Below are 57671 nucleotides of genomic sequence, written 5' to 3'. Positions count from 1 at the left end.
TCTCAAATCTCCGTATTGTCAAATGTTATTTCTTAGATGGTGCTTTTTTCTTACCGGCAACCGTTCTTCTCTTACCTTTTCTAGTCCTGGAATTAGTTCTGGTTCTTTGTCCTCTTGCAGGTAAACTCTTACGATGTCTTACACCACGATAAGAACCAATATCCATTAATCGCTTAATATTCTGTTGAACTTCAGAACGCAAGGCTCCTTCAACTCTATATTCAGCAGTTATCACCGATCTAATTTCAGCAACCTCTTCTTCAGTAAGATCGGAAACTTTTTTTACGGGACTAACTTTAGCCTTTTCTAAAATTGTTGCGGCAGTATGCTCACCTATACCATAGATATATTGTAAGCCGTACAACACTTTTTTATTTTTTGGTAAATCAACTCCAGCTATACGAGCCAATGATATACTCCTTTGTTTTTAACCTTGACGTTGTTTGTGTTTTGGGTTTTTGCAAATTACTCTTACAACACCCTTGCGTTTAATAACTTTACATTTATCGCAAATCTTCTTAACAGATGCTCTAACTTTCATTTTAATTTTTCCTATTTATACCTGTAAGTAATTCTGCCTTTAGTCAGATCATAAGGAGAAAGTTCAATTGAAACTTTATCTCCTACTAAAATTTTTATAAAGTGCATTCTCATTTTTCCGGATATATGAGCATGTATTTCATGTCCGTTATCAAGCTTTACTCTAAATGTTGCATTAGGTAAAGTTTCGGTAATGATACCATCTATTTTAATCGGACCTTGTTTAGCCATTTAACAAATTGTTAATATTTCCGGCAAATTATTATTTATCAAAATTGTATGTTCAAAATGTGCTGAAGTCGAGCCGTCAGCAGTGATAATTGTCCATCCATCTTTTGCTGTAGCAACATCATATTTCCCAGCATTTACCATCGGTTCAATTGCAAGTGTCATCCCATTTTTTAACTTTGGTCCGGTTCCTTTTCTGCCAAAGTTTGGAATGGAAGGTTCCTCGTGTAAAAATTTTCCAACTCCATGCCCGCAAAGATCTCTAACTATCGAAAACCCATTTGCTTCAACGTAAACTTGTATAGCATTAGAAATATCGTGAACTTTATTTCCAGCAATTGCTTGCTCAATCCCAATTTGTAAAGAACGTTCAGTAACATCCATTAATTTTTGTTTTTCATCAGAGATATTTCCAATCTCAACTGATAATGCTGCATCTCCAAAATATCCATCTTTAAGAACTCCAATATCTATTGAAATGATTTCACCTTCCTTTAATACTCTTGCACTTGGAATTCCATGAACTACTTCATCATCAACCGAAGAACAAATTGAACCGGGAAAACCCGGGGCACCACCTTGCGAATAACCTTTAAATGCTGGTTTTGCATTATTGCTTCTGATATAATCTTCAGCCATTTTATCAAGTTCTAAAGTTGTAATCCCCACTCTAACATTTGATTTGAGAAGTTGAAGTGTTTCAGCGACTATTCTACAACTTTCTCTTATATAATCAATTTCTTTTTTAGATTTTATTAAAATCACAAAAAAATTATCTTCTACCTTTTATTTTACCAGCTTTCATAAAACCATCATAATGTCTCATCAACAAGTGTGATTCAATTTGCTGCAAGGTATCAAGTGCAACTCCAACAATAATTAGCAAACTTGTACCGCCAAAAAATTGTGCAAAGCTTCCTGAAACACCCCAAGCAGACACAAATGCTGGAAGAATCGCAACAATCGCTAAAAATATTGAACCTGGTAAAGTAATCTTTGTTAAAATATTATCAATAAATTCTGATGTTTGTTTTCCTGGTCTAATCCCTGGAATAAATCCACCTTGCTTCTTCATGTTATCTGCAACGTCTTTTGGATTAAAAGCAATTGCTGTATAGAAGTAAGTAAAGAAAATTATCATTAACGCATAAACTGTAGAGTATATTGGCGAATGATATTGAAACCAACCTGCAACCATCTGTAAAAAATCATTATCTGGGAAGAAAGACAATACCGTTGTAGGTATAAACATAATTGATTGTGCAAATATAATAGGCATTACTCCTGCAGTATTAACCCTTAATGGAATATACTGCGTAACGCCGCCGTAAACTTTTCTTCCAACAACTCTTTTTGCATATTGAACAGGAATCTTTCTTGTTCCCTGTGTAACCAAAACAACACCAGCAATAATAAAAAACATAAATGCAAAAATAATTATCTCAATAATAATTGATCTGCTGCCTGCAGAAATCAATCTAATCTCATCAAAAATTGAGTGTGGGAATCTCGCAACAATTCCTATAAAAATGATAAGGGAAATACCATTGCCAATTCCTTTATCTGTTATCTGCTCACCCATCCACATCATAAACATTGTTCCTGAGGTAAGAATAATGATTGTTGACAAAACCCAACCAATACCTTGCACCGGTTGTGGAACAATTGATAAGCCTTGAAACTGAGTATTAAGCAATTTAACAGTAACACCCCAAGCTTGCATAGCAGAAATAAGCACAGTTCCATATCTGGTTAACTGAGTAATTTTTTTTCTTCCTTCTTCACCTTCTTGCTGTAACTTTTGGAAGTAAGGGACAACAGCACCCATCAACTGAAGAATAATTGAAGCTGAAATGTAAGGCATAATACCAAGTGCAAAAATTGCTGCATTTGAAAAAGCACCACCAACAAAAAGATCATATAATCCAAATAGATTATCTGATGATGCATTTTTCATGCTTTCTGATAGTAATACCGCATCAACACCGGGTATTGTTAAATGTGATCCTAATCGAACAATAAACAAAAGAGCTAACGTATATAAAATACGCTGTCTAAGTTCGTGAATCTTAAAAATATTTCTGAATGTATCTGTAAATTTTGACATCTGTTTGTTTGCTATACTTTAGTAATAGTGCCACCAGCTGCTTCAATTTTTTGTTGAGCTGATTTACTGAAATCACTAACAGTTAAATTCAATTTAGATTTAACATCACCCTTGCCTAAAACCTTAATAGGTTTTTTTGAGCTTGAAACTAATCCTAATTTCTTTAACTCGGCAGCATTTAAAGTTTGATCTTTAATTAATTTGGCATCAACTAATTTTTGTAATGAGTTTACGTTTACAACTTGATATTCTATTTTAAAAATATTTGTAAACCCAAATTTTGGAACTCGTCTTTGAAGCGGCATCTGACCCCCTTCAAACCAGGCTTTATGTTTTGCACCTGATCTTGACATCTGACCATTCATACCTCGGGTAGATTGGTTTCCATGTCCGGAGCCTTCACCACGTCCAACTCTTTTGCGATTTTTTCTAGAGCCTTTTGCGTACTTAAGATTGCTTAATATATCCATTATAAAACCTTACTAATCTTTTAATTCTTCAACTTTAACCAAGTGAGTTACTTTTCTTACCATTCCTCTTATCTGAGGAGTATCGTTATGAATTTTAACCCAATTTGGTCTTCCTAAACCCAATGCTTCAATTGTAGCCTTTTGATCTTTAGGTCTATCTATTATACTTCTAGTTTGAGTGATTTTTATTTTTGCCATTTTCCTAATCCTTAGTTCGCACTAATAAACAAATCTTTAATTGTAATGCCTCTCTTTGAAGCCATTTTTCTTGCATCAATCTGCTTTAATAAACCATCAAGAGTTGCTTTAACTTGATTGTGTGGATTGCTTGAACCGAGTGATTTTGTAAGGATATCTGAAATACCTGCAGCTTCTAAAACTGCTCTAACACCGCCACCTGCAATCAAACCTGTTCCCGGTGAAGCTGGTTTTAGTAATACTTTGCCAGCACCAAATTTACCAATAATTTCGTGAGCGACTGTTCCTTTGATAATAGAAACTTTTACAACGTTTTTCTTTGCATCATCAATGCCTTTAGAAATAGCATCAGTAACTTCATTTGCTTTACCAAGACCTACTCCAACAACACCATTACCATTACCAACAACTACAATAGCATTAAAACTGAATCTACGTCCACCTTTAACAACTTTAGCAACTCTGTTAATGTGAACAACTTTTTCTTTAAGTCCTTCAGTATCAGTTGATTTTACAGCTTTCAAATAAATCTCCAAACAATCTTTTAATTAAATAAATTACTTAACACTTTGGTTGCCGGAAGAGGATTCGAACCTCTACAGACGCCTCCAAAGGGCGTAGTCCTACCATTAGACGATCCGGCAATTATCAAAATTTTAATCCGGCTTCACGAGCGCCTTCAGCAATAGCTTGAATACGTCCGTGATATCGATATCCATTACGATCAAAAACTACGTTAGATATTTTTTGTTCTAATGCTTTTTTTGCAACTAAACTTCCAACAAGTTTACTTTTTGAAACTTTGCCTTTAGAGTTTTTGATTTCTTCAACAAGTTCTTTTGATAATGATGAAGCTGCAGCTAAAGTAGTACCTGTTGAATCATCAATAATCTGAGCATAAACTTGATTAAGGCTTCTGTATACTGTTAATCTTGGTACTTCTGTAGTCCCAGATATTTTTTTTCTTATTCTTGTCTTTGATCTTAATCGTGGACTATTATTTCGCTTTATCATTTTATTCTAAACTCCATTACAATTATTTACCTGCAGTTTTGCCGGCTTTTCTTAAAATCTGTTCATTAGAGTATTTAATACCTTTGCCTTTATAAGGTTCCGGTTTTCTTATGGATCTTATTTTTGCAGCAACCTGTCCAACTAATTGTTTATCAATTCCTGAGATAACAATATGCGTTGGTGTTGTTGCTTCTAATTTTATTCCGGTTGGTGGAATAAAATATATTGGGTGCGAATATCCCATATTCAATAAAAGGTTTGTGCCTTTCAATTCAACTTTATAACCAACTCCAACGATATCCAAATCTTTTTTATACTCTTCATTAACGCCAAGAATCATATTCTGAATCAATGCGCGTGTTAATCCATGAAGTGCTCTGTTTTCTTTTTGATCATCAGGTCTTTTAACTTCAATCTTACTATCATTCATTTCAACTTTCATGTTGTTATGAACAACTCTTTGAAGTTCGCCTTTAGGACCTTTAACTTTAACATTATTGCCCTCCAACGTAACAGTTACGCCTTTAGGGATTTCAATTATTTTTTTTCCAATTCTTGACACTTTTAATTCTCCATCAAAAAAATTACCAGATATAACAAATTACTTCACCACCAACTGATTGAGTTCTAGCTTCCTTGTCTGTTAACAATCCTTTAGAGGTTGAAATAACAGCAGTTCCTAAACCATTAAGAACTCTTGGTAGTTCAGATGCATCTTTATAAATCCGTAATCCGGGTTTGCTAATTCTTTTAAGACCGGTTATTGCGCTAGCGCCATCACGATACTTAAGTTGAATTTTAATAAAATTTTGTTTGTTATCTTCAACGATAGAATAATCGTGAATAAAACTTTCTTTCTTTAAGATATCCGCTAAACCTTGCTTCATTTTTGAAGCAGGAATTTCTACTCTTAATTTCTTTGCTTTCGAAGCATTTCTAATTCTTAGCAAAAAATCTGAAATCGGATCAGTTACTGACATAATTATAAACTCCTACCAACTTGATTTTTTTAATCCTGGAATCTCACCTCGAAGAGCCATCTCTCTGAGGACTAATCTAGATACGCCAAACTTACGGTAGTATGATCTTCCTCTACCAGTAAACATGCAACGATTTTTTAATCTAACCGGAGATGAATTGCGCGGCAACTTTTGTAATGCATCGTAATCACCTTTTTCTTTCAGTTCTTCTCTAAGCTTTTTAAACTTTTCATTAAGCTTTCTTCTTTTTGCATCACGGGCGATTATGCTAAGTCTTGCCATTAAGTCTCCTTTAAATCCTTAATTATCTTCTTTTTTTCTAAATGGAATACCGAATGCTTTTAACAATTCAAAAGATTCGTTATCAGTATTTGCTGATGTAACAAGAGTAATATCCATACCCATTACACGTGTAATTTTATCTGCATTTATTTCTGGAAATATAATCTGTTCTTTAATGCCAATGGTATAATTCCCTCTGCCATCAAATGATTTATCAGATAAGCCCTTAAAATCTCTTACACGAGGTAAGGCAACGTTAATAAGTCTATCAAGAAACTCGTACATTCTTTCTTTTCTCAAAGTAACCATTGCACCAATATTTGTATTTACGCGCAATTTAAAATTTGAAATATCTTTCTTTGATTTTCTAACGCTTACTTTCTGACCAGTTATAGTTTCAAGTTCTTTAACTGCTTCATCCATAATTTTTTGATCAGCTACGGCCGCGCCAACTCCCATATTAACAACAATTTTATCAAGTTTAGGAGCCTGCATAATACTTTTGTAACTAAAAGTTTTAATCAAAGCAGGAACAATTTCTTTTTTGTAAATTTCACCAAGTCTTGGTGTTATCTTAATTTCTTTTTCAAATGCAGCAGGAGCGTCTTTAGTCGATACTTTTTTCTGCTGTTCCTTCTTCTGAGGTTCTTTATCTGATTTTTTTATTTTCTTTTCAGCCATTTCTCTACAACTCTAATAAATTAAATTTACTTATGGAATCATTTCACCAGAAACTTGACTAACTCTGGCAATTTTCTTTTTACCTGATTTTTCATCTAAAATAACTCTAGCACCTATCCTTGTGGGTTCATTAGATTTTGGATCAAGAATCATAACATTTGAAATGTGTATAGCTGCTTCTTTTTCCTGAATGCCACCTTGTGGTGATTTTTGAGTTGGCTTTGTATGCCTTTTCCTAAGATTAATTCCTTCAATAATTAATCGAGATGTTTTAGGAAATACTTTTAGAACTTTTCCGGTTCTGCCTTTATCATTACCGGCAATAACCATTACACTATCATTTTTTCTTATTTTCATTTATCAAAAATCCTTATATAACTTCTGGTGCTAAAGAAACAATTTTCATAAACTGTCTTTCTCTTAATTCCCTTGCAACAGGTCCAAAAATACGGGTGCCTTTTGGCTCGTTCTGAGCGTTGATTAACACAGCAGCATTTTCATCAAATCTAATGTAAGAACCATCTTTTCTTCTAACTTCTTTTTTTGTTCTAACAATTACTGCACGTGATACCTCACCCTTTTTAACTGTTCCATTAGGTATTGCTGTTTTGACCGATACAACTATTGTATCACCTACAGTAGCATACTTTCTATCGCTACCACCAAGTACACGGATACATCTTACTCGCTTAGCGCCTGAATTATCCGCAACAATTAGATTGGTTTCTTCTTGAATCATCTTATAAAATCTCCTTACTTGGCTTTTTCAACAATTTCTACAAGGCGCCATCTCTTATTCTTGCTGAGCGGGCGAGTTTCCATAATTTTAACTTTATCACCTAAACCGCATTCCTGTTTTTCATCGTGAGCCATAAGCTTAGTAGTCTTCTTAAAATACTTTTTATAGATAGGATGAGGAACTTTTCTTTCAATAGCAACAGTGATGGTCTTATCCATTTTATTGCTAACTACTACACCAATTCTAGTTTTTCTTAAAGTACGTTGTTCCATTATTAAGCTTTAGCTCCTTCCTTTTTATCTGTTTGAGCTACTTTTTCTGCCTTTAATCTTTCAGTCAAAATAGTTTTCATTCTAGCAATATCTTTTTTAGCAAGCGCAAGTTTAGAAGTATTGTTCAACTGTTTAAGCTGATGAGAAAAACGAAGATCAACTAAATTTATTTCTTCTTCTTCTATTCTCTTTGCAAGTTCATCACTTGTCATTTCTTTTATTTCGTATAATTTCATTTCTATTATTCTTTTATTGTTCAATATCTGGTCTGCTTACAACCTTAGTTTTAATAGGAAGTTTATGTGAACACAATTTCAAAGCTTCACTCGCTAGTTCTCTTGAGATACCAGCTACTTCAAACATCACTCTTCCTGGTTTAATAACCGCAACCCAAAACTCAGGACCACCTTTTCCTTTTCCCATTCTTGTTTCCAGAGGTTTTTTAGAAACTGGTTTATCTGGAAAAATTCTAATCCAAACTTTACCATCTCTTTTCATTTTTCTGGTAAGCGCAACACGACAAGCTTCAATTTGTCTGCTCGTTATCCATGCTGGTTCCATAGCTTTTAATCCAAAATCACCAAAAGCAACGGAACTTCCTCTATAGGCTTTTCCCGCTCTTCTTCCGCGCTGCGATTTTCTGTACTTTACTCTTTTTGGCATTAACATAAGAAAAAAACTCCTAAGCGATTTTATTCAGTGACTCTTTTGCCAAGAATTTCTCCACGGCAAATCCAAACTTTTATTCCAATAGAACCATAAATTGTTTCAGCTCTACCATTTGCGTAATCTATATCCGCTCTAATAGTGTGTAGAGGAATTCTACCTTCTTTATATTGCTCAGTTCTTGCCATTTCTGCACCACCAAGTCTTCCAGCACACATAATTCTAATACCTTCAGCACCCATTCTCATCGCGGCAGTTATAGAAGTTTTCATTGCTCTTCTAAAAGATACTCTACCAGCAAGCTGACTAGCGATATTTTCTGCAACTAAATAAGCATCTAATTCTGGTCTCTTAATTTCAGATATCTGAACTTTAACATCTTTACTTGTTATTCTTTTCAATTCTTCTTCAAGCTGTGTAATTTCTTTACCACTCTTACCAATAACAACTCCAGGTCTTGAAGTATGAATTGTTAAGATTATATTTTTTGAAGTCCTATCAATAACAATTCTTGAAATCCCAGCCTTCTTCAATCTATTCTTTACATAAGTACGAAGCTTATCATCTTCCTTTAACTTAACTGCATAGCTTTTATTTTCATACCAGTTAGAATCCCAACCTCTGATGACTCCAACTCTAAATCCTACGGGGTGTGTTTTTTGTCCCAAAAATCTATCTCCTTAATTATACTTTACTTGCAACTATAACAGTTAAATGACAGGATCTTTTTCTGATTCTGTATGCACGTCCCATCGGTGCTGGTGAAATTCTTTTGATCGTTGGTCCTTGATCAACAAAAACTTCCTTTACATATAAATCTTGTGGTTCAACTCTGGTTGCATCATCTGAGTTTAAAAGATTCGCAACTGCTGATCTCAAAGTTTTTTCAGCATCTTTAGATGAATGCTTTGAGGAGAAGTGTAATACTTCCAAAGCTTTATCAACACGCATTCCTCTTATAAGATCAATTACCAATCTCATTTTTCTTGGTGATGAACCTATATATCTATTTATTGCTCTAGCTTCCATTAATTTCAAATCCTATTGTTTATCATTTAGATGATTTTTCTGCCTTTGTACCAGGATGACCTCTGAAAATTCTAGTTGGTGAAAACTCACCAAGTTTATGTCCAACCATATTTTCAGTAACATAAACAGGAATCATTTTATTACCATTATGAACAGCAATTGTATGTCCAACAAAATCTGGAAAAATGGTTGAAGAACGAGACCATGTTTTTATAATTTTTTTCTGATTAGTATCGTTTAGCTTTTTAATTTTCTCAGCTAATTTATAATCTAGAAAAGGACCTTTTTTTACGGATCTTGGCATAAATTACTCTCTAATTACTACTTACGTCTTTTAATAATGTGTTTATTAGATTCTTTTTTTCTTTTTCTTGTTTTTAGACCTTTAGCTTTTTGTCCCCAAGGAGATACAGGATGACCACCGCCGGAAGTTTTACCTTCACCACCACCCATTGGGTGATCAACCGGGTTCATCGCAACACCTCTAACACTTGGTCTAATTCCGCGCCATCTGTTTCTACCAGCTTTACCCTGACTTAAATTTTCATGCTCTGAATTACCAACAACACCGTATGTAGCAATACATTCTAGTCTTATTAATCTCACTTCGCCAGAAGGCATTTTTAGTTGTGCAAAGTCGCCTTCCTTAGCCATAACTTGAATTGAAGCCCCAGCGCTTCTTCCTAATTGCCCACCCTTTCCTGGTTTCATCTCAACGTTGTGAACAAAACTACCCAGTGGCATTTCTTTTAATGGAAGTGCATTACCAATTTGAATATCACTGCCAGGACCAGAGACTACCTTACTTCCAACCTTTAAACCTTCGGGTGCTAGAATATATCTCTTTTCACCATCAGCATAATGAAGTAATGCTATTCTGCAAGTTCTGTTCGGATCATATTCAATTGAAAAAACTTTTGCTGGTATTCCAGGTTTGTTTCTCTTAAAATCAATAATTCTATATTTTCTTTTATGACCACCACCAATAAATCTCGTAGTAATATGACCAAGATTATTTCTTCCTCCGGATCTTTTAATAACACCCGTAAGAGATTTTTCCGGAGTAGTTTTAGTAATCTCCTCAAAAGTAGAGTTTGATCTAAATCTTGATCCTGGAGTAGTTGGTTTTAATTTTTTAATTCCCATTATATATTCCTATTTCCTATGCTATACTTGCTCAAAAAGTTCAATTTTTTCTCCCTCTTTTAGGGTAACGATAGCTTTTTTAGAGCGTGCTGTTTTACCTTCAAATCTTCCACTTTTTCTAAATTGAGATTTTATTTTCCCTGGATGATTTATAGTTCTAACTTCAATAACATGAACATCAAACTTTTTCTCAATCGCTTTTTTGATTTCAATTTTATTTGCTCGTGGGTTAACCAAGAATCCATACTTACCAGCTTGTTCTGCGCTGATGTTTGTCATTTTTTCTGTTATAAGCGGTCTAACTAAAATATTATTCATATTAACTTACCACCTCTTCATTTGCAGTAAATGTTTTTTCTATTTCTTTAACTGCACTTTTTTGTAAGATCAATATCTGATTATTCAATAAATCATAAGTAGATGCTTTTGATGCTTCTAACACTTTTACTTTAGGAATATTTCTTCCTGATTTATAAACATTCGGATTATTTGCTTCTGTAAGTAAAAGAATTTTTTTGCCACTAACTTTTAACGCACTAAGAATTTTTGAAAAATCCTTTGTCTTTGGTTGATCAAGATTAAAATCTTCAACAACTAAAAGTTGGGCATCTTTAGCTTTATAGCTAAAAGCTGATTTACGAGCCAATCTTCTAACTTTTTTTGGTAAATCTTGTCTATAATCTCTCGGACGTGGCCCAAATATTGTTCCACCACCAACCCATAAGGGTGAGCGTGATGTACCGGCGCGAGCACCTCCACGACCTTTTTGCTTCCAAGGTTTCTTACCGCCGCCTCTAACTTCTGCTCTTTCCTTAGACTTGGATGTACCCTGTCTTTGGTTAGCTAAAAAAGCTTTTACAGATAAATAGATTGCGTGATCATTAGGTTCTATCGCAAAAATGCTATCGGATAAATCAATTTTATCAACCGATTTAGATCCATCTATTTTTAAAACATCAAGTATCATTTTATTAACCGAATTACTTCTTAATCAATTCTAAAATTGTATTCACGGCACCTGGAACAGCGCCTTTAACAAAAATTAAATTTTGTTCTGGAATAACTTTAACTACTTTTAATCCCGCTATGGTTACATTGTCATAACCCATTCTGCCTGCCATCTTCATTCCCTTAAACACCCTAGAAGGATATGAACTTGAACCTATTGATCCAGGGGCTCTTAATCGATCGCTTTGTCCGTGAGTTGTTCCACCAACACCACCAAAATTATGGCGTTTCATAACACCCTGAAATCCCTTACCCTTACTTTTACCGCGAACTTTTATTTTCTCACCTTCAATAAAAAAGTCGGCACCTATCTGATCACCTACTTTATAATCACCAGCTTCGAAATTCCTAAACTCTTTTAAGAATCTTGCAGGTTTGATTCCGCTGCTTTTGTATTGACCAGCTAAAGGTTTAGTAGTATGTTTTTCTTTTCTTTCACCAAAAGATAATTGAAAAGCCTCATAACCATTTTTTTCTTTAGTTCTAATATTTACAACCATACATGGTCCTGCTTGTATAACAGTAACAGGTATAATCTCTCCGTCTTTACCGAAGATATTAGACATTCCCAATTTTTTACCAATTATGCCAGACATCTTATCTCCAATATTCATTATAGCTTAATCTCAATATCAACACCCGCAGGAATATCAAGTTTACTTAAAGAGTCCACGGTTTTGTTGTTTGAGTTATGGATATCGATTATTCTTTTGTGCGCCCTTGTTTCAAATTGCTCTCTTGATTTTTTATCTACGTGAGGTGAACGCAAAACTGTATAAATAGTTCTTTTTGTTGGAAGCGGAATAGGTCCGGAAACAACCGCACCAGTACTTCTAACCGTTTTAATAATCTTCTCGGTAGATTTATCAATCAAAATGTGATCGTACGATTTCAATTTAATTCTTATTTTTTGACCGGGCACTTAATCAACTCCTTTTATTAAATTAGATAAGAAAAGGGAGATTAAACTCCCTTTTCAAGAGCAACACTAAATAATCATTTAATAATTATTTTATAATCTTTGTAACAACACCAGAACCAACTGTTCTACCGCCCTCACGAATAGCAAATCTTAATTTCTCTTCCATTGCGATTGGAGCAATTAACTCAATTGATAAATTAACATTATCACCAGGCATAACCATTTCAGTTCCCTCTGGTAAGGTAGCAACACCAGTTACGTCAGTTGTTCTGAAATAAAACTGTGGTCTGTAACCATTAAAAAATGGTGTGTGTCTTCCACCTTCATCTTTTGAAAGCACATATACAGATCCTTCAAAATTTGTATGAGGAGTAATAGAACCGGTTTTTGCAAGTACCATTCCTCTTTCAATTTCATTTTTATCAACACCTCTTAACAAGATACCAGCATTATCTCCAGCCATAGCTTGATCTAATTCTTTTCTAAACATTTCGATACCGGTAACAACTGTTTTCTTGTGTAAGCCTAATCCGATAAGTTCAACTTCTTCCTGAATTTTAACTTGACCTCTTTCAACTCTACCTGTAGCAACCGTTCCACGACCAGTAATTGAGAAAACGTCCTCAACTGGCATTAAGAATGGTTTGTCTGAATGTCTTTCAGGAACCGGAATGTAGCTGTCAACAGCATCCATAAGTTCCCAAATACAATTATATCTTTCATCAGTAATTTCAGCATTTGAAGCACCTGCTTCTAATGCATGAAGTGCAGATCCTTTAATAATAGGTATTTCAGTACCAGGGAATTCGTATTCAGTTAATAGGTCTCTTAATTCTTCTTCAACTAATTCAATCAATTCCGGATCATCAACCATATCAACTTTATTTAAGAATACAACCATTTTAGGAACACCAACCTGTCGAGCAAGGAGAATGTGCTCTCTAGTTTGTGGCATTGGGCCATCTGTAGCGGCAACAACTAGTATAGCGCCGTCCATCTGAGCAGCACCCGTGATCATGTTCTTAACATAATCAGCGTGACCAGGACAATCAACGTGTGCATAGTGACGGTTCGCAGTTGAATACTCAACGTGAGCTGTTGCAATCGTAATACCTCTTTCTCTCTCTTCAGGTGCATTATCAATACTATCAAAAGTTCTTATTGCTGATAAGCCCTTTCTAGCGAGAGCCATTGTGATGGCAGCGGTTAATGTGGTTTTACCATGATCCACGTGACCAATTGTTCCAACGTTAACGTGAGGTTTACTCCTATCAAATTTTTCTTTAGCCATCGAATTCTCCTTTAATAATTTTTTTTAAGTTTTTTTAATCCAGTTATTAGTTAGTGGCTGATTTTTTTCCTAATGTTTTTTCAGAAATTTCTTCTGCAATTGATTTTGGAACAGATGAATAATGGTCAAACTGCATAGAATAAATTGCTCTGCCTTGACTCATTGACCTTAGTATAGTTGCATATCCGAACATCTCAGATAATGGAACGTGAGCCTTTATTACTTGCGCATCTTTTCTAGCAGAAAATCCTTCGATTTTACCCCTTCTTGAATTTAAATCGCCCATCACATCACCTAAATACTCTTCAGGAGTAACAACCTCAACACCCATAATGGGTTCAAGTAAAACAGGATTAGCTTTTTTAGCTCCTGCTTGAAATGCCATAGATCCAGCTACCTTGAAAGAAATTTCATCAGAATCAACATCGTGATAAGATCCATCATATAACTTTGCTTTAATATCAACCATAGGAAAACCAGCGATTACACCATTTCTCATAGCATCTTGAATACCGTGCGAAACTGCTGGAATATATTCTTTAGGAACAACTCCACCAACAATTCCGTTTATAAACTCAAATCCTTTACCTACCTCGTTTGGTGTTAGCTCAACCCAAACATGGCCAAATTTACCACGACCACCTGATTGCTTAACAAACTTACCTTCAGCTTGAACACTTTGTGTTATGGTTTCGCGATAAGCAACTTGTGGTTTACCAATGTTTGCTTCAACCTTAAATTCACGTCGCATTCTATCAACAAGAATCTCTAAATGTAATTCACCCATACCACTAATCAATGTTTGACCAGTTTCTTCATCAACTTTAACTTTAAATGTTGGATCTTCATCAGATAATTTTGATAGTGCATCAGACAATTTATCCTGATCAGCTTTAGTTTTTGGTTCAATAGCAATTTGAATAACTGGCTCTGGAAAAACTATTCTTTCCATTACAACAGGATCATCTTCATCACATAAAGTATCACCAGTTCTAGTAAATTTTAATCCAACTGCAGCAGCAATATCTCCAGCTTTAACTTCTGAAATCTCTTCTCTATGATTAGCATGCATTTGTAATAATCTGCTAATTCTTTCTTTTTTTCCACTAACTGAATTGTAAATATAGGATCCTGATTTTAGCAAACCTGCATAAACTCTAAAGAAGGTTAATTTTCCAACAAATGGGTCATTCATTATTTTAAAAGCTAAGGCAGTAAAATGTTCATCCTCGCTAATTTTTCTTACAACAGAATCATTAAGTCCAATGTGATGTGCTTCGATTTCAGCAGCATCAAGTGGGGATGGTAAAAAATCTACAATGGAATCTAATAATTTTTGTACGCCTTTATTTTTGAAGGATGATCCACATAAAACCGGCACTATCTTTAACTCGATAGTTGCACGTCTTAAGACATTTCTAATTTCTTCCGCACTAATTTCTTTTCCTTCAAGATATTTTTCTAAAAGTGTATCATCTACATCCGATACAGCTTCCAACATCTGAGTTCTATATTTTGTCGCAATTTCCAATAAATCTTGTGGAATCGGCATTTCATCAAATGTAGAACCAAATGACTCTTCATGATACATTCTAGCATTAAACTGAATTAAATCAATTACACCAACAAAAATATCACCTTCACCAATTGGTAAATTGATTGGAATTGCATTCGCTCCTAATCGTTCTCTCATCATTTCAACAGCGTGATAAAAATCAGCACCGGTTCTATCCATCTTATTTATGAAAGCCATTCTAGGAACGCCATACTTATCAGCCTGACGCCAAACGGTTTCTGATTGTGGTTCAACACCACCAACAGCACAAAAGAGTGCTACAGCACCATCTAAGACCCTGAGCGATCTCTCAACTTCTACCGTAAAATCAACGTGCCCGGGAGTATCAATAATATTTATTTGATGATCATTCCAAAAGCAAGTGGTGGCTGCACTTGTTATAGTGATACCTCTTTCTTTTTCCTGTTCCATCCAATCCATAGTAGCGGCACCATCATGTACTTCACCAATTCTATGCAGTTTACCTGTGTAAAACAAAATTCTCTCTGTAGTAGTTGTTTTACCAGCATCAATATGCGCCATAATACCAATGTTACGAACTTTATCTATTTTAACTCTACTTGCCATTAATATCGATCTATTCTTTAATTACCATTTAAAGTGAGCAAAAGCTTTATTAGCTTCAGCCATTTTGTGAACATCTTCTTTTTTCTTAACTGCTGAACCTTCACCATTTGAAGCTGCAATTAACTCAGAAGCTAATTTTGCAGACATTGATTTTTCGCCTCTTGATCTTGAATAGTTCTTAATCCATCTCATCGCTAACGCTATTCTTCTTTCAGGTCTAACTTCAGTTGGAACCTGATATGTAGCACCGCCAACTCTTCTACTTCTAACCTCAATCATAGGCTGAGTATTAGAAATTGCTTTTTTAAATACTTCTAAACCTGGTTTACTTGTTTTTTCTTCTATTAAAAGAAACGCATCATAAATCACATTTCTTGCAACAGCCTTTTTACCATCATACATTACACAATTAACAAATTTTGATACCAGAATGTCATTAAATTTTGGATCAGGCTTTAAATATTTCTTTTCGGCTCTTCTTTTTCTCATTTTTTATTCACTTTTGGTTTTTTTGTACCATATTTTGAACGACTTTTTTTTCTGTCCGCAACACCACTTGTATCGAGTGTACCTCGGATAATGTGATATCTTACACCCGGTAAATCTTTAACTCTACCACCACGAATCATTACAATTGAGTGTTCTTGCAAATTGTGCCCTTCTCCTGGAATATATGCTGTAACCTCAATATTTGTTTTTGTAAGTCTAACTCTTGCAACTTTTCTGAGAGCAGAATTAGGCTTTTTTGGTGTTGTGGTATAAACCCTAGTACATACACCTCTTTTTTGAGGACATGCATCTAAAGCCGGAGCTTTATTTTTAGATAAAATTCTAACTCTACCTTTTCTAACAAGTTGATTTATCGTGGGCACAAAAATCTCCTAAAATTTACTTCTTCAAAAAAATTCAGACTTCAAATATAGTTTTCAGTTTAAATTTTGTCAAGAAAACTGAAATTATTTTTAATTTTAATAGTTTTTATTATCAATTAGTCAAATAAACAGTAAGTATTACCGAAATTATCAACTAATTCTCTGATAATAATTCTTTTTGTTCTTCTTTTTCCTCAGGAACTTCTACTTCTTCACTATCCAACATCAAGTTTCTATATTTCTTGATCCCTGTACCTGCTGGAATTAAATGTCCCATTACAACATTTTCTTTTAAACCTAACAGATGATCAACTTTTGCTTCCGTGGCAGCATTTGCAAGTACTTTTGTTGTTTCCTGGAACGAAGCCGCGGAAATAAAGCTCTCTGTTGAAAGCGCGGCTTGAGTGATTCCCAAAAGAATATGTTCAAAAGTTGCTGGTTCCGCATCTCTAGCAACAATTTCTTTCTTTTCTTTCTTTTTAAGATCAGCATTAAATTCTCTTAATTTAGATTTGAGAATTAATTGGCCATTTTTAAGTTTAGAATCGCCTTTATCTTCGATATAAGCTAGATTAATTATCTTACCGTTTTCTTCAATAAATTCAATTCGATCAACGATATCCTCTTCAAGGAATCTTGTGTCACCAGGGGAAACGATTTTAATTTTCTGTAACATTTGGCGAACTATCACTTCAATGTGTTTATCATTTATCTTAACACCCTGAAGTCTATATACATCCTGAATTTCATTTACAAGATATTCTTGAACGGCACTAGTTCCTTTAATAGCTAAAATATCATGTGGATTGATTGGTCCATCAGTTATTTTTTCACCAGCAGGAATTTCATCACCTTCTTGAACAAGAATGTGTTTCTGTAATGGCACATTATATTTCTTTTCATCCGATTTATCTGGAGCGTTTACAAGTATTTCTCTCGAACCTTTTTTACGCGCACCGAATTTTACAAATCCTTCAATCTCTGAAACTATTGCGGATTCATGTGGACTACGTGCTTCAAATAATTCTGTAACTCTTGGCAGACCACCGGTAATATCTCTACTCTTTGTGGTTTGCTTAGATATTTTTGCTAAAATAGTTCCTGCTAAAATATTCTCGCCTTCTTCAACAGATAAATATGCTCTAACGGGAAGGTTAAAAGATTTTTTTCCACCATCTGAATTTTCTATCAAAATACTTGGTGTGAGGTTCTTATCTTTTGATTCGATAACTACCTTTTGTACGTGTCCTGTTTGATCATCAGTTACCTGTTGTAATGTAATGCCATCAATAAGATCAACAAATTTTACACTACCATAAATATCTGAAAGAATTACAGAATTGTAAGGATCGTGATTATACAGAGGTTGTCTTTTCTTAATTTTCTGACCGTCCTTTACAAGAAGTTCAGCACCATAAGGAACATCAAATTTCTTTAATTGCCTGTTGTTATCATCATAAATTTCAATCATTCCTCTACGGCCAGTAACAACATTTATTTTAACATCAGCACCACCAAAAGGATCCTTTTCCATTTTTTCAACTGCACTAACTTTCTCATACTTCACAATACCATCTATGTTTGACTCTACTTGAGACTGTGATGCAATTCTTGAAGATGTACCGCCAAGATGGAAGGTACGAAGCGTAAGCTGTGTACCAGGCTCACCAATAGATTGTGCAGCTATAATGCCTACGGCTTCACCAATCTCAACTGGTTTTCCAGTAGTAAGATTTCTACCATAACATTTCAAACAAACACCACGTTTAGATTCACAAGTAAGAACTGTTCTTATATAAACCGAATCAATACTCGCATCAGCAATTTTTTCAGCAATTTCTTCTGATATAATGTTTCCAGCTTCAATAAGAACTTCATCTGTGCGGGGATCATAAACATCTTCTTGAGCAAATCGACCTGTGATACGTTCCGCTAATGGTTCTCTTTCTTCTTCAACATCTTTAAGTGCTTTTATTTCTATGCCGAGAATAGTTCCACAATCTACTTCAGAAATTATAACATCCTGAGCAACATCCACCAATCTTCTTGTAAGATAGCCCGCATCTGCTGTTTTTAAAGCTGTATCAGCTAATCCTTTTCTAGCACCGTGTGTTGATATGAAATACTCTAATACAGAAAGTCCTTCTTTAAAGTTAGCAACAATCGGGTTTTCAATAATTTCACCCGCTTGCCCGGAAAGAGTTTTTTGCGGTTTCATCATTAATCCTCTCATTCCGGCTAACTGTCTTACCTGCTCTTGGGAACCTCTAGCACCTGAGTCAACCATCATATGAAGTGAATTGAATCCTTTATTGTGCTGTTTAATTTTTTCCATTAAGGCACGAGCAACATCGTTTGTGGTATGTGTCCAAACGTCAATTATTTTGTTATATCTTTCTGCATCTGTAATAACACCCATTTCGTGCTCATTAAGAATACCTTCAACTTTTTTGTTTGCCTTTGTTATTAAAGCTTCTTTCTCTTCAGGAATAATCATATCACCAAAGCTAACAGATAAACCACCTGCAGTTGAATATCTAAATCCTAAATCTTTTAAATCATCTAGAAACTTTGCAGTAACTTTGTTACCAAGTTTCATAAACATTTTTCCGATGATTCCACCAAAAGCTTTTTTAATTAATAACTGATTAATATATCCCATTTCTTTTGGTACGATTTGATTGAATATAACCCTACCGGTTGTAGTTTCAATCATCTCACCGTCTATTCTGACTTTAATCTTAGCATGTAATCCCACAACTCTGTTATCGTATGCAATTATCAACTCTGAAGGAGAAGAAAATAACATTCCTTCGCCTTTATCACCTTCGCGATATTTTGTTAAATAATAACATCCTAAAACTATATCCTGAGTTGGAACTACAATAGGACTACCGTTTTGAGGTGATAAAATATTATGACTACTTAGCATCAATAAAGAAGCTTCTAATTGTGCTTCATAAGAAAGCGGAACGTGCACAGCCATCTGGTCACCATCAAAATCCGCATTAAAAGCAGTACACACCATCGGATGAAGCTGAATAGCCCTTTCATCAATTAGAGTTGGTTGAAACGCTTGGATACCAAGTCTATGAAGTGTTGGGGCACGGTTTAATAATATCGGATGTGCTTCAATAATCTTTGCAAGGATATCCCAAATAATAGGATCTTTTCTATCAACAACTTTTCTTGCGCTCTTTACAGTTTTATTGTGCCCTCTTTCGATAAGCTTTCTAATTATAAAAGGTTTAAAAAGTTCAACGGCCATGTCTTTTGGAAGACCGCATTGATGAAGCTTTAATTCAGGTCCTACTACAATTACAGAACGACCAGAATAATCAACTCTTTTTCCTAAAAGATTTTGACGGAATCTACCTTGTTTACCTTTAAGCATATCGCTTAAAGATTTTAAAGGTCGATTGTTATCGCTTCTTACAGCGCTGCCTCTTCTAGAGTTATCAAACAAAGCGTCAACAGCTTCTTGAAGCATTCTTTTTTCGTTACGAAGAATTACTTCTGGAGCTTTAATATCTATTAATCTTTTTAACCTATTGTTACGGATGATTACACGACGATATAAATCGTTAAGATCACTTGTAGCAAATCTTCCGCCTTCAAGTGGAACAAGTGGACGAAGTTCCGGTGGAATAACAGGAATGTAATTTAATACCATCCACTCTGGTCTATTTGGAACTTTACCTTCTGCTTCTTTAAAAGCTTCAAGTACTCGTAATCTTTTTAAGAAGTCGGCCTTTTTCTGTTGCGATGTTTCAACTTTTACAGCTTCTCTAAGTGTTTTAGAAAGTTCTTCAACATTAGTTTTCTTTAGAATTTCTTTAACTGCATCGCCGCCGATTTTTGCAACAAACTTTTTAGGATCATCGTTATCTAACTTTTCATTTCCATCAGGTAATGAATTCATTACTTCAAAATATTGATCTTCAGAAATTAAATCTAATCTGCTTAATCCAGTAATACCTGGGTTTAATACAACATAGGATTCGTAATAAATTATTTTTTCAAGTTCTTTTAAACTTACACCAATTATGTTTCCAATTTTTGATGGTTGAGTTCTAAAGAACCAAATGTGAACAACAGGAACGGCGAGTCCGATGTGTCCCATCCTTTCACGTCTTACGCTCTTCTGAGTAACTTCTACACCGCAACGATCGCAGATAATACCTTTGTACCTAATTCTTTTGTACTTCCCGCAAAAGCACTCCCAATCGCGTGTGGGGCCAAATATTTTTTCACAGAACAAGCCGTCTTTTTCGGGACGGAATGATCTATAATTAATTGTTTCTGGTTTAGTTACTTCACCATAAGATCTCGATAGAATATCATCAGGGCTTGCTAAGCCAATTGTGATACTACTAATATCTCTCATTGCATTTTCTTGAACTCTAAAAGCCATTTTTTATCTCCTAATTTCTAAGTGAAATAATGTTTAACGTTAATTAATTTTTATATCCAGGCCTAAGCCCTGGAGTTCTTTAATAAGAACGTTAAACGATTCAGGAATATTTGGTTCCTGTAAGTTTTCACCCTTAACAATTGCTTCATATACTTTTGCTCTACCTGCCACGTCATCACTCTTTATGGTCAAAATCTCTTGCAAGATGTGTGAAGCTCCGTAACCTTCAAGCGCCCAAACTTCCATTTCTCCAAATCTCTGACCACCAAATTGTGCTTTACCACCAAGCGGTTGCTGAGTAATTAGAGAGTATGGCCCTATTGACCTTGCGTGAATTTTATCATCAACCAAGTGACTAAGTTTTAACATATAGATGTAACCACAAGTAACTTTCTGATGCATTTTTTCACCGGTTCGACCATCATACATATCAGTTTTACTTCCGGTTTCTAATCCAGCTTTTGTTAGCCATTCATCAACGTCTTCTACCTTAGCGCCATCAAAAATTGGAGTTGCGAATTTTACACCTAATTTTTTACCAACCCAGCCCAAGGCTGTTTCATACAACTGTCCAAGGTTCATACGAGAAGGTACGCCAAGTGGATTAAGAATAATATCCACAGGTGTTCCATCTGGTAAATAAGGCATATCTGCTTGCGGAACTATTTTTGCAACAACACCTTTGTTTCCGTGTCGTCCTGCCATTTTATCACCTACAGAAAGTTTACGCTTTTTAGCAACATAAACTTTTGCAAGTTGTACAATTCCAGGAGGCAGCTCATCCCCACTTTGTATTTTAATTCTTTCTCTCTTAAAATCTTCCTCGATATCAGTTTTGATTTCGAAATAATTTTTATAGAGTGAATTAATAAGATTGTTAGTTTTCTTTGTTTCAAACCAATCAAGGGTATAATCAAGTCTGGTTATGTCTTCCATACCTGAAAATGTTTCTTCTTTCATTGCAGAGCCGCTTCTTAAAACAACGCTGCCATCAAGATCTCTAATTCCAGTAGTGGTTTGATCTCTTGTAATTCTTGTGAGTTTTTCAACCAATTTATTGTAATGCCCTTGAAGTTTATTTTTAAATTCTACTTCAAGTTTATCAAAAGCAACTTTTTCTAATTTCTTAGAATCATTGTCTCGTTTCTTACGACTGAAAAGACGAGTTTTAATGACCGTTCCTTTTAGTCCCGGAGGTGCTTTCAAAGATGCATCTTTTACATCACCAGCTTTATCTCCAAAAATCGCGCGTAAAAGTTTTTCTTCCGGCGTCGGATCAGTTTCTCCTTTTGGAGTAATTTTTCCTATCAGAATATCACCTTCTTTTACTTCTGCACCTTCTCTAATAATACCATCTTCATCAAGATTCTTTACAGCTTCTTCACTAACGTTTGGAATTTCACGTGTTAATTCTTCTTCGCCTCGTTTTGTTTCTCTAACCTGTAATTCAAATTCTTCAATATGTATCGATGTATAAACATCTTCACTTACAACTCTTTCACTTATGATGATAGCATCTTCAAAGTTGTAACCTCTCCATGGCATAAATGCTACTAAAACGTTTCTACCTAATGCTAATTCACCACCATCCGTGGCTGCACCGTCTGCAAGAACATCTCCTTTTTTAAGTTTTTGCCCTTCTTTTACAATAGGAACCTGGTTTATACAAGTTTCCTGATTTGTACCGTGGAATTTTGTAAGTGTGTATGTTACTTCTCTAATTTCATTAAAGCTTGTTAATGCTTCAAAACTATTTGGGTTGATATCGTATTTAACAACTACTTTATTCGCATCAACATATTCAACAATACCATTATCTTCTGCTAATAGTAATGCTTTCGAGTCATGAGCTATTTTGCCTTCCATTCCAGTTCCAACAATTGGAGCTTCTGGTTTTAATAGAGGTACTGATTGACGCTGCATGTTAGATCCCATCAACGCTCTGTTAGCATCATCGTGCTCTAAAAATGGAATCAATGCAGCTGCTGCACTAACTATTTGGGCTGGTGCAACATCCATAAATTGTAAATCTTCAGGATGTACAATTGGGAACTCACCCTTTAATCTTGATTTAACTCTTTCGTTTAAAAATTTGCCTGAATCACTTATTGGTGCGTTTGCTTGAGCAATCGTAAATGCATCTTCATTTTCAGCTGTTAAAAATTCTACTTCCTCAGTCACTCTTCCTTTTACAACTTTTCTGTAAGGAGTTTCTAAGAATCCATATCTATTTACTCTTGCATAAATTGTGAGAGAAGATATAAGACCAATATTTGGTCCTTCAGGAGTTTCAATCGGGCATAAACGACCGTAATGTGTATAGTGAACGTCACGAACTTCAAAACCGGCTCTTTCTCTTGTCAGACCGCCTGGTCCTAGCGCAGACATTCTTCTTTTGTGTGTCATTTCAGCAAGAGGATTTGTTTGATCCATAAACTGTGAAAGCTGATTTGTACCAAAGAAAGCGTTTATTACGCTACTAATTGTTCTAGCATTCACAAGATCTTGCGGAGTAAAGTTTTCGGTATCACGCATATTCATACGTTCTTTAATTGTTCTGGCCATACGTGCCATTCCAACGTTAAACTGTTGTCCTAACTGTTCACCAACGGTTCTAATTCTTCTATTACCAAGATGATCAATATCATCAACAGAAACTGCCCCTTCTTTAAGATCGATTATATATTTCATTATAGAAATAATATCTTCAACTGTTAAAACTGTTGTTGTCTCAGGAATCTTTAATTCCAGTTTGTGATTCATTCTATGACGGCCAACATCACCTAAATCATATCTTTTATCATTAAAGAAAAGTTTTTCAATAAGTGATTCTGCGGTTGTTAAATCAGGAGCTTCGCCCGATCTTAATTGTCTGTAGATAGCATATAATGCTTCTTCTCGGGTGTGAGATGTATCTTTTCTTAAAGTGTTAACAATTAAGTTTTGATCATTTGTTGAATCTGATTTGATGAATTTTAAAACATCAACTTCAGCATCATTAATTCTTTCAAGATCTTCTTCTGACAAAATTGAATCACGTGTTAAGAAAATTTCACCGGTTGACATATCAAAAATATCACTGGCAATCATTCTACCTAGATAGTTTTCTAAGTTTGCTTTTTTTACTACAACATTTTCAACAAGGCCAAATAATTTTAATATCTCTTCATCAGATTGGAATCCGAGAGCCCGCAAAAGTGTGGTAGCAGGAAACTTCTTTCTTCGATCGATATAAACATACATTACGTAGTTAATATCGGTTGCAAACTCTACCCATGATCCTCTTAAAGGAATAATTCTGGCAGAATAAATTGGGGTTCCATTTGGGTGGACAGTTTGTGCAAAAGCTACGCCGGGAGATCTGTGTAACTGAGAAACAACAACTCTTTCTGCTCCATTGATAACAAAGGTTCCTTTTTCTGTCATAAACGGTAAATTGCCAAGATAAACTTCTTGCTCAACTGTGTTTATAAATTCTTCAGTTTCCGGATCTTTTGTAGATAATCTTAACTTTGCTTTAAGCGGGGCTGCAAAAGTTAGACCTCTTTCCAGGCATTCCTCAACGGAAAATCTTGGTTTTTCTACATAATATTCTAAAAAATCTAATCTGTAATTTTCTTTATTATCAAAAATTGGGAAATTGGTTAAAAAAACCTGTTGCAACCCTTTATTTTCTCTTTTAAGTGCATGAGTTTCAAGCTGAACAAAATCTTCAAATGTTTCAGTTTGAATTCCTAAAAGATTAGGTATGTCTATGACAGATGGAATACGGCCAAAGGAAATACGCTTATTATCCAATTGAAAACCTCCTAAAATTAATCAAATGCTGTAAAATGAGCATCCTAAACAACGTTTCTATATAAAACAAAAGCGATAAGACGGTATTTTCCGTCTTATCACTTAAAAACGATCAAATAAAAGTACTTTTAATACTATTTTAAAGTAACAGTTCCGCCGGCTTCTTCTAGTTCTTTCTTGATTTTTTCGGCTTCATCTTTTGATGCTTGTTCTTTAACTGTTTTTGGAGCGCCATCCACAAGATCTTTAGCTTCTTTTAAGCCTAAACCTGTATGAGCTCTTACAACTTTAATAACATTAATTTTCTTTTCACCAGCAGCTTGAAGAATAACATCAAACTCTGTTTGTTCTTCAACCGGTGCAGCAGATGCAGCAGCTGGTCCGGCCATCATAACTGGTGCGGCAGCGGAGACACCAAATTCTTCTTCAAGTGCTTTCTTTAATTCTGAAGCTTCTAGAAGAGACATTCCTTTTATTAGTTCGAGTGCTTGTGCAACTTTTTCTGACATTTTTATTTCTCCTGAATTTAATTTCTTATTTAATTAAGCGGCTTTGGTTTTAGAAACTTCATCAATTACACTTACTAAGTTTCTAATTACAGCTGCAATCGATCCAACAATACCAGACGCAGGTGAATTTATACTGCCCATAATTCCGGCAATCAATTCTTCTTTGGTTGGTAGTTCAGCTAAAGCTGCAAGATTACTTCCATCAAAATATTGCGTTTCGATATAGCAAGCTTTTAGAGATAGCTTTTGAGAAGCATCATTGTACTTCTTAATTATCTTTGCGGGTGCAACCGGATTTGTTGAAGCAAATGCAAATCCTGTCATCCCTTCAAGATGATCTGCCAGCTTTTCGAATTTTCCAGAATCAACAAGAGCGCGTTTAAACAAAGTATTTTTAAATACTCTGTAAGTAACGCCTTCTTTTCTAAACTGATTTCTAATTCCACTAATGTCTTCAACATTAATTTTGGAATAATCAGTAAGATAGACTGCTGTTGCATTCTCTATCAATTCCCTAGCTTCGGCAATTGACTCTACTTTTTCGTTCTTATTCATTTTTCTCCCGTATCACATTTTATTATTTCGGGTCGGTTAGAAGCTATTATTTATTACGAGCGCGTAAATTCATTATACATTAAGACTTAATTCTTCTTTAGAGATTTTAAGTCCAGGACCCATTGTGCTAGACAAAAACAGACTCTTCACATACTGCCCTTTAGCGGATGAAGGTCTCATCTTAATTATTGTATTAAGAAACGCTTTTGTATTATCAACGAGTTTATCAGTTTCAAAATTAAGTTTGCCTAAAGAAGTATGAACTATACCGGTTTTTTCAACTCTAAATTCAATTTTTCCGCCTTTTACTTCAGTTACTGCTTTAGCAACATCCATAGTTACGGTACCGCTTTTAGGATTAGGCATAAGACCTTTTGGTCCTAATATTTTTCCAAGTTTTCCAAGTTCAGACATAGAATCTGGTGTGGCAACAATTACATCAACATCGGCCCATCCACCTTTTATTTTTTCAAGATAATCTTCAAAGCCAGCATAATCTGCACCTGCATCTAAGGCTTCTTGAATTTTTGCACCTTTGGCAATAACAAGAACCGATACAGTTTTGCCAGTTCCATGAGGTAATGAAACAGTACCTCTAACCATTTGATCAGCATGTCTTGGATCTACCCCTAATCTTATAGCACAATCCAATGATTCAACAAATTTTACTTTGGATTGATCTTTTAGGATTGATATTGCTTCCGGTAAAGTGTACTCTTTATCTAATTTAACGGATTTAATAATCTCTTTATTTCTCTTTGTAGTTTGCATCTTTAATCACCAATAAATTTTAAAAACATCAAATAAATAAGTTATTTATTCTTCTACGGTTATTCCCATACTTCTTGCAGTTCCAGCGACCATACTCATTGCATGATCAATATCAAAAGCATTAAGATCTGGCATTTTAACTTCTGCAATTTCCTTAACTTGATTTTTAGAAACTTTTCCAACTTTTGTTCTGTGAGATTCTGCAGATCCTTTTTCCAGTTTAGCAGCTCTTTTTAATAGAACTGATGCCGGAGGAGTTTTTGTAATAAAGGTAAAAGATTTATCACTAAAAACTGTGATAACTACAGGAATAATTAATCCATCTTTATCCTGAGTTCTAGCATTAAACTGCTTGCAGAACTCCATAATATTAACACCTTTTTGACCAAGAGCAGGACCAACCGGAGGTGAAGGATTAGCTTTGCCGGCAGGAATTTGTAATTTTATATAAGAATCAATTTTTTTAGCCATAATTTTACCTAATTAAATTCTAACAATTATTTTTCAATTTCAGCCTGAACGAAATCAATTTCTACAGGAGTTTTTCTACCAAAAATCGATACCATTACTTTAATTTTCATTTTTTCTTCATTAACCTCTTCAATTAATCCAGAGAAGTTATTGAATGGACCATCAATAATTTTAACAAGATCACCATTTCTAAAGATTGTTTCCATTCTTTCGGTTGAGCTATCTTGTGATAGTCTACCAACTATTCGTCTAACTTCTTCTGGCTGAAGTGGGTTCGGGTTACCGCCAGTGCCTAAAAAACCCATAACGGATTGTGTGCTTAAAATAAAATCTTTAACCTGATTATCTAAATCTGCATTAACTAAAATATACCCGGGGAAAAAATTCTTAGTTTTACTTTTCTTTTTACCGTCTTTTACTTCAAAAACTTTTTCCATAGGAACAAGGATTTCTAAAATTTTTGCTTTCAGGTGCTCATGCTCGTTAAGACCAGCTTCAAGAAAATTTTTAACCTTAGTTTCATGACCCGAAAAAGTTCTAACTACATACCATCTGGTTTCCATCTAATTCTGCACCTAAAATATCCCTTTAAAAGCTTGATTTATTATCATATCTATAACATAGGTAAATAGAGAAAGTACAATACAAACAACAATTACAATTTTTGTAGATTCAATAAGTTCTTCCTTGGTAGGCCAAGTAACTTTTTTCATTTCTTTTATAACATCCTGAAAGAATGCAATAATTTTATCTTTCATAATAACCTTTCAAATTTCAGCACGTCAGGAGGGACTCGAACCCCCAACCTGCGGTTTTGGAGACCGCTGCTCTACCAATTGAGCCACTGACGTATTAATTATTTGGTTTCTTTAAAAACTACGTGTTTTCTAACAACAGGGTCGTACTTTTTGTACTCTACGCGCGCTGGGTGTGTTCTCTTATTCTTTGTTGTAGAATATCTGTAACCGGTGCCAGCTGTACTTTCCAAAACTATTATTTGTCTTATATTGCTTTTTGCCATATATCTTCCTTAAACTATTCAAACCTATTTCTACTTTGCTAACGGTCCCGATTGATCGGGGTGATCTCACAATAAATTGAGCTGACGACCGGGATTGAACCGGTGACCTCATCCTTACCAAGGATGTGCTCTACCAACTGAGCTACGTCAGCGGAGATGTGTAACACATAAAATTTAAGAACTATCAGTTAATTTTAGAGCGGGAGACGGGATTCGAACCCGCGACCAACAGCTTGGAAGGCTGTGACTCTAGCCAACTGAGTTACTCCCGCAATTTCAAATATCTTAAAGAACAAAAAAGTTTCTAAACAGAAACTATTAATAAAAAATATTTGTGGGCGGCGAGGGATTCGAACCCCCAAAGGCGCATGCCAACGGATTTACAGTCCGCCCCGGCTCTCCAACTCCGGCGTCCGCCCAGAATAATGCTAAAATAAAAGCGAGCGACAAATATATTTTTATTCAAACAAAAATGCAAATATTTTGTGGTCTATTCGTAAGAGTAAGCTAAATGGGGTTTTGAAAATTAAGGAAATAATTCCTGATAAACGATTTGTCATAGAATTATTTTTGCACCTGATTTTAGAATCCTTGAATTAAGCAGTTTTCAGATCAAGAAGAATGACTTACTGAAAATGATTTTAAAAGCTAGTGTAATAGATTTATAATTTGTGTAATTATTACCGATGACAAATTCTTCAGGTAAGAATTATACGACCTTAAAAATTGATCTTTAAAATAGATTATTTAATCAAAGGTTTTGAGCATTGTCATAATCGGTACGTTATTTGTCGTGTTAAGACCAACTGGTAAAAAACCAAATTAAATAATCAACAACAATATAAATAGGGGCTCTCATGAAAAACTTAGTAGTTCTTTTTTTCGCGTTCTTTTCTCTCGTTCTCGTTTCTTGTTCAGACGTATCTGATAACTCATTTCTAACCAATCCTGTAATGGAAAAATCAATTTCTTCAGTTCCGGACATTACTCCTGCACCTGTCTATCCATATCCTTATCTGTTTAGTTTTTCTAGTGTAGAAGGACTAAAATACCTAAATCTTGAGGGTGAGAATGCAATTGAATTTTATATGACTGAAACGGCTCAAAAATATGCTCATTTATACGTTACAGTTACATATTTTAATGATGTTTCTCCAAAAATGTTCTTTATTGACAATATAGAAGACAATTCATTTAAATTGCTTGGTGTCAATTTAGATCAAGTTCATAATATAAGTGTATATGGTCTTCCTGTTAATAATTTTTCAACTGAATCTGTATCACCATACATGAACAATTCAATCATGAATGAAGTATCGGTAAACGGTTGGAAAGTTAAGGATGGAACAATCCAAGTTGAATGTGGTGGAATCTGGCCATCAAGTCTTAAATCACTTTTTGCAGAAATTAGAACAAAGGATAGAAGTTACTTTGTATTCTTACAGAAACCTTGGAGTACTAGTTTTGAAATTCCTGCATATGGAAAATATGGAGTAGAAGAAATTAGATTATTTGGTTACCAAACTCTAATGGAAGCAACGGCAAAGGCTAATTAGATATTAAATGATTAACTAATGAAAAAGGCTGTCTTAAAAGGACAGCCTTTTTTATATTTAATTAGTTAAAATCATTTTAAAAGTATCATTTTTTTTGTCTGTGAAAAATTACCTGCGTTAACCTGGTAGATATATGTTCCGCTTGCTACTTGTTGACCAATATCATTTTTTCCATTCCATGTAACTTCGTAGGTTCCTGCACCTTGATAATTATTTACAAGCTCTGTTACTTTACTTCCATTAATATCATAAATAATTATTTTTACATTTCTACCTTCTGGTAAAGAGTATCTAAATCGAGTAGTTGGGTTGAAAGGATTTGGATAATTAAAACTTAAATCAAACTCTTTTGGAATTTCATTACTTATTTCAGCAACCGATGTAACTGTTTGGATAGTTGCACGCATAAAATAAGTTTCATTCCAAGCAGCCCAATTTGTTCCATCAAAATCCCATGCTCTGCCATTATTTGCAACATCATAACCATATGTTGGTTTGTTCACACCATCATATTTTAATCCAACATAAAAGTCGCTATTTACTGTAATACCCAAGGGAGACAACTCGGTTGCGTCCCACGCTGGATATGTAGCTGCAGTTTTAAATCCAAGTGATGGGGCAAGATCATTTCCGGGTGATCCACCATTGTTACCAAATACAATAGGTTTATAGGTTGCTGTACCTGAATTCACTCCTGTGATATAAATTTCCATCTTTGTAAGCGTAGCATTACTTAAAGTAGGTGACATGCGATTTGCAGAACCCTGTCCGTTATTATTCCAATAATATCCACCACCTGGTGTTCCGTCATCATAAACTAAATTAGCTGTTTGCGTTCCACCGCCGCCAGTTAATGTTGATGAATACATACTTCGACCATGTGTTGCGGCAAATAATTTATTATCTGAAGCACGATAATCAAGATCAAGAACTGGAACATTTGCCATTCCTGTTACATCTTGTACCCAATTGCTTCCACCGTCTGTAGTGGAGAAAACTCCAAGATCAGTTCCAACAAATAAATTATTTCCGTTTGCTGGGTTTACAACTGCGCAATTTGTTGGGATGTTTGGAAGATTTCCGGAAACATTTGTCCAGCTAGTTCCATAATTAGTTGTCTTAAAGATTTTAGAAGATGCAGTGTAGCCAGAAAAAGTTACATACGCTGTAGCTGGATTAGTGGGATCACTTGTAATTCTGGTTACGGATAAATTGGGTAAGCCTGAAGTTCTAAGATTCCAGGAACTGCCTCCATCTGTGGTAACCTGCACTCTACCGTTTGAACATCCAGCATAAATTACATTGGGATTACCCTTCGCAGCTATTACAGTTGATATTGTTGCCCCTGATGTACCACTGCCATCGCCTGTTAAATCGCCACTTATTGCAGACCAGTTAGCCGCGCCGTCTAATGTCCTCCAAACTCTGTAGGTTCCTGCAACAATTGTAGACGAATTATTTGGATCCATAGAAAAAGGAGAAATGAATTGTGTTCTATCTGAAGTACCATCATAAGTATTTGAGCCTGCCAATGGAATTCCATTCATAGCTTTAAAGAAACTTGCTCCGCCATTTGTTGATTTGAAAAATGCAAGATTTACATATTCCATATAAATATTATTTGTATTGCTAAAATCAATTTCCGTAGCACCACCATCACCACCAAGAATTTCAGTCCAACTAGCAGAACCAGTTGTTCGTAAAGTTCCATTATCCTGTGTGCCGCCGGCATAAACTGTTCCGGTTGGATTAACAGCTCCGTAATAAAATTGCGTAATAAAAAGATTATTATTTAGTGATGCCCAGGTTTCACCTTTATTTGTGGATTTATAAATTCCACCATCGTTACCAAGATATACTATATTAGAATTTGATGGAGCAAAAGTATAACAATGTTGATCTGCGTGTGCATACGGTGGAGCTCCACTTTGTGAAAACCAATTTGTTTTTTGTACCCAACTTGTACCGCCGTTTGTAGTCTTCCAGTTATCAATTCCACCTGCTAATACATTGTTAGCATTATCTGGATCAACTGCAAGAATATTATCGTACCAAGCTTGAGCACCTGTATATGTTGTTGCTCCTGCATAAGAAGGACCAGGAACAGTTGCATAAAACCAGTTGTTACCAGTATTTGTTGTGTATATTATTGCACCTGTTCCATAAGTACTTAAATCCATAAAAGATGCATATGCAACAGCTGGATTTGATTTTGATACTGCCATTTCAATTCTTCCGAAATTAGCCAGTGTCATATTCTGAACAAAGTTTGCTCCCGCATCCACACTTTGCCAAATCTGAGCTTGACTAAACAGACCAAAAGTTGCATAAATTGTTCGTGGACTTGTTAATGCAATTTCTATATCCATACAATTTGCATCATTACCACCTGCTGTAACTTTAGCTGTAAAGTTTGCACCACCATCATTAGAGGAATATAATCCTTTTCTTGTTGCAGCATAAAGTGTCGAATTTACAGCATCATAATCAAGATCATTTACATAATAAAAATTTAGATTGTTTGTAGAAGCTAGTTGGGACCAGCTTGCACCAGCATCTGTAGATTTAAAAATACCTGCGCCACGGATCGCGTCCAGATTAAAAAATCCTTCACCTGTTCCCGCATAAATTGTATTCGGATTATTCGGATCAATTACCAGGGCACACACCGCAAGATTACCCATAAAATCATTTAATGCTGTCCATGTTGTTCCACCATCTACAGATTTCCAAACTCCACCCGCTACTGCTCCAAAATAAACAGTATTTGGATCTGAGGGATGAACAGCAATTGCACGAATTCTTCCGCCAATATTGCCCGGACCAAGTTGAGTCCAGGTTAAAGCATTTGGGGAATTTGACGAGGATACGTTGTTCAAACTGATATGTCTGTATGCTTCTTCACGCCAGTTCTCAGGAATCGAGTTGTTTGGATAAGCCCTTTGCTGGTAATACCATAACATGGCTTTGTCAGGTTGATCATTTTTTAAATTAGATTCTTCCTTCTCTTCTTCAATTTTATAATTTCTAAAATCCTGCTCAGTAAAAGTTTTAACACTTCCAGCTTTGAAATATAAAAAACCAAAAGCTAAAGCAGACATAAATACGCTAAGTGCCACATATTTTTTCATTTGGTACCTCTTAATTATTAAATAATATTTTTAAAACTCTATATGCTCAGGAAAGAAAGATCAACACACACAAACTGAGAACAACTATTCAAAGCTTAAAACTTTTTGAATGAACCATCCTTTTTGATTCTCCAAAGAAATTTCTGCTTTAAATTCTTTTCCTCTAGAAAGTTTACTAAGTTTTTTTAAAGAATCGTTTACATCAGATTTCATTAACACTTCATTATCATATCTAAAATTAGGAGTTAAAAGATATTCCTGACCCGGAGTTGCAATACTCGGATGTGAATCACTTTCTTCTACTACAAGAACAGTTACTTTTATACGATAATCCGTTTCATCTTTAAATAAAACTTCATCCACTCTTGCGGTAACTATAGATATGTTTTGTACAATAGATGCAGGTCCAGATTGATTTATATTTTTATCGACACTTATATTTTCATTTGTAGGTTTGCAATGGCCACAACTAAATAAGACAGGTAATAATAAGAAAGGAACTAAAACGTAAAATATTTTCATAATTTTTCTCCTTGATGTGGCTTAACATAAATCTTTTTTTTAACATTTCAATTAGTTATAAAAAATATTTTAATCGATGATTGTCAACATAATTTATAATGACAATTATAAAATTTTTAATTCTTTTAGAATCTTAAAAGTAATTTCTTTACGCGAAGTAAAGCCTTCTTCAGGTTTTTTAGATTCAACATTTATTGCAAAGAAAAAAACATCACTTCCCTTTTCAACGTATCCAACAAACCATCCAATTTGATCCTCAACTCTTATTGCCCAGCCTGTTTTTGCACGGATAATGTAATCATCGGTTTTATCATAAAACATTATATCTTTTACTATATCCATCGTTCTTTGGGAAAATTTTAACTTATTGTGATATAGTTTTTTTAACATCTCAATTTGTTCATCTGCCGAAATTCTTAAACCTCCATCAAGCCAAAATCTATCTATGCCGCCGCTAATATTTTCATTTCCATAATGATTTAAAGAAATATAATGCTGCATTTTTTCTTCACCGATTTTTCTAGCAAGTTCTTGATAGAACCACACAGCGGAATATTTAAATGCATTCACCATATCAATATCTTGGTTCCACATATCATAAAATCTTTTTACGCTATCCCACTTAAAAACTTCAAACTGATCTTTTACTGCACCGGTTTCTAATCCAACAAGAGAATTAAATATCTTAAATGTTGATGCGGGAATAAATCTTTCCCCACATCTTGTTGGATTGTATTTTAGAAATGTATTTTTTTTCAAATCATAGAGAACAAAGCATCCGTCGTGTCCGTATTCATCAAAATATTTTTTAAAATCTTTTCTTTCTTCTATCTTTTGTGAAAAGATTGATGAACTTGCGATTAGAAAGACGATTAGAAATGATAAGTTTTGTTTCATAAGATTGCTCGATTAAGATTTAATAAACTTTTAATTATAAGTGGTTTAATATTAGATTCCTTGTGTAAAAAAACAAAATTCTAAATGTTTAAACAAAAATTTCTATCTCAAGATTTTATTGCTAAGCTTATTGAAAAATCAGCTGGACGAGTATCGCAGAGCTTACTTGAGGAATTATTGTCTCGAATCGAAAATGAAATTAAACTCCACTACTTTACTAAATCATCAGAATCAAATTTACTGCGTATAATTCAAAATCAATTTGATATTGCATTTTTTATAAATGAATGTTTAAAGTATCCGCATCAAATTGAGATTTTAGTTTCTCTATCAAACAATAGTAATTATTTAACAGATATTCTGGTAAGAAATCCGGAATATTTCCACTGGATTATTAATCCATCAATTCTAGAACAAAAGCTTAATGAAAAATATTTTAGAAGTAGTTTAGAAAAAACAATTTCACCCTTTAAGTCATTTGAGTCAAAAGTTAATGCGATAAGAAATTTTAAAAGAAAAGAAATTTTAAGAATAGGTTTAAAAGATATATATCTAAAAGAAGAATTAATAAATATTACTGGCTTTCTCGCAGATCTGGCAAATTCGATTTCGGCAGTATTGTTTGATTTGTGTTACAAAGAAATATTAAAAAAATGCCTCATAGATAAAACAGCACGAAAATATGTTTTAATTTCACTCGGTAAACTCGGCGGTGGCGAATTAAATTATAGTTCAGATATTGATCTAATTGCACTTTACGATAGAAATTCCCTTATAAACAAAAAAGTTTATTACAACCAAATTCTTTCGGAAACTATTTTATTATTTATTGAAGCAGCCAGTAAAATAACCAGTGCTGGATTTTTGTACAGAGTAGATTTTAGACTGCGACCGGATGGAAGAAATGCTCAATTGTGTGGGAGTTATGCTGAGTATTTAAGGTATTACGAAACTCGCGGCGAAGATTGGGAAAGACAGATGCTAATAAAGGCAAACTATCTTTGCGGAAATAAATTCTTGCATAATAAATTTTCAAATTCTGTTTCCCGATTTATTTATCCTGCTACTTTTTCAGTATCTCCAATTGCACAAATAAAAAAATTAAAAACTAGCATCGAGCAAAAAAATAAATCTGATAATAATATAAAGCTCGTTGCTGGTGGCATCCGTGATATAGAATTTTCTATTCAGGCTCTTCAACTGCTTAATGGCGGGAAATATTTAGATATAAGAACCGGAAATTCTTTAATCGCAATTAATAAACTTCAGCAGAAAAATATTTTAACTAAAGAAGAAGCAGAAGATTTTTTAATGGCCTATACATTGTTCCGCAAAGCTGAGCATTATCTTCAACTTATGAATGACCAGCAAACGCACACAATTCCTTCTGAAGGTGAGCTTGCCGAGAAACTTGCGAATTTTTTAAAGTTCAAAGATCTTAAATCATTTAAAGAACATCTTGAAAAATCTAAAAATAAAGTACAGTTCATTTACAATTCGATTGTTGGTATAGAAAATAAAAAAAATGTTAATAATGATTATGATAAAATATTTTTTGCAGATTCCAAAAGAGCAAAAAGTAATTTGGAATTTCTTCAAGCAGGCAAAAATCTTTTTGATAAAAGACTATTTGATAATCGCACAGTAACATCGTTTCATAAAATTGAAAACGAACTTAATAAATATTTGTCAAATTGTATTGATCCCGATATTGTTTTAGAAAACTTTGCAAGGATTATTCGTAGTGCACATTTCCCACAAATTTGGTTTGATACATTTTCTGATTCTAAATTTTTTAATTTGTTTCTTAGTTTATGTGAGCAATCACAGAAAGCAATTGATCTTTTTGCTGAGGATAAAGTTTTAAGAGATAGTTTTTTATCACGTGAAAGTTTAATTCTGCTTAGTAAACATGGCTTTGATAAGCTGACTTTAAAAGATTTTTATTTTAGAACATCAGTTCAATTATCCGCAAAAATTCTTGATCCTAACTTATTTGCAGATTTATATACTGATTTTCTTTATACAAAAATTATGTTTGGGGCTCAGAGTTTTGCAACTGATAAAGATTGGGAAAACAATTACTTCATCGCAGCAATGGGCAGTTTCGGCAGTCGTGATTTATCTTTTGCATCGGATGTTGATTTAATATTTGTTGTAAGCAGTATTCAAGAATATCCCTCCATCCAAAAAGATATTCAAAATCTGCTTCAAAATTTTAAAAATGATTTGCCGGGGATTGAAATTGATTGCAGGTTAAGACCCGAAGGGAAAAGCAGTCAACTTGTTTGGGATGTTGAGGATTACAAAAAGTATTTTTCTAATCGCGCTAGAGTTTGGGAACTGCAAGCATTTACAAAATGCAGATTTGTTTTGGGTAATAGGAATTTGTTCACGGAGTTCTTTAATCATTACGTAAAAGTAATCAAAGAAAAAGAGAAGGAACTAATCAAAAAAGAAATGTTAGATATGCGAAAAAAACTTTACCCGATCAGCGATACATCTTTTAATATTAAAAAAAGCAGCGGTGGATTGGCTGATATTGATTTTATAATTTCATTTTTATTCTTAACAAATCCTGATTTATTACTGGAGCAAAAAAAGTTTGGAACTAATTATTATTTTAATCTTATCAAGAAAGTTTCCACTAAAGCAATTAATTTTGATCAGATTGAAAACAATTTTTATGTGCTTAAAAGGATTGAATTATTAAATCAATTAATATTTAACAGCAAAATTTCAAAGATTCCCACAGATCAAATGAAACTTAATAAACTTGCTAAAGAGTGCGAATTTTCAAATAGTAATTTGCTGCTAAAAAAACTCAATGAAATAAAAGAACAGAATAAAAGATTTTATCAAAATATATTTAACTAATATTTATAATAGACTATGAAATATTTACAAAGATACTACTACCTTCTTGCAGGATTAGTTGCATCTATTCTTTATATATTTACAATCGCTCCTTCTGTCTTGCAGATTGATACTGGTGAACTTGCTGCAGTACAATGTACACTTGGAATTGCGCATCCAACCGGATACCCCTTGTTTACATTACTTGGATATATATTTTCTTTGGTACCGTTTCCCTTTTCAAAAATTTTTCAATTAAATCTACTAACGGCTCTTTATTGTGCCTCCGCGATTGCCATCTTTACTTATACAGTAAAATTAATCTTAGATAATCTTTCTGCTTTTCAATTTATAAAGACAGTTACAGAAAAAACTAAGAAGCAAAAGCAAACCAATAAAACTCAAGTTACTATAGTTGAATCAACATTTGTTTTATCGGAGCAAACAAAAATAATCACAGCAATTTTTAGTGGACTATTTCTTGCACTTAGCAAAACTTTTTGGTTTCAAAGCACTTCTGTCGAAGTTTATAGCTTGCATCTTTTATTGATTTCAATAATAATCTTAACATTGATTAAAGCTTTCCTTTTATCAAACAAAGAAAAATCCATCTCTAAATATTGGATCATCTTCGCAATTGCTTTGGCACTCGGATTTACAAATCACATGACAACTCTTTTAATTATTCCGGGTGTTGCCTATTTGTATTTTGTTAATAATGGTTTCAATTCAAAAAGCATTAAACAAATTATTTTTATGCTTTTAATTTTCTTTCCGATTTTGATTATAATCTATTCCTATCTCCCAATTCGCGCATCACAAAATCCTATTATGAATTGGGGAAATCCAATTGATTGGGAAAGAATAATCAGGCACATTTCCGGTCAACAATATCAGGTATGGCTTTTCTCATCAACTGAAGCTGCCGCAAAACAATTTAATTATTTTATTGAAAATCTTCCAAAAGAATTTTCTTTTTCATTAATCATTGCATTAGCTGGTCTAATAACTTCTTTTATTTATGCACGAAAGTTTTTCATTTTCAATCTTATTGTTTTTCTATCAGCAGTTTTTTATTCCATTAACTATGATATAAATGACATTGATTCGTACTTTTTATTAGCTTATATCTCTCTTGCTTTCTTTACAGCATTTGGAATTTCACAATTGATTTTATTCACTTCCAAAAATAAAATGAAAATTATTTTGCCCGTTTCTACTCTTGTTCTGTTTTTAGGATTACAATTTTACAATAGCTATGATGAAGTAAATCAAAGAAATAATTTTGTCTATGAAGATTATACAAAATCACTTTTAAACTCTTTACCAAAAAACTCAATAGTGTTTAGCTACCAGTGGGATTATTTTATATCCGCATCTTATTATTTTCAATTAGTTGAGAATTTTAGAAAAGATGTTACAGTTATTGATAAAGAGCTATTAAGAAGATCATGGTATTACAAGCAACTTTCAACTAATCATCCAACTTTATTAAATGGTGTTCAAGTTGATGTTGATCAATTTATTGAAGCATTAAAGCCATTTGAACGCGAACAGCAATACAATGCAAACCTTCTTGAAAACCTTTTTAGAAGAATAATGACCGGATTGGTCTCAACCAACATTGATAATCATAATTATTTTGTTGCACCCGAAATTGTTAATGGAGAAATGAAGCGCGGTGAGTTTCAATTGCCACAAGGATATACTTTAGTTCCATATCAGTTTTTATTTAAAGTTGTTAGGACAAGTGAATATGTAGACGCACCATTACCTGATTTTAAAATCAGATTTGGTACAAAAGAAGATCAATATATAAGTTCTCTAAAAGGATTTGTGGCATCAATGCTGGTAAGCAGAGCAATATATGAAGTGCAGTTTAATAAGTTGTACAGGGCAAAAATTTATGTAAAAAAATTAGCGGCAGATTTTCCTGATGTCACTCTGCCGCCTGTATTATCAAATTTAGTATTTAATTGATTCGTCTATTTCATCAATCAGATCATCAGCGCGATCTTTTGATATTTCATCTTTAGTTAAGAATGACTGGAGTATTACATCAATTTGCTGAATCAGATTGCGCTTGTAATATTTAGGAGCAAAAAGAGAACCATCAAGCATGTACAATCTTTGACTTTTTTCATCGTAAAAAGTATAATTAACAAACGGACCGCCCATACCTTTGATATTTAGATCCCATAAACCTTGGGTGTATAAAGCGTACTTGTTATTAAAATTTATTTCCGAAGTTGTATAAAAACTATCAACTAAAACTACGTATGCTGTATCATCGCGAACCTGATAAAACTCTTTAGTCATTCTGTTTCTGATAGATTTTATAGAATCAGCATTTAGATATTCCGGTGTTGCGTTATCAATCCAATGTATAAAAATCCATCGTTCCATTTCGCTCCCAGGTGATCTGCGCAGCCAAACAAATTTATTTTCAGGATCGTTTTTTGCAAGTTTATAATCAGCCTGAACATAAATTAACCAACCATAATCACGCAGCAGCAATCCTTCAATTGCTTGTCTTTCATATCGTGGTGCATACAGACTTTCTTTTAATCTTTTATCAGATATTTTTTGATATGCATATAAAAGATTATCCTTGTTCTTTAAGATTTTAAATTCAAGCTCCTGCATATTTGTAGCAGACAATACTGTTACAAGTTGATTTTTTGCCCATAAATCATATTTGCTAATAATAAAATTATCATCTGTCTCTAATTTTTTTTGAATTTCTTTATCAACAATCGATTTAATGTATTGTGATGTGTAAGAATCAGAACTTAATGGCGCAACAATTACAATATTTTTTTTATTCTTTACTTTATCAATCAGGTTAGATGAGATTCTTTTTATGGTAAAAAGTTTTTCAGGCATTGGGGTGTTTATTTCTACTTCAAATGCAGCTTGCAATGCAACTTTTAGATCTTCAAATTCTAATGAATCTGCCACAACATAAATCTCATCTTCAAAACCGGTTGCCGGTTTTACGGATTGATCACATCCATTAAAAAAATAAATTGAACTAAATATTGATAATGCAATTAAAATCTTTTTCATATTTACCTCGGAACATTTTGTAAGACCAAATCTAAATTTGGAAAAATTATAAAATATAGGACCCACATCGTTAATCCAACTGAAATTGGAATTGATAAATTATCATCTGCATAACCGTAAGAAATATTTTCTACTATTGCACCAATAATTGCAGCAATAAAACCAATCACATACTCCATAGGAAAATTACCAACCTTAGGTGTAAAAATAACAACGATACTTGCACTAATGAAAAAAGATAAAGTTCCTTCAAAACTTTTTCTAAGAAATTTTCTTTTACCAAATTTTCTTCCAATTAATGCGGCCATTGTATCGCTAATAATCAATATTGTAAAGGCAGTTACAAATATCACTTTTGGAAAAATTAAAGCACAAATTAAAGCTGATAAAAGCACGTAAGTTGCCCCCGTTAAATTCTTCTTTTCTTTATCAAGTTCATGCTTACGCAGCAAAAATCCAAATGTTTGATAGAAGAAATTTGCAAAGGGCTTTGATACAAACCTTCCACCATCAACAGTAAGCGCAAATATTGTTAAACAGATAAGAATTAAAATTGAGGTGGAACTTGGAGTAAAATAATAGATGATAGGAATGGATAAAGAAAAGAGATGAATTAGTTTTCTAACTAACTCATCTCTATAATGAATTGTACCGTTATCAATGTGATTCATTTTTAGGGTCTGAATCCTGTGGCTGTCTTTGTTCCATTAATTTTTTCACATGATCAGGAACAGCATCTTCTGGAGTTTTTACTTCTTTCTCAATTGGCGGTAAATTTTCACCACGAATTATACTATCAATCTCTTCTGCATCAAGAATTTCTCTTTCAAGAAGTTCTGCTGAAAGCTTATGAAGTAATTCCATATTATCATTTAATATTTTAACAGCTCTGTCAAAAGCAGAATTAATAATTCCTCTAATTTCATCATCAATTTCAATCGCAGTTTTTTCGCTGTAGTCTCTGTGTTTTTGAATTTCTCTTCCTAAAAAGATTTCTTCCTCTTTTGCACCATAAGCAAGAGGGCCAAGTTTATCACTCATTCCCCATTCACAAACCATTTTACGAGCGATGTTTGTAGCTTTTTCGATATCATTACCTGCACCGGTTGTGTAATGATTGAAAACTAATTTTTCAGCAGCTCTACCACCCAATGCATATGTAATCATTGCTTCAAGATATTCTTTGGAGTATGTATGTTTTTCATCAATAGGAAGATAACTTGTAACACCAAGCGCTCTGCCACGAGGTATGATTGTAACTTTATGCACAGGGTCAGCTTCAGGGATCATCCTTGCAACTAAAACATGACCAATTTCGTGATAAGAAGTTGTGTTCTTTTCTTTTTCAGAAATGATCAGGCTCTTTCTTTCCATTCCCATCATTACTTTATCTTTAGCTTCTTCAAAGTCAATCATTTCAACTTTTTTCTTATCCTTTCGTGCGGCTAAAAGTGCAGCTTCGTTAACAAGATTTGCTAATTCTGCACCTGCTAATCCTGGAGTTCCTTTAGCAAGAACTTCAACATTTACATCATCACCGAGAGGGATGTTTCTTGTATGAACTTTAAAAATTCCTTCTCTTCCTTTTACATCAGGACGATCAACAACAACTTGCCTATCAAATCTTCCAGGTCTTAATAAAGCGGGGTCAAGAACATCAGGTCTGTTCGTTGCTGCAATAATAATTACTCCACTATTCTGTTCAAATCCATCCATCTCAACAAGCAAAGCATTAAGAGTCTGTTCACGTTCATCGTGTCCACCACCTAATCCAGCACCGCGATGTCTTCCCACAGCATCAATTTCATCAATAAAAATTATACATGGGGCATTTTTCTTACCTTGTTCAAATAAATCACGCACACGACTTGCGCCAACTCCAACAAACATCTCAACAAAATCTGCTCCTGAAATAGAAAAGAATGGAACGCCTGATTCGCCCGCAACTGCACGAGCTAATAATGTTTTACCAGTTCCGGGAGGTCCCAAAAGTAAAACACCTCTTGGAATTTTCCCTCCAAGTTTTTGAAACTTTGTTGGTTCTTTAAGAAATTCTATTATTTCCTGAAGTTCCATTTTAGCTTCATCTGTTCCAGCAACATCTTTAAAAGTTACTCGTTTGCTTGATGGAGTAATCAGTTTAGCTTTGCTCTTTCCAAAAGAAAAAATGCCTTTTGATCCGCCGCCTTGCCCTTGCATTCTTCGCATTATCACAACCCAAACAGCTATGATAAGCACCCAAGGTAAAAATCCAATTAGTATATTCATCCATTCATTTGATTCTTTATCAAACGAATATTGAATTCCCTTTTCTTTCCAAACTGCTTCTTGATCACGAATCATGGGTTCTGGAATGTAAACAGAAATAGCCTTAACTGATACAGACTTACCTTTAATTTTAACATCTGTTTCTTTTCTAAGTTCAGCTTTAAAGGTATAATCATTCTGGTCTGCTTTGATAATACTTGCAGATGAAATATTTTCAGGAGTTTGAAGAAGAACTTCATACTCACCATAAGGAATTTCTGTAAATGTTTCAGCACTTGTTCTAAAAACTTGCATAACAATAACAGCAGCCACAATAACCGCGCCCCAACCAAAAACCAACCTAATAACTTTAGACCAATCAAAATTATCGTCTGGTCTGTTTGGTTTATTGTTTTTTAAATTTTTATTACCCGATTTTTTTTCGTTATCACTCATAATATTTCTTTTAAAATTTTACTCTGCTTTTAATTAAAAAAATTATTCACTTAGACTAAAAATGGTTTTAAGATTTCTATACTTCTGTGCGTAATCTAAACCATAGCCAATAACAAATTTACTAGGAATTTTGAAACCAATATAATCAATTTTGACATTATATTTGAGGCTTTCAGGCTTCATTAAAAGAGTACAAACCTTCATACTGTTAGGGGTATGCTTTTCAAAAATCTCTTCGATATACTTAATAGATAAGCCTGAGTCCACAATGTCTTCAACAATTATTATATCGCGTCCGTTCACATCACAATTTAATTCCTTTAGCAATCGCACATTGCCAGATGAAATTTTAGAATCTCCGTAGCTTGATAACTTAAAAAAATCTATTTCGCAATTTATAGAAACATTTTTTATAAGATCAGAAAGAAAAATAAAAGCTCCGTTAAGAACGCCGATAAAGATTGGAATTTTCCCATTATAATCTTGTGATATTTGTTCTGCCATTTCTTTAATTCGGTTCTGGATTGCCTCTTCTGTGAGGAATGGCACAAAAACATCATCGCCTATAATAAGTTTTTCATTATTAATCTCATTTACTTCAGACATAATCTCAAAACTTTCTTTGATTTAGGAGTTAATTTAAATCGATCATCAAGCCGTTTACCAACAACCCAAACTATTTTACTTCCATTTTCTAAAACTAACATTTCTTGTTTTTCATATGAATTAATTTTTATATCGTTTAGATAATCAGAAATTTTTTTAGTTCCTTTCATTCCAATCGGATAAAATTTATCTCCTGCTTCCCATCTTCTTAAAATAAAACCATCCTTAATCTTGTCAGCAGAAATATACTCTTCATTTTTATTTTTGTTGATTCTCACTTCATCTTTTTTAACTCCGACTATGGAAAAAACTTTGCCACCAATTTTGAATTTACTTCCAACACTTAATCTTTTTGCATCAGCTTTTTTTGAAGTTGATTTCTTCAGAATGCTAATTTCATTTCGTTCTTTTAAAGCAATAAGATTTTCAGAAAGCTCTTCAGATTTTCCTGATTCTTTTTTCTCAAGTAAAAAGATTTTTTTTAAATCACTTGATTCTAGTTTAACAGAAAATAATTCATCAACAATTTCTTTAATTGAATTAGATGCAATAAAAGCATTACTCTTTTTTATGAATTCTAGAGGAATTGAGATGTTTTTATTTTTCTCAACTTTTATATGCGATTTAAACTCACCTAAAACTTCAACAATCCACGAATTTAATCTTTGCAAATTTAATGAAGTATTTAGCGAAGCATTAGTAAATGAAGGATTTAAATTCTTTTTGATCAGTGGAATCACTTCGTTTCTTAAATAGTTTCTTTCAAAATCATTAGAAAGATTTGATTCATCAATTCTATATTCAAATTTATTCACTTCCAGATAATCTAGAATTTCTTTTTTTGTTAATGACAAAATCGGACGAACAATAATTTTTCTTTTAACGGGAATTCCAGCTATCCCTTTTATTCCTGCCCCTTTTACAAGGTTTAATAAAACAGTTTCAGCATTATCATCGGCGTTGTGAGCTGTCACAATTTTGTCGTATCCATTTTCTTTAGAAACTTTTTCAAAAAAATCATAACGGATCTTTCTGCCAGCAGCTTCTATAGAAATTTTATTTTTCTTTGAATAAGCTTTTACATCCTTACGAAGAAGAAAAAATGGGATTGCTAATTCTTCACAAATGGCATTACAAAATTGTTCATCTCTCTCAGAATCTTTTCCGCGTAAAAGATGATTGATATGTGCAGCTCCAATTTTAATCTTGAATTTATTTTTAAATTTATGTAAGAAGTGAAGCAAAAAAACTGAATCAGGTCCGCCGCTTAAAGCAACAAGAACTTTTTCTCCGGATAAAAGAAGTTCATTCTCTTTAATAAACCTTAAGACTTTTTGTTCTGTTGATTTCATCAATTTAAAAAGATAGAGGATTCATCCTGACTTTTACTCTCCATAATCCTTTCAACATATTTTCCCAAAACATCAAATTCAAGATTAACAGTGTCACCAATTTTTTTATCAGAAAAAATCGTTTCTTTCCAGGTATGCGGAATTATCCCAACGGAGAATGAATTATTTTTTAAATCAGCAACTGTCATGCTAACACCATCAATTGCTACTGAGCCGACATAGATTAAATATTGCTTAAATTTTTCCGGAAACGAAATTGTAAGCCAATGGCTGTTAGAGAGCTCTTTTATGTCTTCAACTTTCCCGGTTGTGTCAATATGTCCAAGAACAAAATGTCCTCCTAATCTGGCTTCGGCAGCTAAAGGTCTTTCAAGGTTCACATTCATACCTTGCTTAAGAACTCCAAGATTAGTTTTATTTAGAGTTTCTTCTATCGTATCAACCGCAAAAGCATTTCCTTTAATCTTTACTACAGTTAAACAGCATCCGTTGACCGCAACGCTGCTTCCGATTTGCAGATCCTGCATAATTATTTTTGCCTCAATTACAAATTGGAACCCATCCCCAGTAGTGATTTTCTCTTTGAGTATACCTTTTTCTTCAACTAATCCAGTAAACATATATTCCTTCAATAAAATATTTTTGAGTAAAGTTATGAACAGAGTTACTAATTTTTATTTCTTTGAATAAGCTCTATCTAACAAGTTCAATAAGAATATCATCTCCAATTTTTTGTGTTTGTCTAACATTTAATTTTGGAGCATCACCAAGTTTTTTGGAATTAAATTCTGAAAATGTATTCAAACCACTGCCAAGAATTTTTGGACTAACAAATAAATAAATATCATCAAATAAATTTTGTTTGATAAAGGATGAATATATTCTGCTTCCACCTTCAACGAGAACTGATGTTATTTGAAGTTTTGATAATTCTTTTAAAACAGCTTTCAAACTCATTCTTCCCTGTTTATCAAGTTTTGCAAATAAAACTTTTACATCTAGTTTTTTCAGCTTTTTAATTTTACTCAATTTAGATTTATTTGTTTCCGAGGTTACAACAATTGTTTTTTTATCAGAATTGTACTTAAATAAATTTAAATCATATTTCAATTTTAGATTTGAATCCAACACTACTCGATATGGATCTCTTCCATCAACCATTCTAACGGTAAGTTTTGGATTATCAATTCGTGCGGTTTCAGAACCGATTAAAATAGCATCATACTTAGCCCGTAACCAATGCACATACTTTCTTGATTCATTTGATGAAATCCAGGTAGAATGTTTATTCTTATCCGCAATCATTCCGTCTAATGTTTGCGCGACTTTTAGAGTAACATATGGAATTTTATTTTTAATAAACTTGAAGAAAAACTTATTTAGTTCGATACATTCTTTTTCAAGGACACCTACTTTAACATCAACGCCGGCTTTCTTTAAAGCCTTAATTCCATTACCGCTAACAAGTGGATTAATATCAAGAGTACCGATTACAACCCGTTTAATTTTTTCTTCTAAGATTCGATCAACACAAGGAGGTGTTTTACCATGATGGCTGCAAGGTTCTAGGTTTACATATAAAGTCGAGCCTTCAAGTGATTCCGCCGAGGAATTTATTGCGTTTATTTCGGCATGATCATCGCCAAACTTTTGATGATATCCCGCCCCAATTATTCTGTTATCTTTTATTATCACACATCCAACAAGTGGATTTGGACTGACGTTGCCTTCGCCTTTTTTGGCTATCTCAATTGCAAGTTGTATGTATGATTCATCTGCCAAAGTTTTATTTATTTAATCTCTATAATTTCAAACTCCAATAATCCAGCAGGAGCTTTTACTTGAACTTTTTGTCCTAACTTTGCACCTATTAATCCCTGTCCAACAGGTGATGTAACGGAAATTTTACCTTCTTGAAAATCCGCTTCTTCAGGTGATACCAAGAGATATTCAACAACTTTTTTGGTTTTAAGATTCTTGATCTTAACTGTGGAAAGCAAATGCGCCTCATCGGTTGGCATTTTTGAAGTATCAATAACTCTTGCGCGTGAAAGGACATCTTCCATTTTGCTGATCTTCAATTCAAACAAGCCTTGTTCTTCTTTTGCAGCATCATATTCAGCATTCTCAGAAAGATCGCCGTGGGCTCGTGCTTCGGCAATTTTGGCAGCCATTTTCTTTCTGCCGTTAGTTTTCATTTCTTGAAGTTCTTTTTCAAGTTCTATTAATCTTTCTCTTGTCAAATAAACAAAATTTCCAGCGGACATAATAAATCTCTGTTTGTTAATGATTTAAAAAAAATTGCCACCGTTCCGATAAATCGGAGCAGTGGCACCTCAAAAATAAGAATTGATTGTTTGGATGTCAAGAATCCAAATTATTTTAAAATTTTTTCAATAAATGCCTAAGTGCGAGTTTTGAAACAAAAGGAAAGAGTTTTGCATTAAAAAATAAAATCCCCGCTGCCAAAGCAACGGGGTTAACAATTAGCTATTAAGAGGTGCATATTTTTTAGAACTAATCAAAATTAAAAATATTAAGTCCGAAAAAAATATTCCTTCGGAACTAGTAGGCGTATATTTGAGGCTATTTAATTAACGTCATTTTTTTAGTTTCTATAAAATTACTTGCTTTTATTGAGTAGAAGTAAACACCACTTGAATATTTAGAAGCATTAAAGTTAACATTATATCTTCCAGCTTCTTTTGAATCATTTAAAAGAGTTAGAACTTCATTTTCAAGTATATCAAATATCTTTACACTTACATCGGATTTTTGTGGTAATTAAAATGATATTATTGTACTTGGGTTAGATGAATTCGGATAATTCTGTGATAACTCAAACTTAGTCGGTGTACCAAAGACTGCTGTTTCGGCTAAGTTGTAATATGTTATATTTCCGTTAAAATCAATTTGTTTCATTCTGTAATTATACTCTCCTGCAACAATGTTAAAATCTAAGTATGTATATGTTTTGGGCTCTGTAGTTGTACCACATCCCTCAACAAACCCTAAACTTTTCCAGCTGTCTGATGATGCTAATTTACTTTCAACGTCAAACCCATGATTATTTAGTTCTGTGGCTGTTGTCCAAGAAAGCAAAATATTATCACTGTTAACAGAAGTACTAAATGATGAGAGTTCAACATGGACAAAATATTTATGGTGTAAATTTTTGCGAGGTAGTAATTTCCCTTGTAACAACAAGAATTTTTAAATATTGTCAAAAAAAGGTCAGTTAATCTAAAGAAATTAAAAAAAAACTCGATAATTAGTTAAAAACTATTTACTACTTTTAGAAAGGGATACAATGGCACTCTTCACCTGGTCAGCAAAATATGAAACAGGTATTTTTATAGTTGATACTCAGCATAAAAAACTTGTTGAAGCAATAAACACACTACATGATGCTATGAAAGATGGTAAAGGAAAAGAAAAAGCAGAATCAACTTTAAACTTTCTTGTTAATTACACTGTTCAACATTTTAATTCTGAAGAAGATCTGATGAAGAAAAAGGCTTATCCCGATTTTGTAAATCACAAAGCGGTGCACGACAAACTGGTTGCTGAAGTAAAGGATATGAAAGCAAAATACATGGCTGGCAAAGTATTACCAATGCAGGTTTCTGCATTTATGTCAGATTGGCTAAAGTCTCATATTTTAGGGACAGATAAAAAATATGTCTCATTTTTAAAAAATTAACTGGGCACATCCGTCTTCAGCTTAATACAACTAACCAAAGCTGAAATTATCGGACAATAGAAAAAAGAGCTCTTCTGAGCTCTTTTTTATTATTTAATTCTGCTATGCAATAATGATTCTTTGGCGCATCATCCTTAATTTTACACCGCAATTATTTTAGCCCACGTAGCTCAGGGGATAGAGCGACGGTTTCCTAAACCGCAGGTCGCAGGTTCGATTCCTGCCGTGGGTACTACTGCTTTAATACATCCGCAACAGAATTTAAGTAGTAAGTTGGTTTGATATCTGAGTTACCATTTTCATAGAGTTTCACTCCGGTGGAAACTAACGCCGTATCAATTCCTAATTTATTACCCATCAAAATATCAGTTTCTAATCTATCACCAATTAAAATTGAATTAAATAAATCCCCATTTAGTCTTGACTTGATTTCCTCAATCATAAAATCTGAAGGTTTGCCAAAATGCAATTCTAATTTTTTATGAGTTCTTTTTTCTAGTGCTGAAATTGTTGAACCTGCATCAAGAACTTCGCCGCCATCAACGGGACAAGTATCATCAATGTTTGCTGCAAAAAATCTGGCTCCATTTTCTAGGGCCTTTGCTGCAATTTCTAGTTTATCATAATTTAAGGTTCGATCAAGCGTTACAATTAGTATTTGTATTTCTTTAGGATTTGCAGAATAATTTAAACCGGAATCAACTAGTTCATCAATAAATATTTGTTCGCCAATAGCATAAAATTGTTTTTTTGGATGATTACTGATTAAATAGTTTTTTAACACAATTGTTGAGTTTAATATTTCAGTTTCTTCAATATTTAATCCAAACCCTTTTAAGAAAAGGTAATAATCTTTAATGGTTCCTGTCGTTTTGTTTGAAATAAAAAGAATCTTCTTCCCAAGCTTTTTGAGGTAATTTATAGTCTTATCAGCATTAGGAATAATATTTTCACCACGATAAACAGTGCCATCCAAATCAAATATAAATGTGTTGTATTTATTTAGCATAATTCAGTTTGCTTTAAAAACACCAAATGATTTGGTTTCAATTAATATTAGTTGATTAGTTTTATAAATATTTCTGTGGTACTTATCAAATACAGAATTTGCACTATATAATTCACGCAATGGGAAATCAAACTTGATTGAAAGTTTATCGTCGCCAAGATTAAAAATGCAAATTGTTTTTTATCACCAAGTACACTCTCAAATGCAAATGCTTTTTTATCGTTATCAGAGAAAATAAATTTAATTGTTCCAAGTTTTAATTCTTTGCATTCGTTTTTTATTGTAATAATATCTTTATAATAATTTAATAGATCTTTGTTTTGCTCAACAGTGTATGAACCAAATCCTTTCTTAAAGCCAGATGTTTCATCAATAACTTCATTCTCATATTTCATATCATCCCAAATCATAGGCTTACGGTCGTGTGGATCATCGGCGCCCCACATCCCAACTTCATCGCCATAATAAATCATTGATGCACCTCGGTAAAGGATTTGAAATGCAGCAATTAGCTTCTGTTTTTCATAAACTTCTTTGCCTGGTTTCCCCGGATTATAATTAGGATTATCTTCGTTTGCATCGTGTTCATATTTACGATCAGGATTTTGAATTAAACTCGAAAGTCTTTCCGTATCATGGCTGGACAAAAGATTTTGAAGTACAAATAAATTTTCAGAGTCATAAGTTTCATCAATCTTTTTTAATCTTTCAATAAACTCATCTACTGATATTTTGTTTTTATCTGCAACAAAAAAATCATTAACCGCAAATGCAAAATCGTAATTCATTAAAGCATCAAATGGTCCATTTGAAGAAACAAAATCGGCAGACAATTCCCACAACTCACCAACAATTATAGATTGATTATTAATTGATTTAACAAGTTTACTCCATTGTTTCCAAAATCCGATTGGAACTTCGCGAGCAACATCTAGTCGCCAACCATCAATTCCATCAGATGGATTACCATCACCATTTGGATCCATCCATTTTTGAGTTGAATGATAAATATATTGCTTCGGTCCTTCTACTAAATCATCTATTGTACGATTAAATTCTGGGAGTGATTTATGACCCCACCAGCCTTTGTAGTCAAATTCATTTGTTGCTGTTACGGGATCATCAAATGAATCAATTATAAACCAATCTTTATACTTTGATTGTTCCTGATAATTAACAATATCCTGAAAGGCCCAGAACTGCACTCCAGTATGATTAAAAACTCCGTCAATGATTATTTTCATTCCGCGTTCATGAACTTCATCAACCAACTTTAAAAATAATTTGTCAGCTTCTGTCCATTTCCATCTTAGCAGGATTTTCTGGAATTTCTGAACACATTAATTTTTTATCACCAACCGGATCAGGTCCAAAGTTTACATCGATATGATGATAGCTTGAACCATCATACTTGTGCATTGAAACTGCTTCAAACACTGGATTGAGATAAATTGCACCAACTCCCATATCTTTTAGATAATCCAGCCTGTTAATAATCCCTTGAATATCACCGCCATATCTTCTATCGGTAAGATGATTTCTTACTTGTCCGCCGAGTTTTTGTTCCCAGTCACTTTGTTCAAACCAGTTAGATGTCCAGTTTGTAACCTTCCAATCCTTTGGAATAGATTTATCGTTGATAAAAACTTTTTCTGCTTCAGGATCATTTGATAAATCACTGTTTGCAAATCTTTCTGGAAATATTTGATACCACACAACACCTTTTGCCCACTCAGGCAGTTTGTTTTGCGCAAAAGTTGTGTTGATTAGAATAGTTAAGACGATAAAATATTTTAGTTTCATAATCCTAATTCAGTTTTCATAAGTTCTAGAGCCTGTATAATTGAATGAGGCCAATAGCCAAGTTCACTTTGTGCCTTGATTGTTATTAATCCTGATTTCAGAGGTCTACGTGCAGGTTGGTTTAAATCTTCTGTTTTAATTTTACTTATTAAAGATTTATCAAGGTTAAAATAATCAGCAATCATAAGTGTAAAATCAAAACGAGACAAAAACTGACTGCCGCCGATATTATAAATTCCTTCCTTTTGCAACTCAACAATTTTATTAATTCCCTGTACCAGATCGTCAATAAAAGTTGGATTGTTTATTTGGTCGTCCACAATTTTGATCGGTTTTTTTGTAAGTAAAGAATCTACTACCCACTTAACAAAATCAGGACGACTAAACTTTGCAGTGCCATATAAAACATTTGTTCTTAAAATGGTGTATTTAATGCCACTTAACTTTAAAACATTCTCACTTGCTAATTTTGTTCGAGCATAATACCCAAGCGGATTTGGAATATCATTTTCCAAATAGGGTCCGTTTTTCCCGTCAAAAATATAGTCTGTTGAGATATGAATTAAATGTGAATCTAAAACTCTTGCTGATTCGGAAAGATGTTCTACGCCCTTTACATTTATTTTCCAAGCGAGTTCTCGTTCGGTTTCGCTTAAATCCACATTTGTAAATGCAGCTGCATTTATTATAAAATCAGGACAGAAGTCTTTTATTATTTTTTTAATGTCGTTTCGGTTTGAAATATCGCACTGCAAATAATCAAGCTCTTCAAATACAGATTTTTCTTCCACAGAAGTAGATAGTAGTTCCACATCGTTTAGAGAAGAGTAGAACTCAACTACACGTTGCCCAAGCATACCGTTAGCGCCAGCTACAAGTATTCTTCTTTTTATAAGATCAATAGAAAACATATTTATTCAATTAATTTATTTGCAACAAATTGCTCAGCACTCTCAACAGCATTTTTTAATGAATTGATAGCATTATTATTTCTAATATAACTATAAAAGAAAGATGCCCCAAAAACATCGCCACACCCAATAATATTTGGATTAATAATTTTCTTAGCGGCTATAAAGTACGATGAAATTTCGTTTTGTCGAGAATAGAAAACTTTTGCTCCAAGTTCACCCTTTGTAACACAAATAACTTTTACACCAAGAATAAACAGTTCTTCAACAATTTCCAGTTCTGTTTTCTTGCTAGATAAAGTAAATAATTCATTTTGGTTAACCTGAATTACATCTGAACACTTTGCCCAATTTTCAAAATCATAAATTATTCTAAATTCTCTTTTATAATCATCACCAATCCCGCGCGAAAGTGTATGAATATCAATATAAATCAAACCAGAATAATTATCTCTTAATTGTTTTAACTGTTCAAGAGTTATATCAAAACCGGTAATCATATTAATTAAAATGCCATCAAAAAAATTTAGATCTGAAAAGTTAAGCTTTAGATTATTTGTGATATTTTCATATTTCTCGTGTCTTTCTCTGTCTTTTTCAAGATTAAGATGAACTCTTGGAATTCTATCCGTTTTTTGAAGAAAGCCTGAGTTAACTTTTTCAAATTCAGGTTTAAAGTAACTGTAAGTCTCATCATCAATTTGGGAGCAGAGAAAAATTTCATCTTCATTTTTCTTTAAACGATTTAAAGCCGAGACAGAATAATATATTCCACCTGCACTTATACTTTCCATTTTATCTAATCTGATAAAATCCAAAACCGAATGTCCGATAACAAGTAATTTCATCATTATAAACTTTTGTTACTCAAAATTACTATTGATTTTAATACTATCTAAATCAAATCCACTAAATATGTGTTAAACAAAGTTCATTATTCAATCAAAATGATATATATTTGAGAACAAATCTGACAAAATAATTATTATGAAAATCGGAATAACTTGTTATCCTACATATGGCGGCAGTGGTGTAATTGCAACTGAATTAGGTAAAGAATTAGCTTTACGTGGTCATAAAGTTCACTTTATCAGTTATGCCCTCCCATTCAGACTTACAAAATATATTGAGAATATATTTTTCACGAAGTTGAAACAAGCACATATCCTTTGTTTGAATTTCCACTATACAGTTTAGCCCTTGCAAGTAAGATGATTGAGGTTGCCGAGTTTGAAAAATTAGATTTACTTCACGTTCATTATGCAATTCCACATGCAACATCAGCATATCTTGCAAAACAAATTGTTAAGAATAAAAACTTAAAATCACAACCACACTTCACGGCACTGATATAACTTTAGTTGGTTTGGAACCATCATTTCTTCCGCTTGTAAAATTTAGTATTGAACAAAGTGATGGCATTACAGCTGTTTCAAGATTTTTAAAAGAAAAAACACTAACTAATTATTCGATCGAAAAAGAAATAAGTGTTATTCCAAATTTTGTTGATACAGATCTGTTTAAAAAAGTCTCAATAAATGATTGTGCATTTAGAAAACATATCGCTCCAAATGGTGAAAAAATATTAGTTCATACATCTAATTTTCGTCCGATAAAAAGAGTTTCGGATGCTATCCGTGTATTTGATATCGTTCAAAAAGAAGTTCCATCAAAACTTTTACTTGTTGGTGATGGACCTGACAGATCTGAATGTGAGAGATTAACAAGAGAGTTGAATCTTACAGATAGTGTTAAATTTCTTGGCAAGCAGGATGGCTTAGTTGAAATATTAAGTTCTTCAGATGTATTTTTGATACCATCACAATCCGAAAGTTTTGGGTTAGCTGCTCTTGAGGCAATGTCATGCGGATTGCCTGTTGTTAGTTCAAGTGTTGGCGGATTACCTGAGTTAGTTAAACATAATGAATGTGGGTTTATTGCAGAAATTGGTGATGTAGAAAGAATGGCTAAGTACACTTTAGATCTTTTAACCAATGAAAAGAAGTATGAGATATTTTCTCAAAATGCTCGGAGTAGAACATTACAAAATTTTGATAAATCAATTGTAGTCCCTATGTACGAACAACATTATAAAAATATTTTAGAACAGTAAAATGATTATTTATTGTGCAGGACCAATAAGAGGAAACACAACTTATCAGGAAAATTATTCTGAAATTGTACGTATTGTTGAATCCACAGGACATACCGCTCTTTCTGAAGTAAGTACTAAATTTAGTTCGTCTATTCCATTAAGCGCAAAACAGATATATACTCGTGATATAAAATGGATTGACGGCAGTAAACTACTGATTGCAGAGGTTTCCGGTCCAAGTTTGGGTGTGGGATTTGAAGTTGCTTATGCGTTGCTTGTAAAAAAAATTCCAGTGCTCGCAGTTTATCAAGAACAAGCTCCTCAAATTTCTTCAATGGTTGCTGGTTGTGGTGATCCGAAACTGCAAGTAAAAAAATATTCAAACATTGATGATCTGACTAGCATCGTTAAAAATTTCATTGTTACTAATGGCGGCAATTGAACGAAAAAAGCTTTATCGAAAATTGGGTAAGTAACGTTCTTTCCTCTGGGATTAAAGAATTTCCACTCCATTTTATAATTGAACTCCAGCTCGATATTATTTCCATTCCCATTAAAACGCTGGTTATTGGGCGGGAGTTTTTTGGTGCTTACGAAATAATAACAACTGATGGTGAATCTGTTTATCAAGCTACTAGCTATGATGAAGCTAAATTTATTGTTTACAGTTCTAAAGAAAGAAACGGTAAAGCATACATTCCGAAAGATAAATCTGTAATCAAATCAATTTTAGATTCTTACAATAATTATTTAGATGATCTTCTTAATCGAATAAAAAAGATTATAAAAAGAATTTTCCTGATGGAAAAAATATGCATGTTGTTTCAAATGAGATCTTTCAAAAGTTAAATCTTATCAGGTATTAATTTTGGCAACAGAAGTATCGCAAAAAATATACGACTACTTTTCATCACTTTACGGAAAAGAAGCTGCGGATAAGTATTTACAATTTATCGAACTGGATAGCGCTCAGTACATACGAGTAAATACATCGAAAATTTCAAGAGATGATTTATCCAAAATACTTTTTGAAAAATATCAAATAAAATCTTTACCGATTAATCATTTTGAAAAAGTATTAAAAATAATTGAAGGAAATGAAAGGATAGGTAAAACATTTGAGCACGTAATGGGGTTTTACTACATTCAGTCTCTTTCCTCAATGATGCCGCCGCTAATCTTAAATCCAACAAGTGATGATGTTGTACTGGATCTTTGCGGTGCCCCTGGATCTAAATCCACGCAGATTGCAGAGATGATGAACAATCGTGGTGCGCTTTTAATTAATGAGGTGGATAATGAAAGAATCAAGTCTTTAGTATTTAATCTTGAACGAATGAATATCATCAATTCTTCAGTAATTCATTCAAAAGGTGAAGTACTCAGCAAAGTTTATGATGATCACTTTACAAAAGTACTTGTGGATGCACCATGCAGCGGACTTGGAATCATTCAGAAAAAAGGTGAAGTAAGTAATTGGTGGTCGTTGGATCATGTTGACAGGTTGCAACATCTGCAAACGCGATTACTTATTGCGGCAATAAAAATGGCAAGAGTAGGAGCGGAAATTGTTTACTCAACCTGCACCTTATCTGTTGAAGAAAACGAATTAGTAATTGATAAGATTTTAGAAAAGTATCCTGTGGAATTGTTAGAAATAAATTTACCTATCCCTTCCCGACAAGCGTTTACAGAGTATGGAGAAAAACAACTAAATCCTGAATTGAAAAAGCTATACGCATTCTGCCTTGGGAAATTGATTCTGATGGTTTCTTTTTGGTAAAGATGAGAAAGGTCGATGTTACTGAATCACCAGAAAAGAAAATCTTAGAGAGACAGAAAACAGGATTGTAAAAAGTAATCATAAAGAAATTCAAGAATACATAAATTATATTTCAGAGCATTTTGGTGTTGATAGGAAAGTGTTAGATAATTACAAATACATTTTCAGAGGCAAAGATATTTTCTTTGTTGTTAGTGATTGGGATGAAGAAAATATAGGATTATTTAATAGGATTGGATTGAAACTTGGAACGCTCGATAAAAAGACAGGATAACATTTAATTCTCAGGCAGCACAGGTTTTAGACAAACAAATCACAAAATTTATTTACCATTTAAAAATGATGATGAGTTATTAAACTATTTAACTGGTTGGAAAATTAAGGATGTTGAAATTCCTCTTGGTCAATATGTGGTTAAGTACAATAACTGGATGCTGGGAACAGCAGTAATGACTGTTGAGGGCTTAAAAGCAGATTCCCCCGAACAAAACGCACACAAAAGTTTGAATTCTAAAATTATTTTAATAGAATCATTTTTTTTGTTTCTAAATAATCTCCTGCCTTTAATTGATAGAAATAAAAACCTGAACTTAATTGGTAATTGTAAATTGAAAATTGTGCATTGTAAACTCCTGCTGGTTTTAAATTCATCAACTAGAGTTGCAACCTCATTACCCAATACGTCAAATACTTTTAGAGAAACAAATTGTGCACTACTTATTGTGTACTTAATACTTGTGTTTGGATTGAAAGGGTTGGGATAGTTTTGAAATAATTGAAATTCTGAAACGCTTATTACTTCCAGTTTCAATTCCTGTTGGTGCAACGGGCTTAAGTTTAAATTCCATTATTTGGAATTACTTTGGAAAGAACGACGGTTCCGGAATCTGTTACCATTGTTGTTAATGTGTCTACAATTCCGTTTTGTTCTGATCGAACAAAATTCCAATTATCCGGAATTTTTATGTATGCACTTAAAGGATAGTTATAAATTAGGTTATCTAAATTATTTTCCACATTAATTTCTATTAAGCCACTCGACGAAGAAATGATTTGATAATTGGAATTATCTCTTTCTTTAATATATCGGGTAATGTTTCCAACTGTTTCTACCCACTTCTTTATTTGATGATCTTGCCCATAGAAAATCACACAATGAGGTTAACCATTCAGTTGTAACCGGTTGATATATTCCCGCATTTATTAATTCTTGAAGTTGAGTAAACGGAACAACATCGTGAATGATGATCATTCCCCATTTATGGTTATCAATTGAGTTTTGAGTCCAATCTAAAAAAGTATAAAGTTCATCAAGATCATCATCAACAGAATTCCTAGGTAAACTAAATTCAACAACTTTCGCATTCAATCCAAACCACTGCTCTTTAGTTAATGATGAATCGTTTGGAACTTGTCCAAGTGTTCTGCCATTTTTCATAAAACAAACTTGCAGCAGAATCAACAAGAGAATTATGAAGGTATAAGGGTAGTTTAATGAAATACACTTGGAATTAGGAACTTTGATCTATGGAATCTTTTGACTTATTA

At 33.5% G+C, this 57671-nt stretch carries 66 protein-coding genes, 6 tRNA genes and 1 pseudogene; 9 read left to right on the top strand and 64 right to left on the bottom strand.

What is annotated here, in order from left to right; all coding sequences use genetic code 11:
* Positions 1 to 25: 25 nt before the first annotated feature.
* The 44 genes from rpsM to IPJ23_18620 all read right to left on the bottom strand — a co-directional run bounded on the left by rpsM (position 26) and on the right by IPJ23_18620 (position 28546).
* Positions 26 to 409 carry a 30S ribosomal protein S13 gene (rpsM, locus tag IPJ23_18835; GenBank protein MBK7632699.1) on the bottom strand — a complete coding sequence of 128 codons (384 nt, stop codon included), beginning with the start codon at positions 407 to 409 and terminating at the stop codon, positions 26 to 28.
* Between the two features lie 18 nt (positions 410 to 427).
* Positions 428 to 541, bottom strand: coding sequence for a 50S ribosomal protein L36 (rpmJ, locus tag IPJ23_18830; protein MBK7632698.1), 114 nt, complete (start codon positions 539 to 541; stop codon positions 428 to 430).
* An 11-nt stretch (positions 542 to 552) separates the two neighbouring features.
* The gene (gene infA, locus IPJ23_18825) at positions 553 to 771 is read right to left on the bottom strand and encodes a translation initiation factor IF-1 (protein ID MBK7632697.1); all 219 of its coding nucleotides are present in this window, start codon (positions 769 to 771) and stop codon (positions 553 to 555) included.
* On the bottom strand, positions 772 to 1533 hold the full coding sequence (gene map, locus IPJ23_18820) for a type I methionyl aminopeptidase (protein ID MBK7632696.1): 762 nt from the start codon (positions 1531 to 1533) through the stop codon (positions 772 to 774).
* A 7-nt stretch (positions 1534 to 1540) separates the two neighbouring features.
* Positions 1541 to 2875 (bottom strand): preprotein translocase subunit SecY, encoded by a 1335-nt coding sequence (gene secY / locus IPJ23_18815; GenBank protein MBK7632695.1) that lies wholly within the window; start codon positions 2873 to 2875, stop codon positions 1541 to 1543.
* An 11-nt stretch (positions 2876 to 2886) separates the two neighbouring features.
* Entirely contained in the window at positions 2887 to 3345 is a 459-nt protein-coding gene (gene rplO / locus IPJ23_18810) for a 50S ribosomal protein L15 (GenBank protein MBK7632694.1), read from the bottom strand.
* A 12-nt stretch (positions 3346 to 3357) separates the two neighbouring features.
* Positions 3358 to 3543 carry a 50S ribosomal protein L30 gene (gene rpmD / locus IPJ23_18805; protein MBK7632693.1) on the bottom strand — a complete coding sequence of 62 codons (186 nt, stop codon included), beginning with the start codon at positions 3541 to 3543 and terminating at the stop codon, positions 3358 to 3360.
* 11 nt (positions 3544 to 3554) lie between these two features.
* Positions 3555 to 4079 (bottom strand): 30S ribosomal protein S5, encoded by a 525-nt coding sequence (gene rpsE, locus IPJ23_18800; protein ID MBK7632692.1) that lies wholly within the window; start codon positions 4077 to 4079, stop codon positions 3555 to 3557.
* Between the two features lie 34 nt (positions 4080 to 4113).
* Positions 4114 to 4187 (bottom strand) — tRNA-Gln (locus tag IPJ23_18795).
* A 4-nt stretch (positions 4188 to 4191) separates the two neighbouring features.
* Entirely contained in the window at positions 4192 to 4557 is a 366-nt protein-coding gene (gene rplR / locus IPJ23_18790) for a 50S ribosomal protein L18 (GenBank protein MBK7632691.1), read from the bottom strand.
* Between the two features lie 22 nt (positions 4558 to 4579).
* A complete protein-coding gene (gene rplF, locus IPJ23_18785) occupies positions 4580 to 5119 on the bottom strand; it encodes a 50S ribosomal protein L6 (GenBank protein MBK7632690.1) in 540 nt (179 codons plus the stop codon).
* A gap of 22 nt (positions 5120 to 5141) precedes the next feature.
* The gene (gene rpsH / locus IPJ23_18780) at positions 5142 to 5537 is read right to left on the bottom strand and encodes a 30S ribosomal protein S8 (protein MBK7632689.1); all 396 of its coding nucleotides are present in this window, start codon (positions 5535 to 5537) and stop codon (positions 5142 to 5144) included.
* Between the two features lie 12 nt (positions 5538 to 5549).
* The gene (gene rpsN / locus IPJ23_18775) at positions 5550 to 5819 is read right to left on the bottom strand and encodes a 30S ribosomal protein S14 (protein ID MBK7632688.1); all 270 of its coding nucleotides are present in this window, start codon (positions 5817 to 5819) and stop codon (positions 5550 to 5552) included.
* An 18-nt stretch (positions 5820 to 5837) separates the two neighbouring features.
* Entirely contained in the window at positions 5838 to 6500 is a 663-nt protein-coding gene (gene rplE / locus IPJ23_18770; protein MBK7632687.1) for a 50S ribosomal protein L5, read from the bottom strand.
* Positions 6501 to 6530: 30 nt separating this feature from the next.
* A complete protein-coding gene (gene rplX / locus IPJ23_18765) occupies positions 6531 to 6857 on the bottom strand; it encodes a 50S ribosomal protein L24 (GenBank protein ID MBK7632686.1) in 327 nt (108 codons plus the stop codon).
* Between the two features lie 13 nt (positions 6858 to 6870).
* The gene (gene rplN / locus IPJ23_18760; GenBank protein ID MBK7632685.1) at positions 6871 to 7239 is read right to left on the bottom strand and encodes a 50S ribosomal protein L14; all 369 of its coding nucleotides are present in this window, start codon (positions 7237 to 7239) and stop codon (positions 6871 to 6873) included.
* A 14-nt stretch (positions 7240 to 7253) separates the two neighbouring features.
* Entirely contained in the window at positions 7254 to 7511 is a 258-nt protein-coding gene (rpsQ, locus tag IPJ23_18755) for a 30S ribosomal protein S17 (GenBank protein ID MBK7632684.1), read from the bottom strand.
* Positions 7512 to 7513: 2 nt separating this feature from the next.
* Positions 7514 to 7747, bottom strand: a complete 234-nt coding sequence (gene rpmC, locus IPJ23_18750) for a 50S ribosomal protein L29 (GenBank protein MBK7632683.1) — start codon at positions 7745 to 7747, stop codon at positions 7514 to 7516.
* 13 nt (positions 7748 to 7760) lie between these two features.
* Positions 7761 to 8180 (bottom strand): 50S ribosomal protein L16, encoded by a 420-nt coding sequence (gene rplP / locus IPJ23_18745; protein MBK7632682.1) that lies wholly within the window; start codon positions 8178 to 8180, stop codon positions 7761 to 7763.
* Between the two features lie 23 nt (positions 8181 to 8203).
* Positions 8204 to 8845, bottom strand: a complete 642-nt coding sequence (gene rpsC, locus IPJ23_18740) for a 30S ribosomal protein S3 (protein MBK7632681.1) — start codon at positions 8843 to 8845, stop codon at positions 8204 to 8206.
* A gap of 16 nt (positions 8846 to 8861) precedes the next feature.
* Positions 8862 to 9206: a 50S ribosomal protein L22 gene (gene rplV / locus IPJ23_18735; GenBank protein MBK7632680.1), complete on the bottom strand. Its 345-nt coding sequence runs from the start codon at positions 9204 to 9206 to the stop codon at positions 8862 to 8864.
* Positions 9207 to 9228: 22 nt separating this feature from the next.
* Positions 9229 to 9510 (bottom strand): 30S ribosomal protein S19, encoded by a 282-nt coding sequence (rpsS, locus tag IPJ23_18730; GenBank protein ID MBK7632679.1) that lies wholly within the window; start codon positions 9508 to 9510, stop codon positions 9229 to 9231.
* A 17-nt stretch (positions 9511 to 9527) separates the two neighbouring features.
* On the bottom strand, positions 9528 to 10352 hold the full coding sequence (gene rplB, locus IPJ23_18725) for a 50S ribosomal protein L2 (protein ID MBK7632678.1): 825 nt from the start codon (positions 10350 to 10352) through the stop codon (positions 9528 to 9530).
* 21 nt (positions 10353 to 10373) lie between these two features.
* A complete protein-coding gene (rplW, locus tag IPJ23_18720; protein ID MBK7632677.1) occupies positions 10374 to 10670 on the bottom strand; it encodes a 50S ribosomal protein L23 in 297 nt (98 codons plus the stop codon).
* A gap of 1 nt (position 10671) precedes the next feature.
* Positions 10672 to 11319, bottom strand: a complete 648-nt coding sequence (gene rplD / locus IPJ23_18715; protein MBK7632676.1) for a 50S ribosomal protein L4 — start codon at positions 11317 to 11319, stop codon at positions 10672 to 10674.
* 13 nt (positions 11320 to 11332) lie between these two features.
* Entirely contained in the window at positions 11333 to 11956 is a 624-nt protein-coding gene (gene rplC, locus IPJ23_18710; GenBank protein ID MBK7632675.1) for a 50S ribosomal protein L3, read from the bottom strand.
* Positions 11957 to 11973: 17 nt separating this feature from the next.
* Entirely contained in the window at positions 11974 to 12282 is a 309-nt protein-coding gene (gene rpsJ, locus IPJ23_18705) for a 30S ribosomal protein S10 (GenBank protein MBK7632674.1), read from the bottom strand.
* 85 nt (positions 12283 to 12367) lie between these two features.
* Positions 12368 to 13573: an elongation factor Tu gene (gene tuf / locus IPJ23_18700; GenBank protein MBK7632673.1), complete on the bottom strand. Its 1206-nt coding sequence runs from the start codon at positions 13571 to 13573 to the stop codon at positions 12368 to 12370.
* Positions 13574 to 13619: 46 nt separating this feature from the next.
* Positions 13620 to 15716, bottom strand: coding sequence for an elongation factor G (gene fusA / locus IPJ23_18695; GenBank protein ID MBK7632672.1), 2097 nt, complete (start codon positions 15714 to 15716; stop codon positions 13620 to 13622).
* A 21-nt stretch (positions 15717 to 15737) separates the two neighbouring features.
* Positions 15738 to 16205, bottom strand: a complete 468-nt coding sequence (gene rpsG / locus IPJ23_18690; protein ID MBK7632671.1) for a 30S ribosomal protein S7 — start codon at positions 16203 to 16205, stop codon at positions 15738 to 15740.
* Entirely contained in the window at positions 16202 to 16588 is a 387-nt protein-coding gene (locus tag IPJ23_18685) for a 30S ribosomal protein S12 (GenBank protein ID MBK7632670.1), read from the bottom strand. The genes rpsG and IPJ23_18685 overlap by 4 nt, the downstream gene beginning before the upstream one ends.
* A 154-nt stretch (positions 16589 to 16742) precedes the next feature.
* Complete coding sequence (gene rpoC, locus IPJ23_18680) at positions 16743 to 21002, bottom strand: DNA-directed RNA polymerase subunit beta' (protein MBK7632669.1); 4260 nt, start codon at positions 21000 to 21002, stop codon at positions 16743 to 16745.
* 39 nt (positions 21003 to 21041) lie between these two features.
* On the bottom strand, positions 21042 to 24800 hold the full coding sequence (rpoB, locus tag IPJ23_18675) for a DNA-directed RNA polymerase subunit beta (protein ID MBK7632668.1): 3759 nt from the start codon (positions 24798 to 24800) through the stop codon (positions 21042 to 21044).
* A gap of 134 nt (positions 24801 to 24934) precedes the next feature.
* On the bottom strand, positions 24935 to 25309 hold the full coding sequence (gene rplL / locus IPJ23_18670; GenBank protein ID MBK7632667.1) for a 50S ribosomal protein L7/L12: 375 nt from the start codon (positions 25307 to 25309) through the stop codon (positions 24935 to 24937).
* A gap of 33 nt (positions 25310 to 25342) precedes the next feature.
* Positions 25343 to 25864, bottom strand: a complete 522-nt coding sequence (locus tag IPJ23_18665) for a 50S ribosomal protein L10 (GenBank protein MBK7632666.1) — start codon at positions 25862 to 25864, stop codon at positions 25343 to 25345.
* A gap of 72 nt (positions 25865 to 25936) precedes the next feature.
* The gene (locus tag IPJ23_18660) at positions 25937 to 26635 is read right to left on the bottom strand and encodes a 50S ribosomal protein L1 (protein ID MBK7632665.1); all 699 of its coding nucleotides are present in this window, start codon (positions 26633 to 26635) and stop codon (positions 25937 to 25939) included.
* A gap of 45 nt (positions 26636 to 26680) precedes the next feature.
* On the bottom strand, positions 26681 to 27106 hold the full coding sequence (gene rplK / locus IPJ23_18655; protein MBK7632664.1) for a 50S ribosomal protein L11: 426 nt from the start codon (positions 27104 to 27106) through the stop codon (positions 26681 to 26683).
* Positions 27107 to 27132: 26 nt separating this feature from the next.
* Complete coding sequence (gene nusG, locus IPJ23_18650; GenBank protein MBK7632663.1) at positions 27133 to 27669, bottom strand: transcription termination/antitermination factor NusG; 537 nt, start codon at positions 27667 to 27669, stop codon at positions 27133 to 27135.
* A gap of 12 nt (positions 27670 to 27681) precedes the next feature.
* Positions 27682 to 27864: a preprotein translocase subunit SecE gene (secE, locus tag IPJ23_18645; protein ID MBK7632662.1), complete on the bottom strand. Its 183-nt coding sequence runs from the start codon at positions 27862 to 27864 to the stop codon at positions 27682 to 27684.
* 20 nt (positions 27865 to 27884) lie between these two features.
* Positions 27885 to 27957 (bottom strand) — tRNA-Trp (locus tag IPJ23_18640).
* Positions 27958 to 27962: 5 nt separating this feature from the next.
* Entirely contained in the window at positions 27963 to 28112 is a 150-nt protein-coding gene (rpmG, locus tag IPJ23_18635; protein ID MBK7632661.1) for a 50S ribosomal protein L33, read from the bottom strand.
* Positions 28113 to 28206: 94 nt separating this feature from the next.
* A tRNA-Thr gene (locus tag IPJ23_18630) sits at positions 28207 to 28279 on the bottom strand.
* A gap of 46 nt (positions 28280 to 28325) precedes the next feature.
* Positions 28326 to 28399 (bottom strand) — tRNA-Gly (locus IPJ23_18625).
* A 63-nt stretch (positions 28400 to 28462) separates the two neighbouring features.
* Positions 28463 to 28546 (bottom strand) — tRNA-Tyr (locus IPJ23_18620).
* A 438-nt stretch (positions 28547 to 28984) separates the two neighbouring features.
* On the opposite strand from IPJ23_18620, the gene IPJ23_18615 reads away from it, so the two are divergent.
* Complete coding sequence (locus IPJ23_18615) at positions 28985 to 29683, top strand: hypothetical protein (protein ID MBK7632660.1); 699 nt, start codon at positions 28985 to 28987, stop codon at positions 29681 to 29683.
* A 71-nt stretch (positions 29684 to 29754) separates the two neighbouring features.
* Here IPJ23_18615 and IPJ23_18610 read toward each other — a convergent pair whose 3' ends face one another.
* The 3 genes from IPJ23_18610 to blaOXA form a co-directional block, all read right to left on the bottom strand.
* Entirely contained in the window at positions 29755 to 32814 is a 3060-nt protein-coding gene (locus tag IPJ23_18610; GenBank protein ID MBK7632659.1) for a T9SS type A sorting domain-containing protein, read from the bottom strand.
* A gap of 84 nt (positions 32815 to 32898) precedes the next feature.
* Entirely contained in the window at positions 32899 to 33336 is a 438-nt protein-coding gene (locus IPJ23_18605; protein MBK7632658.1) for a hypothetical protein, read from the bottom strand.
* Between the two features lie 105 nt (positions 33337 to 33441).
* A complete protein-coding gene (blaOXA, locus tag IPJ23_18600; GenBank protein MBK7632657.1) occupies positions 33442 to 34233 on the bottom strand; it encodes a class D beta-lactamase in 792 nt (263 codons plus the stop codon).
* An 84-nt stretch (positions 34234 to 34317) separates the two neighbouring features.
* Here blaOXA and IPJ23_18595 point away from each other — a divergent pair, with 84 nt between their 5' ends.
* A complete protein-coding gene (locus tag IPJ23_18595) occupies positions 34318 to 37110 on the top strand; it encodes a hypothetical protein (GenBank protein ID MBK7632656.1) in 2793 nt (930 codons plus the stop codon).
* A 15-nt stretch (positions 37111 to 37125) separates the two neighbouring features.
* Entirely contained in the window at positions 37126 to 39069 is a 1944-nt protein-coding gene (locus IPJ23_18590) for a DUF2723 domain-containing protein (GenBank protein MBK7632655.1), read from the top strand.
* On the opposite strand, the gene IPJ23_18585 is transcribed toward IPJ23_18590, so the two are convergent.
* The 10 genes from IPJ23_18585 to IPJ23_18540 all read right to left on the bottom strand — a co-directional run bounded on the left by IPJ23_18585 (position 39055) and on the right by IPJ23_18540 (position 48023).
* Positions 39055 to 40158, bottom strand: coding sequence for a DUF4837 family protein (locus IPJ23_18585; protein ID MBK7632654.1), 1104 nt, complete (start codon positions 40156 to 40158; stop codon positions 39055 to 39057). The two genes, IPJ23_18590 and IPJ23_18585, sit on opposite strands and share 15 nt — an antisense overlap.
* A 2-nt stretch (positions 40159 to 40160) precedes the next feature.
* The gene (locus tag IPJ23_18580; GenBank protein ID MBK7632653.1) at positions 40161 to 40829 is read right to left on the bottom strand and encodes a dolichol kinase; all 669 of its coding nucleotides are present in this window, start codon (positions 40827 to 40829) and stop codon (positions 40161 to 40163) included.
* On the bottom strand, positions 40816 to 42861 hold the full coding sequence (gene ftsH, locus IPJ23_18575) for an ATP-dependent zinc metalloprotease FtsH (protein MBK7632652.1): 2046 nt from the start codon (positions 42859 to 42861) through the stop codon (positions 40816 to 40818). Before ftsH ends, IPJ23_18580 begins: the two co-directional genes overlap by 14 nt.
* A 42-nt stretch (positions 42862 to 42903) precedes the next feature.
* A complete protein-coding gene (hpt, locus tag IPJ23_18570) occupies positions 42904 to 43467 on the bottom strand; it encodes a hypoxanthine phosphoribosyltransferase (GenBank protein MBK7632651.1) in 564 nt (187 codons plus the stop codon).
* On the bottom strand, positions 43455 to 44819 hold the full coding sequence (gene tilS, locus IPJ23_18565; GenBank protein MBK7632650.1) for a tRNA lysidine(34) synthetase TilS: 1365 nt from the start codon (positions 44817 to 44819) through the stop codon (positions 43455 to 43457). Before tilS ends, hpt begins: the two co-directional genes overlap by 13 nt.
* The gene (locus tag IPJ23_18560; protein MBK7632649.1) at positions 44819 to 45439 is read right to left on the bottom strand and encodes a riboflavin synthase; all 621 of its coding nucleotides are present in this window, start codon (positions 45437 to 45439) and stop codon (positions 44819 to 44821) included. Before IPJ23_18560 ends, tilS begins: the two co-directional genes overlap by 1 nt.
* A 73-nt stretch (positions 45440 to 45512) precedes the next feature.
* Positions 45513 to 46601, bottom strand: coding sequence for a bifunctional diaminohydroxyphosphoribosylaminopyrimidine deaminase/5-amino-6-(5-phosphoribosylamino)uracil reductase RibD (gene ribD, locus IPJ23_18555; protein ID MBK7632648.1), 1089 nt, complete (start codon positions 46599 to 46601; stop codon positions 45513 to 45515).
* A gap of 8 nt (positions 46602 to 46609) precedes the next feature.
* Entirely contained in the window at positions 46610 to 47086 is a 477-nt protein-coding gene (greA, locus tag IPJ23_18550; protein ID MBK7632647.1) for a transcription elongation factor GreA, read from the bottom strand.
* A 319-nt stretch (positions 47087 to 47405) separates the two neighbouring features.
* Entirely contained in the window at positions 47406 to 47573 is a 168-nt protein-coding gene (locus IPJ23_18545; protein MBK7632646.1) for a hypothetical protein, read from the bottom strand.
* 30 nt (positions 47574 to 47603) lie between these two features.
* Positions 47604 to 48023: a hypothetical protein gene (locus IPJ23_18540; GenBank protein MBK7632645.1), complete on the bottom strand. Its 420-nt coding sequence runs from the start codon at positions 48021 to 48023 to the stop codon at positions 47604 to 47606.
* A gap of 106 nt (positions 48024 to 48129) precedes the next feature.
* Between IPJ23_18540 and IPJ23_18535 the strand changes: the two genes are divergently transcribed.
* On the top strand, positions 48130 to 48522 hold the full coding sequence (locus IPJ23_18535; GenBank protein MBK7632644.1) for a hemerythrin family protein: 393 nt from the start codon (positions 48130 to 48132) through the stop codon (positions 48520 to 48522).
* A 159-nt stretch (positions 48523 to 48681) separates the two neighbouring features.
* Positions 48682 to 48754 (top strand) — tRNA-Arg (locus IPJ23_18530).
* On the opposite strand, the gene IPJ23_18525 is transcribed toward IPJ23_18530, so the two are convergent.
* From IPJ23_18525 to IPJ23_18505, 5 genes are read right to left on the bottom strand one after another with little or no spacing between them, the layout of a single operon-like run.
* Positions 48755 to 49531: an HAD-IIA family hydrolase gene (locus IPJ23_18525; GenBank protein ID MBK7632643.1), complete on the bottom strand. Its 777-nt coding sequence runs from the start codon at positions 49529 to 49531 to the stop codon at positions 48755 to 48757.
* 47 nt (positions 49532 to 49578) lie between these two features.
* A complete protein-coding gene (locus tag IPJ23_18520; protein ID MBK7632642.1) occupies positions 49579 to 50775 on the bottom strand; it encodes a hypothetical protein in 1197 nt (398 codons plus the stop codon).
* Positions 50776 to 50818: 43 nt separating this feature from the next.
* A complete protein-coding gene (locus tag IPJ23_18515; protein MBK7632641.1) occupies positions 50819 to 51334 on the bottom strand; it encodes a hypothetical protein in 516 nt (171 codons plus the stop codon).
* Positions 51331 to 52245, bottom strand: a complete 915-nt coding sequence (gene rfbD / locus IPJ23_18510; protein ID MBK7632640.1) for a dTDP-4-dehydrorhamnose reductase — start codon at positions 52243 to 52245, stop codon at positions 51331 to 51333. The genes IPJ23_18515 and rfbD overlap by 4 nt, the downstream gene beginning before the upstream one ends.
* Positions 52246 to 52247: 2 nt before the next feature.
* Positions 52248 to 53093, bottom strand: coding sequence for a carbohydrate kinase family protein (locus tag IPJ23_18505; protein ID MBK7632639.1), 846 nt, complete (start codon positions 53091 to 53093; stop codon positions 52248 to 52250).
* Between the two features lie 139 nt (positions 53094 to 53232).
* On the opposite strand from IPJ23_18505, the pseudogene bshA reads away from it, so the two are divergent.
* The 4 genes and pseudogenes from bshA (at position 53233) to IPJ23_18485 (ending at position 56123) form a co-directional block, all read left to right on the top strand.
* A pseudogene (gene bshA, locus IPJ23_18500) lies at positions 53233 to 54358 on the top strand (N-acetyl-alpha-D-glucosaminyl L-malate synthase BshA).
* A 1-nt stretch (position 54359) separates the two neighbouring features.
* Positions 54360 to 54782, top strand: coding sequence for a nucleoside 2-deoxyribosyltransferase (locus IPJ23_18495; GenBank protein MBK7632638.1), 423 nt, complete (start codon positions 54360 to 54362; stop codon positions 54780 to 54782).
* Positions 54779 to 55189 (top strand): hypothetical protein, encoded by a 411-nt coding sequence (locus IPJ23_18490; protein MBK7632637.1) that lies wholly within the window; start codon positions 54779 to 54781, stop codon positions 55187 to 55189. The genes IPJ23_18495 and IPJ23_18490 overlap by 4 nt, the downstream gene beginning before the upstream one ends.
* 19 nt (positions 55190 to 55208) lie before the next feature.
* On the top strand, positions 55209 to 56123 hold the full coding sequence (locus tag IPJ23_18485) for an RsmB/NOP family class I SAM-dependent RNA methyltransferase (protein MBK7632636.1): 915 nt from the start codon (positions 55209 to 55211) through the stop codon (positions 56121 to 56123).
* 837 nt (positions 56124 to 56960) lie between these two features.
* On the opposite strand, the gene IPJ23_18480 is transcribed toward IPJ23_18485, so the two are convergent.
* Positions 56961 to 57140 (bottom strand): hypothetical protein, encoded by a 180-nt coding sequence (locus IPJ23_18480; protein ID MBK7632635.1) that lies wholly within the window; start codon positions 57138 to 57140, stop codon positions 56961 to 56963.
* Positions 57141 to 57201: 61 nt separating this feature from the next.
* The gene (locus tag IPJ23_18475) at positions 57202 to 57561 is read right to left on the bottom strand and encodes a hypothetical protein (GenBank protein ID MBK7632634.1); all 360 of its coding nucleotides are present in this window, start codon (positions 57559 to 57561) and stop codon (positions 57202 to 57204) included.
* Between the last annotated feature and the right edge of the window lie 110 nt (positions 57562 to 57671).

This window comes from Ignavibacteriales bacterium (assembly GCA_016709765.1).
Classification (GTDB): Bacteria; Bacteroidota; Ignavibacteria; order Ignavibacteriales; family Ignavibacteriaceae; genus IGN3.
The sequence above is the reverse complement of the archived record's forward strand: the minus strand, read 5'-3'. Positions and strand labels throughout refer to the sequence as shown.

What these genes read in the sequence shown, in the direction of transcription:
- rpmJ (MBK7632698.1), bottom strand. Translation starts at nt 541, where the DNA reads ATGAAAGTTAGAGCATCTGTTAAGAAGATTTGCGATAAATGTAAAGTT.
- infA (MBK7632697.1), bottom strand. Translation starts at nt 771, where the DNA reads ATGGCTAAACAAGGTCCGATTAAAATAGATGGTATCATTACCGAAACT.
- secY (MBK7632695.1), bottom strand. Translation starts at nt 2,875, where the DNA reads ATGTCAAAATTTACAGATACATTCAGAAATATTTTTAAGATTCACGAA.
- rplO (MBK7632694.1), bottom strand. Translation starts at nt 3,345, where the DNA reads ATGGATATATTAAGCAATCTTAAGTACGCAAAAGGCTCTAGAAAAAAT.
- rpmD (MBK7632693.1), bottom strand. Translation starts at nt 3,543, where the DNA reads ATGGCAAAAATAAAAATCACTCAAACTAGAAGTATAATAGATAGACCT.
- rplR (MBK7632691.1), bottom strand. Translation starts at nt 4,557, where the DNA reads ATGATAAAGCGAAATAATAGTCCACGATTAAGATCAAAGACAAGAATA.
- rpsH (MBK7632689.1), bottom strand. Translation starts at nt 5,537, where the DNA reads ATGTCAGTAACTGATCCGATTTCAGATTTTTTGCTAAGAATTAGAAAT.
- rpsN (MBK7632688.1), bottom strand. Translation starts at nt 5,819, where the DNA reads ATGGCAAGACTTAGCATAATCGCCCGTGATGCAAAAAGAAGAAAGCTT.
- rplE (MBK7632687.1), bottom strand. Translation starts at nt 6,500, where the DNA reads ATGGCTGAAAAGAAAATAAAAAAATCAGATAAAGAACCTCAGAAGAAG.
- rplX (MBK7632686.1), bottom strand. Translation starts at nt 6,857, where the DNA reads ATGAAAATAAGAAAAAATGATAGTGTAATGGTTATTGCCGGTAATGAT.
- rplN (MBK7632685.1), bottom strand. Translation starts at nt 7,239, where the DNA reads ATGATTCAAGAAGAAACCAATCTAATTGTTGCGGATAATTCAGGCGCT.
- rpsQ (MBK7632684.1), bottom strand. Translation starts at nt 7,511, where the DNA reads ATGGAACAACGTACTTTAAGAAAAACTAGAATTGGTGTAGTAGTTAGC.
- rpmC (MBK7632683.1), bottom strand. Translation starts at nt 7,747, where the DNA reads ATGAAATTATACGAAATAAAAGAAATGACAAGTGATGAACTTGCAAAG.
- rplP (MBK7632682.1), bottom strand. Translation starts at nt 8,180, where the DNA reads ATGTTAATGCCAAAAAGAGTAAAGTACAGAAAATCGCAGCGCGGAAGA.
- rplV (MBK7632680.1), bottom strand. Translation starts at nt 9,206, where the DNA reads ATGGAAGCTAGAGCAATAAATAGATATATAGGTTCATCACCAAGAAAA.
- rpsS (MBK7632679.1), bottom strand. Translation starts at nt 9,510, where the DNA reads ATGCCAAGATCCGTAAAAAAAGGTCCTTTTCTAGATTATAAATTAGCT.
- rplB (MBK7632678.1), bottom strand. Translation starts at nt 10,352, where the DNA reads ATGGGAATTAAAAAATTAAAACCAACTACTCCAGGATCAAGATTTAGA.
- rplW (MBK7632677.1), bottom strand. Translation starts at nt 10,670, where the DNA reads ATGAATAATATTTTAGTTAGACCGCTTATAACAGAAAAAATGACAAAC.
- rplD (MBK7632676.1), bottom strand. Translation starts at nt 11,319, where the DNA reads ATGATACTTGATGTTTTAAAAATAGATGGATCTAAATCGGTTGATAAA.
- rplC (MBK7632675.1), bottom strand. Translation starts at nt 11,956, where the DNA reads ATGTCTGGCATAATTGGTAAAAAATTGGGAATGTCTAATATCTTCGGT.
- tuf (MBK7632673.1), bottom strand. Translation starts at nt 13,573, where the DNA reads ATGGCTAAAGAAAAATTTGATAGGAGTAAACCTCACGTTAACGTTGGA.
- fusA (MBK7632672.1), bottom strand. Translation starts at nt 15,716, where the DNA reads ATGGCAAGTAGAGTTAAAATAGATAAAGTTCGTAACATTGGTATTATG.
- rpsG (MBK7632671.1), bottom strand. Translation starts at nt 16,205, where the DNA reads ATGAGAAAAAGAAGAGCCGAAAAGAAATATTTAAAGCCTGATCCAAAA.
- rpoC (MBK7632669.1), bottom strand. Translation starts at nt 21,002, where the DNA reads ATGGCTTTTAGAGTTCAAGAAAATGCAATGAGAGATATTAGTAGTATC.
- rplL (MBK7632667.1), bottom strand. Translation starts at nt 25,309, where the DNA reads ATGTCAGAAAAAGTTGCACAAGCACTCGAACTAATAAAAGGAATGTCT.
- IPJ23_18665 (MBK7632666.1), bottom strand. Translation starts at nt 25,864, where the DNA reads ATGAATAAGAACGAAAAAGTAGAGTCAATTGCCGAAGCTAGGGAATTG.
- IPJ23_18660 (MBK7632665.1), bottom strand. Translation starts at nt 26,635, where the DNA reads ATGCAAACTACAAAGAGAAATAAAGAGATTATTAAATCCGTTAAATTA.
- rplK (MBK7632664.1), bottom strand. Translation starts at nt 27,106, where the DNA reads ATGGCTAAAAAAATTGATTCTTATATAAAATTACAAATTCCTGCCGGC.
- nusG (MBK7632663.1), bottom strand. Translation starts at nt 27,669, where the DNA reads ATGGAAACCAGATGGTATGTAGTTAGAACTTTTTCGGGTCATGAAACT.
- secE (MBK7632662.1), bottom strand. Translation starts at nt 27,864, where the DNA reads ATGAAAGATAAAATTATTGCATTCTTTCAGGATGTTATAAAAGAAATG.
- IPJ23_18615 (MBK7632660.1), top strand. Translation starts at nt 28,985, where the DNA reads ATGAAAAACTTAGTAGTTCTTTTTTTCGCGTTCTTTTCTCTCGTTCTC.
- IPJ23_18610 (MBK7632659.1), bottom strand. Translation starts at nt 32,814, where the DNA reads ATGAAAAAATATGTGGCACTTAGCGTATTTATGTCTGCTTTAGCTTTT.
- IPJ23_18605 (MBK7632658.1), bottom strand. Translation starts at nt 33,336, where the DNA reads ATGAAAATATTTTACGTTTTAGTTCCTTTCTTATTATTACCTGTCTTA.
- blaOXA (MBK7632657.1), bottom strand. Translation starts at nt 34,233, where the DNA reads ATGAAACAAAACTTATCATTTCTAATCGTCTTTCTAATCGCAAGTTCA.
- IPJ23_18595 (MBK7632656.1), top strand. Translation starts at nt 34,318, where the DNA reads ATGTTTAAACAAAAATTTCTATCTCAAGATTTTATTGCTAAGCTTATT.
- IPJ23_18590 (MBK7632655.1), top strand. Translation starts at nt 37,126, where the DNA reads ATGAAATATTTACAAAGATACTACTACCTTCTTGCAGGATTAGTTGCA.
- IPJ23_18585 (MBK7632654.1), bottom strand. Translation starts at nt 40,158, where the DNA reads ATGAAAAAGATTTTAATTGCATTATCAATATTTAGTTCAATTTATTTT.
- IPJ23_18580 (MBK7632653.1), bottom strand. Translation starts at nt 40,829, where the DNA reads ATGAATCACATTGATAACGGTACAATTCATTATAGAGATGAGTTAGTT.
- ftsH (MBK7632652.1), bottom strand. Translation starts at nt 42,861, where the DNA reads ATGAGTGATAACGAAAAAAAATCGGGTAATAAAAATTTAAAAAACAAT.
- hpt (MBK7632651.1), bottom strand. Translation starts at nt 43,467, where the DNA reads ATGTCTGAAGTAAATGAGATTAATAATGAAAAACTTATTATAGGCGAT.
- tilS (MBK7632650.1), bottom strand. Translation starts at nt 44,819, where the DNA reads ATGAAATCAACAGAACAAAAAGTCTTAAGGTTTATTAAAGAGAATGAA.
- IPJ23_18560 (MBK7632649.1), bottom strand. Translation starts at nt 45,439, where the DNA reads ATGTTTACTGGATTAGTTGAAGAAAAAGGTATACTCAAAGAGAAAATC.
- greA (MBK7632647.1), bottom strand. Translation starts at nt 47,086, where the DNA reads ATGTCCGCTGGAAATTTTGTTTATTTGACAAGAGAAAGATTAATAGAA.
- IPJ23_18535 (MBK7632644.1), top strand. Translation starts at nt 48,130, where the DNA reads ATGGCACTCTTCACCTGGTCAGCAAAATATGAAACAGGTATTTTTATA.
- IPJ23_18525 (MBK7632643.1), bottom strand. Translation starts at nt 49,531, where the DNA reads ATGCTAAATAAATACAACACATTTATATTTGATTTGGATGGCACTGTT.
- IPJ23_18520 (MBK7632642.1), bottom strand. Translation starts at nt 50,775, where the DNA reads ATGAAAATAATCATTGACGGAGTTTTTAATCATACTGGAGTGCAGTTC.
- IPJ23_18515 (MBK7632641.1), bottom strand. Translation starts at nt 51,334, where the DNA reads ATGAAACTAAAATATTTTATCGTCTTAACTATTCTAATCAACACAACT.
- rfbD (MBK7632640.1), bottom strand. Translation starts at nt 52,245, where the DNA reads ATGTTTTCTATTGATCTTATAAAAAGAAGAATACTTGTAGCTGGCGCT.
- IPJ23_18505 (MBK7632639.1), bottom strand. Translation starts at nt 53,093, where the DNA reads ATGAAATTACTTGTTATCGGACATTCGGTTTTGGATTTTATCAGATTA.
- IPJ23_18495 (MBK7632638.1), top strand. Translation starts at nt 54,360, where the DNA reads ATGATTATTTATTGTGCAGGACCAATAAGAGGAAACACAACTTATCAG.
- IPJ23_18475 (MBK7632634.1), bottom strand. Translation starts at nt 57,561, where the DNA reads ATGAAAAATGGCAGAACACTTGGACAAGTTCCAAACGATTCATCATTA.